This is a genomic window from Bacillus sp. Y3 (assembly GCF_008123875.1).
Classification (GTDB): Bacteria; Bacillota; Bacilli; order Bacillales; family Bacillaceae; genus Bacillus; species Bacillus altitudinis.
This window is the reverse complement of record NZ_VSSC01000003.1, coordinates 690,941-748,611: the sequence shown is the minus strand read 5'-3', so window position 1 is coordinate 748,611 and position 57,671 is coordinate 690,941. Positions and strand designations below refer to the sequence as shown.

Here is a 57,671-nt window from a genome sequence, read left to right as displayed (position 1 = left end):
GATGTTCACACTGATTGGATGTTGACGTATATCATTTATTCATTCGGATGGTTTGCAGGATTGGCCGTTCTTATGTTGTTTGTGACTTTGATTTATAGAGTAGTTCATACAGCGAAACGAGTTCAATCTGCTTATGGCAAAATATTAATGATTGGTTTGGCAACCACATTTGCAGCAAAATTTATCTTAAGTATTTTCACAAACTTTGGATTATTGCCTATATCAGGAGTTTCCATGCCTTTTATGAGCTATGGGGGATCTCATATTCTTCTAGAAATGATGTCAGTCGGGCTGCTAATGAGTATTTATAGAAGGAAACAGCTAGGAGAAATATGCCGTGAAGTAGCGTGATATGGCTGTATAAAATCACCCAATCTCTTCAATGCATCGTTGGATGAAGAGATTGGGTTTCTTGAACTGTATGTTCACATGCTTGCAATATGCACAAAATCATTCTTTTTCGGAAAAATAAAGGTGAAAGTTGTCCCTTGATCTAATGTGGAGTTGACCTCGATCGTGATATGAAGAGCGTCAGCTCCCTTTTTTGTTAAATAGAGCCCCATGCCTGTGGAGGCCGTGTCATTGTGATGTCTTGTGGAGGTAAAGCCTTTTTCAAAAATACGGGACACGTCTCTTGGGTCAATTCCTCTGCCTTGATCTGTGATGGTGAGCACCACTTGTTCGTTCATTTGTTTGCTTTCGATGATAATGTCAGATGATTGGCTGTACTTGACGGCGTTTGTCAGCACTTGTCTGATCATAAAGGATAACCATTTTGTATCACTTAATACATCTCGCTCTTCTAATAAAAGGTCAAAGCCAATTCCTTTTTGCATACACCACGATTGGAGCGCTTTGATTTCTTTCGTTAGCATGTTTTGGAGATCCAGTTTTTCAATAAATAAATCATTTTCAATATGTTGGATCCTGCTCTGATGCAGCTGTGCATCAAGGAGTAAATGTATTCTAAGCCATTCATAGGTCATATTTGATTTGAGCGGCTGTTCTGTTATGCGGTCAATCATTAAGTGCATCGCCGTGAGCGGCGTTTTCACCTCATGTATCCATGAGAGCAGTTCATCTTTTTCTTCTTCCAGCGCAGTCTTTTGCTTAGCCGTCATCTGGCGGTATCGGTCGATTTGCTCTGACGCTGCCTCCTGTACAATTTGTTCAAAGGGGGAAGAGGATTTGAGACGCATTTGATGGTCTATATTTTCATCCCATTCTTTCAGTTGCATGTAATAAGCAGTTTCTTTCCGGTAACGAAAAAAAAGAAAAACAATGAAGAGTAATGTAGACAAAAGCACGATATAAAAAAGAGAAGCGAGTGGAATCGTTGTATCCAAATATGCAACAAAGAGAATGAGAAGCTGCAAACTAAGAAAGAACAAGATCCAGCTTCTTCGTTCTTTTAGAAATGCTTGCAGCATCATTGATCATCCTTTTCTTTTGCAAGATAACCTTGACCCACCTTTGTTTCAATGAAGGTGCCAAGGGAGATTTCGTCTAGTTTTTTTCTAAGGCGGTTGACGTTTACAGTGAGTGTATTGTCACTCACGAATCGTTCATCGTCCCATAAAGCTTGGATGAGAGATTCCCTTTTGACGATATGGTTTTTATGCTGAATCAATTCTTTGAGAATAAAAAACTCATTTTTTGTTAATTCAATCTCACCGTTTTCATTTGTCACTGTATTATTTTCGAGATCAAGGGTAGCGCCGCACCAGACTTTTAAGTTGGCTGGTTCCGCATTGTAATCATGGACTCGGCGAAGAACAGCACTTACTTTGGCGATGAGAACGTCAAAGTGAAAGGGCTTTTGTACAAAATCATCAGCTCCAAGCTGCATCGACATGACCATATCAGCAGGGTGATCACGAGAGGAAAGAAAGATGATGGGCACATTAGAATGATGCCGAATCATCCGGCACCAATGAAAGCCATCATACTTTGGCAGCTGAATATCAATAATGACTAAATCAGGCTGGATGGAAGTGAACTCCTGCATGACCTGTTGAAAATTGTTGATCCCATACACATCATAAGACCAGTTGACTAAACGTTCTTTGATTTCTTGGAAGAGGGTTGTATCATCCTCAATCAGCAAAATTTTAAACAAAACGAGCACCACACTTTTTGAATTACTTGTACATTATTGTAGCGGAAAATAGGCACTCCCGCTAGAAGCAGACAGCAAAAAAGCAAGGGAAGAGATCCCTTGCTTCGGTTTATTTACCTAAAAAGTGCTTTTTAAAGAATGATAATTGATATTCAAGTGTGAGCGGGTCATTAAAGTAAAACTCTTCCGCATTTGCTTCATACACACGATGTTTTTTCACAGCAGGAATGGACTTATAGATTTCACTGTTTTGATAGGAATTGTCCATTTCGCTGTTTTTGCTAATGATCATATAGTCTCCGGCAAATTCAGGGATGACCTCTTGTGATACCGCATAATAACCAGCTTTTAATGCTTTTTCTTTTACTTTTTCAGGCATTTTTAGTTTCATTGCTTGGTAGAGGATTTCTGTTCCGCGACCCCATGCATCTCCAAAGACGTAAAGGTCTTTTGTGCCGCTTTCAAAGACAGATACGGTTGCATCTTCACCAATTTTTGCTTTGATTTCTTTGCCAGTTTCAGCTGCGCGTTTTTTGAAATCCTTGACCCATGCTTCTGCTTCTTTTTCTTTGTTTAAGACTTTTCCAATTTCAATATGCTGCTGAAGGTAATCGACTTTGTTATACGTGAATAAAACGGTAGGGGCGATTTTTTTCAGTTTTTCTACATTTTTTGCACCGCTTAAACCGATGATGACATCAGGCTTTAGCTTCATGATTTTTTCTACATTTTCATCGGATACTTCTTCCACATTTTTTAATTTCTTTTTGAAACGTGGATTCTTTTTTGACCAAGAGTCAACACCCACAAGGTTCACACCAAGTGACAAGACATTTCCTGTATAAGAGGCGAGAACAACAACACGTTTTGGATTTGCTGGCAGCTTCACAGGTCCATTTTCAGATTGATATGTAATCGTGTCCGATGACGTTGATTGCTTTCCTTTATTTGAGGAAGAGTTGCTGCTATTGCCACATGCGCTCAACGCAAGTACGAAGATGAGCATCAGAGGGAACAATATTTTCTTCATGAATGTAAACTCCTTTGAAATCGGCACATCAGCCGTGTATTTGGTTGTATAAGTGATAATGATAATTATTATCACTCAGATATCATACCATAGAAGTGAGGTTTGTTGTCAATGATATTTTAGCAGTGGATAGAGGAATTCTGATAAAAAGAAAAAAAGATCAAGGCAGTGTATGACCTGATCTTTTTTCTTATTTAAACCAGCCTTTTTCTTTGGAACGAGTAATGGCTTCAATTCGGTTTTTGACTTCTAGTTTATCTAAAATAACGGATATGTAGTTTCGGACAGTGCCACTTTTAATGCTGAGTTCCTTGGCGATTTCTTTTGTGTTTTTTCCGTCTGCGACGAGTTCTAGAACCGACTTTTCTCGTTCAGTTAAAGGATTTTCGTCGCTATACAAGTCTTCCATTAATTCAGGGGCGTACACCTTTTTCCCTTTCATCACGCTGCGGATGGCACTTGCCAAATCCTCGCTTGGGCTGTCTTTCAACATGTAGCCGCTAACGCCAGCTTTCAGTGCTCTTTGAAAATAGCCAGAACGAGCAAAGGTTGTTAAAATGATGATCTTCACATCAGACTTTTTAAGTTCTTCAGCGGCATCGAGCCCAGATTTTCCTGGCATTTCAATATCCATTAAACAAATGTCGACAGGATGTTTTTGAGCAAAATCAATGGCGTCCTGGCCGTTTGTACCTTTTCCAACAACCGTCATATCGTCTTCTAAATCGAGAAGCGATCCAAGAGCACCGAGCAGCATTTGCTGATCCTCTGCGATAAAGATGTTAATCATTTTATTTCCTCCTTATCTTTCGCTGCTGAATCATTTGGAATGCTCATGATCAGCTTCGTCCCGTTTTTTGTCTCAATGTGCAGGCGTCCATTTGCAAATTCCAATCTTTCTCTAATCCCTGCAAGGCCATGTCCCTTCGTTTGAGAGGATGGATGACTGCCTTTAAATGTGCCGTTATCCTCAACTGTAATGACAGCTTCCTTTGACTTTTGATGAATCGTGATTTGACAGACAGTGGCGTCGCTATGTTTGACGACATTCGTCACGGCCTCTTTGATGCACATGCTCACAATGTTTTCGTTCAGAAGAGAGATGTGTTTCGGCGCTTCCTTTTCATCATAAATCATGTCAATATCGGCGGCTTCAAGGATTTGTTTGATATTCAATATTTCATCTTTGATCCGAATGCCTTTCATGGAAGAAACAATTTTCCGCACTTCATTTAGAGACGTTCTAGCTGTCTGCTGAACACTCTTTAGTTCGGCACGAGCCTGTTCAGGATCTTTATACACGAGTTTACGGGCAAGGTCACTCTTTAATCCAATGAGAGAGAGTTTTTGTCCAAGTGTGTCATGCAGATCGCGAGCAATTCGCTGTCTTTCTTCAAGTTTGACAAGATCGGCGATCCGTTCATTGGCATATTCTAATTTCTCTTCTAGCCGTTCACGTTCCTTCCTGCTTCTAATGCTAAGAGGGAGGAGAATGGCGCTGATCAGTGTAATCACGACAAACGGAATTTGCGTGAGAAACCAGCCCTTTTTTAAGATCAGGCTAAAGTTCACCGCTACGGCAGCGCTCGCTAGATGGATATAGTATAAGATATAGAAAGGGACTTTTCTTTTGATATGCCCGTTGAAATAGGCGATACAAAAAGCAAAATAAATGTAGCTATAGAGCATCACATAACCAGTCGAAATGGCGATTAATAGAAGGCCGAATACATATAACGACCAGCCCTTTGAGACAAAGGCAAAACGGTAGACCGCAAAAAAAACGACGTTTAAAATAATGCCGATCACAATGCCTAAAGTCGAAGGGGTCTTAAAGATAAAATAAAAGGGCAGGATGAAAAAAATCGCCCAAATATATGGGGAAATCCCATGCAGTTTTTGAATTTTCAGTTGTTTTTTCATCCGTGATTCACCTTTTTCATTTTTTCAGTCTTTTTCACTACTTTATCAAATTGAACAGGTGACTGCATCCTGCAAATACAACAAGCTCCTTCTATTGTAAGAAAGAGCTTGCGCCAATTATGCATTCTTCTTCAGAATGTCTCCTTTTATGACAGGTGCGGGCATCTTCTTAGATTGCCGTGCTTCTTTAAAGGTAACGAATGCTTTCGTTTCTTCATCCCAAAGTCTAAATTTCATCGACTCAATACTAGTCTTTAACGTGATGGTTGGCACATTTTGAAGCGGCTCACTGTGCTCATGGGCATGTTCTAAATGATAATTCGGTACCCTCGGACTTAAATGATGAACATGGTGATAGCCGATATTGCCTGTTAACCATTGAAGAAGCTTTGGCAATTTGTAAAAAGAACTGCCTTCTACAGCTGCCTGCACATAATTCCAATGTTCATCTGCTTCAAAGTAAGAATCTTCAAATGTATGCTGCACGTAAAACAGCCATACACCGATTGATCCTGAGATCAGGAAGATTGGACCTTGGACAAGCAGGAACTCCTGCCAGCCAAAAAGAAGACACGTTGCAGTTGCTAGCGCAATGATGCTCACGTTTGTGAAATACGTGTTCCAGCGCTCTTTTTTACGAGCATTTTTGACGTTGAAACGGTTTTTTAAGAGAAAAACAAAGATCGGTCCTAAAATAAACATCACAAAAGGATTACGGTAAAATCTGTAGCGAAATTTCGTCCAAGCTGATGCCTCTTGATATTCTTTGACTGTCAGTAGCCAAATGTCGCCAGTACCTCGTTTGTCTAGATTACTGCTTGTGGCATGGTGAATTGAATGATCTCTTTGCCATTGAAGATAAGGGAAAAGGGTGAGTACGCCCGTTACAAAACCGAACAGGTGATTCAGCGGCTTTTGTTTAAAAAAGGATTGATGGCAGCAGTCGTGAAAAATAATAAAGACACGTACTAAAAAACCAGCTGCAATCACCGCAAAGAAGAGGGTTAAAAGGTAGGAGATGTTCAGGCTATAATAGGCAAGAAACCAAAGCCCCAAAAATGGAATGAATGTATTAAAGAGTTGAATGATACTTTTTTTCGAATTAGCACCAGAGAATTGGCCAACTTGTTTTCTTAAAGTGGCTTGCTGCTGTGTGTTTGTTGAAGTCGTCATGAACGTTCAAGTCCTTTCCGTTTCTTTCTACTTCAAAGTATAGAAGGAAAGGTGTCATGTTCATAGTAGCACCCATCATGTATACTATATGACATTTGTCATGTTGAGTATCAAAAAATCAGGTGGCAGAAGGGTTTGTAAGTTGTGATGATAATCAATAAAAAAAGTAAAGGCGCTTAGCCTTCACTTTTTATGCACGTGCTTCATGTACTTTTAACTGCTTGCCTTTAATCGTTGTGTGGCGCATGGCTTTTAGCACAAGAGGGCCTTTGCCATTTAAAATATCTACATATGTTTTTGTTTCCTGAATGGTAATAATCCCAATGTCATCAAACGCAACGCCGTCTATTTTGGCGATCGTTCCAACGAAATCAACTGCCCGGAGTTTCTTTTTCTTCCCGCCGTTAAAATACAGCTTCATAATATCTTTCTCTATGCCGGCCTGCTTATTTTCCTTTTGAATCGGTGTTTCAATTTTTTCTTCAAAGTTTGCCACATGCTGTTCTGCTTCTTCTTTTGTAGGATAAGGCTGAATCTGAAAATGAATACCAGCTTCCTCTTTTAATTCTTCAATAAGCGGCTGCCCGTGCCTTGTCATAAACGCAATCGTTTTTCCGCTTTTACCCGCTCTGCCAGTTCTTCCGGTCCGGTGAATATAGCGTTCTTTTTCATATGGCAAGTCGTAATGAATTACATGTGTCATATCACTGACATCAATTCCTCGGGCTGCAATATCTGTTGCGATCAAATAACGGAATTCCCCGTTTTTGAATTCATCCATGACGGCAAAGCGATCTTCCTGCCTCATCCCGCCATGAATCTTATCGCAAGGAACATCCCACTCATCCAGCTTCATCGTCAGCTCATTCACTTGCTCCTGCGTATTGCAAAAAATGATACAGCTATCTGGATTTTCAATGACAATCGTTCGTTGAAGTAATGAAAACTTGCCTTCTTCCTCGGTTTCAATCAACGTGTGGGTGATTTGCTGCTTCGTCGTTTCCGCCCGAGCAATCTCTATCACTTTTGGCGATTGTAAAAACTGCTCACTCAAATCCTTCATTTCATCAGACATCGTCGCTGAAAATAACATCGACATCCGCTTTGGCGGCAGATGCTGAATAATAGAAGAGACTTGATCAATAAATCCCATGTTCAGCATTTCGTCTGCTTCATCTAACACGAAAAATGACAGATTGTCTAAAGAAAGTGTCCCTTTTTCAAGGTGATCCAATATTCGTCCTGGCGTTCCGCACACAATGTGGTTCTTTTGTGCAAGCTCTATTTTTTGTGCTTGAAATGGAGCTTTTCCATAAATGGCGGCCGCTTTGATTCGTTTAAATCGTCCGAGGCTGGTCAGATCCTGTTTGACCTGCATGGCAAGTTCTCTTGTTGGGACGAGGATGAGGGCTTGAGGTTTATTCTCAGCCCAATCCACCATTTCACAAATTGGCAGACCGTAGGCTGCTGTTTTGCCACTGCCTGTCTGAGATTTGACAATGAGGTCCTGCTTTGAAAAAGCAACGGATAATGTCTCGTGCTGGACGGGTGTAGGTGTATGGAAATGAAGCGCTTCTAGCGCTTGTTTCAATTCATCGCTTAATGGATATTGATCAAAATGTTGTAATGGCATCGTGTTCTCCTTTTCGTACATGTATACTTGTGACATCATACCATATCTTTTCAAAGACACCATGACCTTGAATGAAAAGGCATGAAAAAAAGCCCCATAAAGGAGCTTTTCAATGATTAAAGGAATCTGCGTTTTACTTTTTCCCAATAGGAGTTATCTTTTAATTTGACTGTTTTGATCACTTTACCAGAAAGGCCAATATCAATTTGTTTGACATGTTTTGTACCTAGCGCTTCGTTATCAAGACCGATAATCGGATGGTCGTTACCGTCCTGAACAACCTTTAGTGTCAGCTTGCGGTCACTGCTTAAAATGAAAGGAGCTCCAAGTGTACGGTATGAGTTGTTATTCAGCGATGCCAGCTCGGTTACTTGCATACACGGAAGCATCGGATCCACCACGGCGCCGTTGACAGATTTATTGTAGGCCGTTGAACCGGTCGGAGTGGAAATAATCATCCCGTCGCCTCTAAAGGTTTCAAAATGGAAATCATCTATATACACATCGATGACAAATGTTTTAATGATGCTAGAGCGGATCGACAGTTCGTTTAAGCAATGGAACTGGTTTGTACTGTCAACGCTTACATCGATGATCGGATATTTTCTCACTTCAATTTGTTCAGTGTTCATGGCATCAATCATTTGATCAAAATGTTCTAACGAAAAATCGCAGTATAGGTGCGAATTCTCTGTTTTTGATACCCCTACATACAAGCAGTCATCCCGGAAGTTCGTTTTGCGAACCGCTTGAAGAAATGTACCATCTCCACCAATTGAAGCAATGATATGGGCATCTTCTGCACGCTTTACGACGTGAAAGCCTTGATCGGTAGCGAGCTTCTCCAGAGAAGAAATGTGTCCATCCAATTCATGATCTTTTTTGTAAAAGAAAAATACATTGCGACGATTGTCTGTCATTGACGTTCTCCCCTTTGTTGTCAAAAATAGATTTCGAGTAGTAAAGGGCTTACATAAAAACCCTTGCTCACATTTTACACTTTTTTCATATGAAAGTAAAAATATTAGAAAGACGCTTCATCATGATAGAGGCTTCCATTTGAGAAATGAGTCATTGTAAGTGATTAGACAACGCTGACTTTGAGCATAATTTAATAGCTCATTTTGGAGGCTAGAGAGGTCTGGGCGTTTCGTTGTGGAGATGATCTGAGCTATTAGATGTAGGAAGAGGATAAAATAACCAATTTTTCGTCATGATGAGCAAATGATAGAAGATGTAAAGTTGATCGTCATTTCACATCGGTGCTATCATATGTTGAAATGAAATGTAAAAAAACCACAGTTCCTGTGAAACATTTCATGTGTGTATTCGTATGAACGAAGTGAGACAAAAAGGAGGAGAAAGAAATGAATGCGAAAAGATGGGTAGCCTTAATCATTGCACTTGGTGTTTTCGGCTTTTCGATTGTGATTAGTATCACGACGGCCTTGTATGAAAGCTTCAATGATAATAAGATGAGCTATCAATTCGGGGACGAAATCGAAGAAAAGGTACTAGAGGATGGCAGCGGAGCGAGTAAAATTGCTGTACTTGAGATTAATGGTACGATTCAAGATAACGGTGGTGCATCCAGCCTTTTAGGCGGGGAAGCATATGATCATCGTGCGTTCTTAAAAGAATTAGATAAAGCAAAAGACGATGCGTCTGTGAAAGGTGTCTTGCTGCGTGTCAACTCTCCTGGCGGCGGTGTCTATGAAAGTGCTGAAATACATAAAAAATTAGAAGAAGTAAAGAAAGCGAAGAAGCCAATTTATGTTTCCATGGGTTCAATGGCGGCTTCTGGCGGCTATTATGTATCCACTCCAGCGAAAAAAATCTTTGCTTCACCTGAAACGTTAACAGGCTCTCTAGGGGTCATCATGCAAAGTTTGAATTATGCAAAGCTGGCAGATAATTTAGGCATCAAATATGAAACCATTAAAAGTGGAAAATTCAAAGACATCATGTCTCCAAATCGTGATATGACAAAAGATGAGCGTGCTATCATGCAAAGCATGGTTGACAACTCTTATGAAGGCTTTGTGAAAGTCATTTCTGAAGGACGCGGCATGTCTAAGCAGGACGTCAAGAAAATTGCTGACGGCCGGGTCTATGACGGAACACAGGCGAAATCGAACGGATTAGTGGATGAGCTTGGGTACTATGAAGATGCACTAAAAGCAATGAAGAAAAATGAAAAAGGCTTAAAAGGAGCAACAGTAATCAGCTATTCACAAAGCTTTGGCTGGAACTCTCTTTTCAATATGAGTGCAAGCAAGCTCTTTAAAAGCGAAATTGATTTTCTGAACTTAAAAGAAACACTGGCTGGCTCAAATGGGTCTAAACCGATGTATCTCTATTCAAAATAAAGGAGGGATCATAGATGGATTCTACATTCGATGAAGTAACGGAAAGTCGCAGCCAAGAGGGAGAATCAAGGCCGACTCTTGCGAAGCGCACTTCAATTGAAGCGCAGGCCTTTGCAGGTTTCTGGATTAGATTTTGGGCATTTATCCTAGATTGGCTCGTCGTATGGGGTGTTAACCATTTGACGGTTTCTCCAATCTTTAGTCTCTTTGGCTGGTCAAAAGGTGGAGGCTGGTTTTCCCCATTTTCCGTCACAACCACAATTGTCTTTCTGCTTTATTTTGCGATCATGACGAAGATTTTCCAACAAACACTTGGAAAGATGGTGTTTGGAATCAAAGTCGTCTCACTTCAGCCGGAGAAGAAGCTGCCATGGGATGTCATTTTCTTTAGAGAAATTGTGGGGAGATATATTAATACGCTTTTTGTTCTCTATGCTGTGGTTGGGTTCACGCCGAAAAAGCAAGGGGTTCATGACTACTTTGCAGATACGGTGGTTGTTCATGAACATTTATATGAAAAAACAGAATCAAACGCATAACCAAAGAGAGTTTGGCCGGGTACCGGTCAAACTCTTTTTTTGGGTGATTGGGTATAAAATCCAGAAGGAGAGCCATAATCGTAGAGGAAGCATCATTTGTTATGGAGGAAGTGAGCACAGTGCTGTACGTTTGGATCGCAGCTTTTTTGTTCCTTGTGATCTTATTGATCTTTATGAAAGTGACCATTTCACTGGACTATTCACATGCAAATGACAATGACCATATTGCGGTGAAGATCATCACCTTATATGGAATCGTCAGACTGAAGAAAGACATTCCGATGGTGAAAGTGAATACGGAAGATCAAACGATTGATATTCGTGAAAAGAAAATGGCCAGCACCAAAACGTCTAATCAAGAAAAAGAAACCATGCATAAAAAAGTGGGAAAACGTGATGTAAAGGAAATCCTTCATCAAATGGAGCGTATTACAAAAGAAATTGTCGATCTAAACCGGATCATGCGAAAGTTCTTCATTCATATAAAAATCGTCTCATTTCACTGGTCCACCTGGATTGGTTTTCATGACGCAGCTTTAACAGGTGTAGCAGCCGGCGGTGTGTGGTCAGTCAAAGGAGCACTTCTTGCCTTTATGCAGGAGCATCTCACCTTTAAGCACAAACCCGTCTATGAAGTGATTCCCGCTTTTCAGCACAATGTATCACAGACACACTTTGCATGTATAGCTTATTTTCGGATTGGACATGCTATGCTTGCAGCCATTCGATTACTTGTCCATTGGTTAAAAGGGAGAAAGGCGAGAAAAAATGCCTCTCTTCAAGCAACGAAGAATGAATCATCTGTTTAAGGAGGAACCCGAAAATGGCAGATCATCCAATCCAAGGTCTGATGAAGACAGCGATGGAAAACTTAAAAGAAATGATTGATGTGAACACGATCATCGGCGATCCAGTCGAAACCCCTGACGGCAGTGTCATTCTCACTGTGTCAAAGGTTGGTTTTGGATTTGCAGCCGGCGGCAGTGAATTCAACGGTAACCAAAAGAAAGAAAAACGGTCTGATGAACAAGAACGAAAAGAACCGAGACTCCCATTTGGAGGCGGAAGCGGTGGCGGAGTATCGATTACACCAATCGCCTTTTTAATTGTGGGAACAAATGGCGTTAGAATGCTTCATTTGGATGAACACACACATCTGCTCGATAAAATATTGGATTCTGCTCCTCAAGCAATTGAACGTCTTCAGCACATGTTTAAGAAGGATGAACGGGAGCATCGTCACAAAGAACGAAAACTAGATGACATAGACCTTTAAAAAGTTAGCTGCCCTGCAGTTAACTTTTTTTTCAAAATGGACGATTAGGCTTTGCAGTTTTTTGCTTTCTCTACTATGATAGAACCATACATTTGATAAGGGAGGAATTGTTTTGGCATCGATCACATTTAAAGGGAGCCCAGTAACGCTTGTAGGAAATGAAGTGAAAGTAGGCGAGCAGGCTCCAGATTTCACGGTATTAACGAACTCACTAGGGGAAGTTTCACTTTCTGATTTAACAGGAAAAGTGACGATTATCTCAGTGATTCCTTCTATTGATACAGGTGTGTGTGACGCACAAACAAGACGTTTCAATGAAGAGGCAGCCGGTTTAGGTCCGGTCAATATCTATACCATTAGTGCAGACCTACCATTTGCACAAGCACGCTGGTGCGGAGCAAACGGAATTGAAAATGTCGAAACATTATCTGATCATAGAGATATGTCATTTGGTGAAGCGTTTGGTTTATATATGAAAGAATTGCGTTTATTGGCGCGTGCGGTCTTCGTATTAGACCCAAGCGGAAAAGTCGTTTACACTGAGTATGTAAGCGAAGCAACCAATCATCCAAATTATGAAAAAGCCATTGAGGCTGCGAAATCACTGTTATAAAAGCAGCATCGACAAGAGCTCCGGCTTCATACTGGGGCTCTTTTCAATGAGAACATATAGCTTTTAACAAAGCGAGGAGAGAAAAGCATTGCAGAAAGATCAAGTGAGTACGATTTATGAGCTGCTCGATACAGCTTCAATTCGTTTAAAAAAGGAACAGAACATTTCCTATATTGAAGCATTGGCAGAAGCAGGAGAAGCCTTTTTCCAGTCAAATGATCGAAACGGTTTACTAAAAGATTTAATAGAGAAAGCAGATTTCGCCTCTTATGATCATGAGCAGATTCGTAAAGCGTTTCAGCTCGCCGTACTGAAAGGACAAAAAGATATTTCACATCCAAACCGGCAGATGACACCTGATACAATTGGTCTGTTTGTCAGCTATTTGGTCAATAAATTTTTAGAAGGACAAAAAGAGCTGGTTGTCTTTGATCCAGCAGCGGGAACAGGGAATTTACTGCTTGCGGTCCTCAACAATGTAACAGCAGAAACAACACGCGGTTTTGCCTCTGAAATTGATGACGTGCTCATTAAAATTGCGTGGGCACAAGCGAACTTAGAAGAAAAAGAAGTAGAGCTTTTCCACCAGGACAGCCTTGAGCCGCTTCTTATCTCACCAGCAGATGTTGCTGTATGCAGTCTTCCTGTCGGGTATTATCCAAATGATGAGTGCGCTAAAGACTATGAATTAAAGGCAAAAGAAGGTCATTCCTTTGCGCATTATTTATTCATTGAGCAAAGTCTTCGTTACACGAAAGAAGGCGGCTTCTTATTCTTCATCATTCCAAACGATTTATTTGAAGGAAAAGAAAGCGTACAATTAAAGGATTTCATCAAAGAACATGCATATATGAATGCGTTAATTCAGCTGCCAGTCTCTATGTTCAAAGACAAAAAGCATGCCAAAAGCTTATTTGTGATGCAAAAGAAAAAAGAGGGGCTCGAAGCACCGAAACGTATGCTATTTGCCAATCTGCCATCTTTCTCACAGAAGGAAGCAATGGTTGGCGTCATGAGAAAATTAGACCAATGGTTTATAGAAGAAAAAGAAACGAAAGAATAGCCAGAGTGATGTCTGGCTATTTTATTATTCAGAAAATAACGACTTATTGATGTAAGCGGTAACAGTTCGAAGGTGTACTTGAAATGCAAAGTTTTCAATGTTTAAATGAAAAAGTCAGATATTTTTCGGACTTATCGTTAAACTATAAAAGACCCGTTCAAACAGGTTGAATATAGCACCGAAAAAACGTGAAACCTTATATAACAACTGAGTAAAAGGAGCGACAGTAATGTCCAAAATTATTGCAATCAACGCAGGAAGCTCATCTCTTAAATTCCAATTGTTCGACATGCCAGAAGAAACCGTTTTAACAAAAGGTCTTGTTGAAAGAATCGGAATGGACAACAGTATCTTCACGATTTCTGTAGATGGAGAAAAGAAAACAGAAGTCACAGATATTCCAGATCATGCAGTAGCGGTTAAAATGCTGCTTGAAAAACTAATTGAATTTAACATCATCAAAGACTTTAATGAAATTGATGGCGTAGGACACCGCGTCGTTCACGGCGGAGAAAAATTCAGCGATTCTGTTGTATTAACAGATGAAGTCATCAATGACATTGATCAGCTTTCAGAGCTTGCACCACTTCACAACCCTGCAAACGTTGTAGGAATCAAAGCATTTAAACAAATTCTGCCTGACGTACCAGCGATTGCTGTGTTCGATACAGCGTTCCACCAAACAATGCCAGAGCAGTCTTACCTATACAGCCTTCCGTACGACTACTACAAAAACTTTGGTATTCGTAAATACGGATTCCACGGGACAAGCCATAAGTTCGTAACAGAGCGTGCAGCAGAGCTATTAGGCCGTCCTCTTGAAGAGCTTCGTTTGATTTCTTGCCACCTTGGAAATGGTGCAAGTATCGCAGCAGTTGAAGGCGGAAAATCAATCGATACGTCAATGGGCTTCACACCACTTGCGGGTGTTGCAATGGGAACACGTTCAGGTAACATTGACCCTGCCCTTATTCCATTTATTATGGAGAAAACAGGACATACAGCTGAAGAAGTACTTTCTACTTTGAATAAGAAGAGTGGTCTTTTAGGTGTGTCTGGTCTTTCAAGTGATCTTCGTGATATCGAAGAAGCGACAGAAGAAGGAAACGACCGTGCAGAAGTAGCACTAGATATTTTTGCAAGCCGTATTCATAAATACATCGGTTCTTATGCAGCGAGAATGAATGGTGTAGATGCCATCATCTTCACAGCTGGAATCGGTGAAAACAGCTCAGAAGTGAGAGCACGTGTACTTCGTGGTCTAGAATTCATGGGCGTATATTGGGATCCATCTCTTAACAACATGAGAGGCGAAGAAGCATTCATCAGCTACCCTCACTCTCCTGTAAAAGTCATCGTGATTCCAACGAACGAAGAAGTCATGATTGCAAGAGACGTTATGCGTTTAGCGTAACATCCTTTTAAAGCTCTTTTCCTCAGCGGAAAAGGGCTTTTTTCTATTGAAATCAGCATGCTATAATGTGAGGCAATATGAAAGGAGCGGTGTGAAGAGATGAGCGCCCAAGAACATAAACGCGAAGCGAAAACGAGGCTTCATGTAAAAGTCATTACCGTCAGTGATACAAGGACAAAAGAAACAGATAAAAGCGGCCGTCTGATGATTGATTTGCTCAAAGAACAAGGGCATCTTATTCTTGCATATGATATTGTGAAAGATCATATTGGGGCGATTCAAGACGCCGTTTTAGAAGGAACAAGCGAAGCGAAGATTGATGCCGTCTTGTTAAACGGGGGAACTGGTATTGCATCAAGGGACGTCACGATTGAATCCATTACACCTCTTTTCTCAAAAGAGCTGCCGGGCTTTGGAGAAATTTTTCGCATGCTGAGCTATACAGAAGATATTGGATCAGCCGCTATCTTATCTAGAGCGACGGCAGGGGTGATTAACCAAAAAGCCGTTTTTGCCACACCAGGCTCTACCGGAGCAGTTCGGTTAGCCATGACCAAACTCATTATTCCAGAGCTTCCTCATGTCTTGCGAGAGCTTGAAAAAGATCAAAAATAGCCCAAAATGACTCTGCCAAGAAAATTTGGCAGAGTTTTTTTCATAAAGGGGTTGAAAAAACAATTTTTCCTTGTTACAGTGTATACATACTAAATGCATGTTTATAAATTAAAACTTATTTTTATGCAAAAAACATTCACAGAATCAAAACAAGCGAGAGGAGCTTTTCAAACATGTCACAAAATAAAAAAGTCGTATTAGCATATTCCGGAGGTCTTGATACCTCTGTTGCAGTTAAATGGTTACAGGAGCAAGGTTACGAAGTTGTTGCTTGCTGCCTGGACGTAGGTGAAGGAAAAGATTTAGCATTCGTTCAACAAAAAGCACTTCAAGTCGGAGCTGTTCAATCTTACATGATCGACGCAAAAGAAGAGTTTGCTGAAGAATTTGCACTTGCTGCACTGCAAGCACACACGATGTATGAAGGGAAATACCCGTTAGTATCTGCACTATCTCGTCCGCTCATTGCCAAAAAATTAGTGGAAGTCGCAGAGAAAGAAAATGCCGTAGCCGTTGCACACGGATGTACAGGGAAAGGAAACGACCAAGTTCGTTTTGAAGTATCAATCAAAGCATTGAATCCAGACCTAGAAGTTCTTGCACCAGTGCGTGAATGGAAATGGTCTCGTGATGAAGAAATCGACTATGCACAAAAGCACGGTATTCCAATTCCGATTAACTTAGATAGCCCATATTCAATCGACCAAAACCTTTGGGGCAGAAGTAACGAATGTGGTATTTTAGAAGATCCTTGGGCAGCGCCGCCAGAAGGTGCTTATGATCTGACAAATCCACTTGAAAAAACACCTGACACACCTGAAATCATTGAAATCACGTTTGAAAAAGGAAAACCAACAGCGATTGACGGAATCCAGTATTCATTATCTGATCTGATCCTTCATTTAAATGAAGTTGCTGGCCAGCATGGTGTAGGCAGAATCGATCATGTTGAAAACCGTCTTGTTGGAATCAAATCTCGTGAAGTGTATGAGTGCCCAGGTGCAGTTACCCTATTAAAAGCACACAAAGAACTTGAAGACTTAACGCTTGTCAAAGAAGTAGCACACTTTAAGCCAATCGTTGAACAAAAAATGGCTGAATTAATATACAACGGCTTATGGTTCTCACCACTTAAATCAGCACTAGATGCATTCTTACAAGAAACGCAAAAGAACGTAACAGGTGTTGTACGTGTGAAACTATTTAAAGGCCATGCCATTGTAGAAGGACGTAAATCACCATATTCACTTTATGATGAAAATCTAGCAACTTACACAAAAGCAGATGAATTCGATCATGATGCAGCTGTAGGATTTATTAACCTTTGGGGTTTACCAACAAAAGTAAACAGCATCGTGAACAAAAAGGAGCAGGTTAAAGCATGAAAAAGCTTTGGGGAGGCCGATTTCAAAAAACACCAGAAAAATGGGTCGATGAGTTTGGTGCATCCATTCATTTCGACAAACAATTAGTCAAAGAAGATCTGACCGGCTCCCTTGCCCATGCAAGTATGCTGAATAAATGCGGTATCATCGGTGATGAGGAGGCCGCTGCGATCAAAGACGGACTGAATACGCTCATGAAAAAGGCGGAGGCGGATGAACTCGATTTCTCAGTAGATTATGAGGACATTCATTTAAACCTTGAAAAAATGCTCATTGATGAGATTGGTCCGCTTGGCGGCAAATTGCACACAGCGAGAAGCCGGAATGATCAGGTCGCAACCGATATGCATTTATATTTGAATAACCAAGTAGAGCATATCATTGAGCTGATCTCTTCTTTTCAAACAGTGCTTGTAGAAAAAGCTGAACAGCACGTTGAAACGATTTTTCCAGGATATACGCACTTACAGCGTGCACAGCCTATTTCCTTTGCCCATCATATGCTCGCCTACTTTTGGATGCTTGAGCGGGACAAAGCGCGTTTTCAAGATTCATTGAAGCGAATTAATGTGTCACCACTTGGATGCGGGGCGTTAGCAGGAACGACATTCCCAATTGATCGTGAATATACAGCAGAGCTTCTTGGCTTTGACCATATTTACGAGAACAGCCTTGATGGCGTGAGTGATCGTGATTTCATTTTAGAGTTCTTGTCCAATAGCAGCCTTGTGATGATGCATCTCTCACGTCTTTGTGAGGAAATCATTTTATGGTGTTCTCAAGAATTCAAATTCATTGAGCTCGATGACACGTACGCAACAGGCAGCAGCATGATGCCGCAAAAGAAAAACCCGGATATGGCTGAATTGATCCGCGGAAAAACAGGGCGGGTATATGGCAACCTGATGGGGCTGCTCACGATTATGAAAGGCTTGCCGCTTACGTATAACAAAGACTTGCAAGAAGATAAAGAAGGCATGTTTGATACGGTGAAAACGATCGCTGGCAGCCTGCAAATCTTCACAGGCATGATTCAAACAATGACAGTGAACGAAGATGTCATGAAAAAAGCAACAAAAGAAGATTTCTCAAATGCGACCGAAGTAGCAGACTACCTTGCGAAAAAAGGTATGCCATTCCGTGAAGCACACGAAATCGTTGGAAAGCTTGTGTATACATGCATTCAAAAAGGCATCTACTTAAGTGACCTTCCATTTGAAACATTTACAGAAGCAAGCGGCCTCTTTGAACAAGACATTTACACTGTTCTTGATCCGTATGTTGCTGTTGAAAAAAGAACAAGTGCAGGTGGAACTGGATTCAAACAAATTCAGCTCGCTTTAGAAAAAGCAAAAGCCTGCTTAGCATAATTCGCCAAAACCATTCGTTTATACGGATGGTTTTTTGTCATGGGAAAAAGGAGATTGATCTTCACTGGAGAAAATGAAAGCATACCAGTGTCAAGCTGAATAAGGAGTGACAACAGTTCATGAAGAAAACGCTTCAGGCTTTGTTTGATCAGCCTATCGTATCAGTGAAAACGTTAGGAGAACCATACGATGGCCGGGCTAATGATGTGTGGCTGATTTCCTTACAAGACCAAACGGAATATGTAGTGAAATCTCCAAAAACTGCAAGAGAAGAAAGTGAATTTGTGTATGGGATCAACTTGATTTATGGAGTAGATGCCCGTAATGTGCAGGAGCATCTTGATGAAATCAATGAAAAGCTGGCTCATACGAATTCCTTTCATATTCCGAAAGTTGTTCGTAAAGTGAAGAAGGCGGGGAAACACTTTTATGTCATGGAAAAAGTAGAAGGAATCCCTTTAACATCTTTTGAGGGCCGTTCAGCACAATTCTATAGGGATTACGGGAGGAAACTAGCGCATCTTCATTCATATCAAACAAACTTTTTCGGTGCAGTATACGGGGGAGAAAAGAGACATTTGAGAGAATTCCATGCGCTGTTAAAAAAGGCAGTTTCCAAACTTATCAGCCGCTATTACACTAATCAGCCTGAATATCAGGATTATGCAGAAAAGGTGCAGCAAAAGCTTGAAAAGCTAAGTCCTCCTGATGCAGCCAGTCTCATTTTAATTGATTTAGACCCATCGCAATATATTGAAGACGATGATCAAGTAACGAGTCTAGTTGATACGGAATATGTCGTATTTGGACCAGCTGCGTTTGATTTGATTGCACTCGAATACCTTTTGACGAAAGAAGCTGCACAAGCGGTTCAATTAGGATATGAAGAGATTTGCCCGCTTCCTCGCCAGCTTCATGAGGTGAGAGAATGTTATCGGTTTGTTTCGCTGCTTCTCGATATCCATGGTTCATGGGATATGAAAAAGTGGATGAATCACCCTATACGGTTTTCCCCTCATTGTTAAAGGGTTCAAAAGTGCGAAGGGAGCCGGTTTATAGTAAAGTAAAGATAATAAAAGAAACACATGAACTTGCAACCTTTGTTTTAGGAGGAGATTGTGTGCGACACGCATTAATAACAGCGGGTTCTAAAGGACTTGGCAGGAAAGTCACCGAGTCTTTACTGAATATGGGGTATTCTGTGACAGTGAATTATCGAAGTGATGATGAAGCTGTCCGGCAGATGAAAGAAGAACTGCAAGAATACGAAGAAAAGCTTCAATTTGTCCAAGGCGATGTGACAAACAAAGAAGATTTAAAAAACATGGTCGAGCTGGCAGCAGAGCGATTTGGGCGGATTGATGCCTTGATCAATAATGCTGGACCTTATATTTTTGAACGAAAAAAACTCGCGGATTACTCTGAAGACGAATGGTATCAAATGATGGAAGGCAACCTATCCGCAGTGTTCCATTTGTTCCGAATGGTGATCCCTATGATGAGAAAACAAGGCTTTGGCCGGATTATCACATATGGCTTCCAAGGAGCAGACCATGCGCCAGGCTGGATGCACAGATCAGCCTTTGGAGCGGCAAAAGTGGGCCTTGCGTCATTGACGAAAACCATTGCGATTGAAGAAGCCGAAAACGGCATCACCGCTAATATGGTGTGTCCAGGCAAAATCGTTGGAGACATGAAAGAATCAACGATAGAGGAAGCACGTCAGATAAAAGACGATGAAACACCGATTGGTCGGTCTGGGACAGGTGAGGATATCGGTCGTATCATTTCATTTCTATGTGATGACCGTTCAGACCTCATTACAGGAACCGTCATTGAAGCAACAGGTGGTCTTAATGTGATTCATAGGCACTAAGTTTTTCAGCTTTTTATAGAGGGAATAGACAAAATGAGATCAAATTCGAAAGGTGGATATATTTACATGAAAGCTACATATCATGGACATTCAGTCGTACACATTGAAACAAACGGATACCATATTTGGATTGATCCATTTTTAAATGGAAATAAGCACACGGATATCAAACCGCAAGATGTGAAAGCAGATGTGATTTTGCTCACGCACGGGCATGGAGATCACGTCGGAGACACGATTGAAATCGCTAAAAACAATGACGCACTCGTGATTGCGCCATTCGAGCTTGCCACTTATTTAGGCTGGCAAGGGGTGAAAACGCACCCGCTTTCTATAGGCGGCGGACGTGAATTTGAATTTGGTAAAGTCAAGCTGACGCAAGCGTTCCATGGCTCAGCGGTCATTGATGAAGAATCCAAAACGATTACGTATACAGGGATGCCATCCGGTATTTTATTTACTGCTGAAGGCAAAACAATTTATCATGCTGGAGACACGGCTCTCTTCTCGGATATGAAACTCATTGGGGAGCTGAATCATATTGAGCTCGCCTTCCTGCCAATAGGTGATAACTTCACGATGGGACCAGACGATGCGAGAATCGCAGCAGAGTGGCTTCGTGCGAAACAAGTCGTACCGATTCATTACAGTACATTCCCGCCGATTGAGCAAGATCCTCATGCCTTTGCAGACAGCTTGCATGGCGGCGTGGGTCACGTATTAAACAGCGGAGAATCCATCGATATTTAATAATAGGAAGAAAAGCCGGCATCCAACCGGCTTTTTTATTTGCCTGTATCGTGCTCGTGTAAAAGACAAATTGCTATTAAAAGCCTCCTGCCTTTATAATGAAATATAGATGAAAACGCTGAAAACAAAAAGGGTGAACGGGATTGGCGACAAAGCATGAGCAAATTTTATCGTATATTGATTCATTAGATGTCGGAGAGAAAATTTCTGTCCGGCGTATAGCGAAAGAAATGAAAGTCAGTGAAGGCACGGCTTACCGGGCTATTAAGGATGCTGAAAATAAAGGGTTCGTGAGCACGATTGAACGAGTCGGTACCATTCGAATTGAACAGAAGAAAAAAGAAAATATTGAAAAGCTGACATATGCGGAAGTGGTCAATGTCATTGATGGCCAGGTGCTTGGTGGACGAGCTGGCTTACATAAAACGTTAAATAAATTTGTCATCGGTGCAATGGAACTGGATGCAATGATGCGTTACACAGCAGCAGGCAACCTGTTGATCGTAGGAAACCGAATCAATGCTCACCGGCAAGCATTAGAGGCGGGAGCGGCTGTGCTGGTCACGGGCGGATTCTCAACAGATGATGAAATTATTCAGCTCGCAGATGAGCTTGAGCTGCCCATTTTATCAACAAGCTACGATACATTTACCGTAGCGGCTCTCATTAACCGGGCCATTTATGACCAGTTGATTAAAAAAGAAATTGTGCTTGTGGAGGATATTTTAACGCCGATAGAACGGACCGTCTATTTATCGCCAGAAGACAAACTTGAGAAATGGTATGAAAAGAATTATGAAACCGGGCACGGCCGGTTCCCGGTAGCAGACGATCAAATGAAAATTCACGGCATTTTGACCTCAAAAGATATTGCAGGCCATGACCGTTCTACACCGATTGAAAAGGTGATGACAAAAAATCCGCTGACCGTTATTGGCAAAACATCTGTCGCTTCAGCTGCACAAATGATGGTGTGGGAAGGTATTGAGGTGCTGCCAGTTGTAAATGATCATGCGAAGCTGATTGGGATGATTAGCCGTCAGGACGTGCTGAAGGCGCTGCAAATGATTCAAAAGCAGCCGCAGGTCGGTGAAAAGCTGGATGATGTCGTGTCACGAGGATTTAAGGAGATTGAGACAGAAAAACCAAAAACAGATGCGGTGTACCAATATGAAGTCTCACCACAAATGACAAATCAGCTCGGCAATATTTCGTATGGTGTGTTTACACAAATTTTAATCGAATCAGCCAACCGCTTCTTAAAGTCTCATAAAAAAGGCGAGCTAATTGTAGAAAGTCTTTCTGTCTATTTCTTAAAACCGGTTCAAATGGAATCCACGATACAGATCAAACCGAATATTTTAGAAGTTGGGCGCAAGTTTGGAAAGCTGGAAGTGGAAGTTTACCACCAGTCAAATATTGTAGGCAAAGCGATGCTGATGGTGCAGCTGATGGAGAGAGGATAATAGGCAAAAAAGGGCGGCATGAATGCGCCCTTTCTCTATTATGCGTGGTCTTTTTCGCCTTCCTTTAAAAAGAGCGGAAGATAGTGCTTATAGGCTTTATATCCGGCCCATGTACTGCCGATACCAACTGCAACAAAAACAAACCCAATGACAAATGCCAGTGACGAGCGGTTTAAAAATAATTGATTCACACCGAAGAGCAGGACAAAGCAGCCAAGTGCCATACTTGATTTAGCAGACCAGAATTTCTTCTCGACCGGCCGGTTCGTACGGACATTTTTTGCTTTGTAGTATAAATAAAACATGGCAGAACAAATAATAAACACAATCAAAACAAGCATGTGCCAAGCCTCCATTGTAAGTGGTTACAACCCTATTTTAAACGTAAATAGGCTTGCTTACTAGAATAAATTGTCTATTCCTCACTTTTCTGTCTGGGTAGATTATGATTTAATAATAAAAAGAGTATCGCATAAGAAGGAGTATTTATGAAAAAAGAACTGATTAGAACCATATCATTATATGACACCATCATCATTCATAGACATGTAAGACCTGATCCAGACGCATATGGATCGCAGTGCGGCCTTACGGAAATCTTGCGTGCCACCTATCCAGAAAAAAATATTTATGCGACAGGAACCCCTGAGCCATCCCTTTCATTTTTATATGAATTAGATGAGGTGCCAGATGAAGTGTACAAAGGTGCCCTTGTCATTGTCTGTGACACTGCGAATCAAGCAAGAATTGATGATCAGCGTTATTCAATGGGCGATAAGCTGATGAAAATTGATCATCATCCGAATGAAGATCCGTATGGTGATTTGCTTTGGGTTGATACAGAAGCAAGCTCTGTTAGTGAAATGATTTATGAGCTGTATTTAGAGGGGAAAGAAGAAGGATATCAGCTGAATACAAAGGCGGCAGAACTCATTTATGCCGGCATTGTAGGAGACACAGGCCGTTTCCTTTTCCCAAACACAACGAAAAAGACACTCAAATATGCGGGTGAACTCATCGAATATCCGTTTTCATCATCAGACCTTTTCAATCAATTGTATGAGACAGATTTGAATGTCGTGAAATTAAATGGCTATATTTTTCAACATATCTCCTTATCAGAGAATGGCGTAGCTTCTGTTTTTATTAAACGTGACATTTTGGAGTCATTCCAAACAACAGCGCAGCAAGCCTCACAGCTTGTTGGAACACTTGGAAATATTGCAGGGATTAAGGCATGGGTCTTTTTTGTGGAAGAGAACGATCAGATTCGTGTGAGATTCCGCTCAAAAGGCGTCGTCATTAACACCATTGCTAAAAAATATCATGGCGGAGGTCACCCGCTTGCAGCCGGTGCGTCCATATATGATTGGGCAGTTGCAGATGAGATTTTGCGTGATTTAGAAGAAGTATGTAAATCATCATCGTGAGAGAGGGGCTTCAAGTCCCCCCTCTCTTTTTTTTGTGCTTGAGAAAAGGGTTACTTGGATACAGGGATAAACCAGCAGCCGATGTCAGTTGAATCTTCATAGGCTTGGAGATTTTGATGCTTTAATTCTTTTTTAATTAAATGGGCCATCATTTCTGTCTCGGCATAAGCACACATGCCGTCTTTAATCCGGCTTGCTTTGTCTCGTGCCATTTGACGATAGCTGTAAACCTCCATTGTTCTCACCTCTTTCTTGTGATGATCTCGTTCTTCTTTTAGTGTATAAAAATAACAAGTGAAAAGCGATCATTGAGTGCAGAAATTCATAAAAATTCCACATCATCTATTATTCAGCAAAGGAAATACGCACTTCAAGCGATAGCTTTGTATAAATGGTCAGCTCAGTGACTTTGGCGCGGTATGCCTTTTCTCTAATCGTATATTCTTTATTTTCCACGGTCCGTTTTAAGAGCTCTTTTGTTTTATAGACACTTTCAATATCCTTTGTGATCACCTCTGAGATATCCTCTTTCACCTGATCTTCAAATTTCAAGGTATCTGGCTCCGGGATTTTGTACTGCTCACGGTTGACGAGGTGAACATCTACGCTCTGAATAAGCAGACGCTGCTTATTGTCTTCATTTAATTTATGCAAATCTTCCCGATAGAGTGTGATTTGTTCTTTCAGACTGTCCATATGGTGCTGCTGGCTTCTGAGCAGTGTCACTTGCTTCTCTTGAAAGGTGCCATACGTAAAGAGAAAAATCAGCCAGCTGATAATTGCGCCGAACATCATCCCAGCAAAAAAACGCTGCCAGCCTGGACGTTTATACAGCTCAGGCACCCTCATGATGACACATGCTCCTGAGTGAGCCACGTAATCAGGAGATACCCCGTTTGCGCACCGCCCATAGCAGAGATAATTAACAAGATCTGCTTGAAAATATCACGTGTGTTCCCTTCGAAAATCCCTCTTTCAAAACTATAGACCGCATCAAAAGTTCCACCGATTGCCGCAACAAGTGCCCAAATTTTTAAGCGGTTGGCAAGACTTGAAATAATTGATAGCGGTGGCTGACCAGATAAATATGCACCTACCCCGCCGATAATGGCACCGCCCAAAATAACCCCCAGTGCGATAAAATAACAGCTAATAAAGTTTGGAATAAAGGCTTCCTTCACATCCATTTTTCCCACCTCACTCTATTCAATATATGGCGTGTGCTGGACAAGTATGAACGAGCGGAAAAGAAAGAACATTTGTTTCTCACCGCATCGCGTTTTATAATGAAAGAATGAATTTAGACGAAAGGAGTGGATTAAGCATGTCCTATGTTCATCTTCAGGTCCACAGTGGATACAGCTTGTTGAGCAGTGCAGCGAAGGTCAAGGAGCTCGTATTAAAGGCGAAAGAACTTGGCTATCAAGCGCTCGCTCTTACCGATGACCATGTGATGTATGGAACGGTTGAATTTTATAAGGAATGTAAAACGCATGGCATCAAACCGATTATCGGTTTAACAGCTTCTGTCTTCATAGATGAACAAGAGACAGAGGCTTATCCTTTGATCCTCCTTGCCAAAAACAATGAAGGCTATCAAAACTTGATCAAAATTAGCAGTGTCTTGAAATCAAAGTCAAAAACCGGCCTGAAAGAGAAATGGCTGAAAGCCTATCATCATGGCCTTATTGCCATCACACCAGGCGTATCCGGCTATATTGAAACGCTGCTGCAATATGATCAGCTAGATGAAGCAAGGGATGCAGCCAGCCATTTAAAAGATCTTTTTGGTGAGGAACATGTGTATTTAGCCGTTCAGCCGTTTCAGCAGGACGAAGAGCTGTCTCATAAGCTCAGGGAACTCTCAAAAAGGGCGAACATCCCGCTTGTGGCAACAGGTGACGTCCACTATATCCATCAAGAGGACAAAACCGCATATACATGTTTAAAAGCCATTAAAGCAGGCCAGCAGTTATCAGAAATTGAGGAAGACCAAGGAGACAAGCATTTCAGATCGATCGAAGAAATGATGAAGTGGTATGGTGATGATCCTGAATTGCTGGCAAGAACGGTTGAGATTGCAAACCGCTGCGAGGTCGATTTAAATCTTGGTCAGACGAAACTGCCAACCTATCCGACACCTGATCAATCAACCGCTGATCAATTTTTACGAAGAGTGTGCCAAGAAGGCATGAAACGAAGACAGATTGCTTCAAATGACACATATATCAAAAGGCTTGAGTATGAGCTGAGCATCATTCAAAAAATGAATTTCAGTGATTATTTCCTCATTGTGTGGGATTTTATGAAGTATGCTCATGATCATGGCATTGTCACAGGTCCTGGCAGGGGATCAGCAGCAGGCTCTTTAGTTGCGTATGTTCTGTTTATTACAGATGTCGATCCGATCCGTCACGGGCTTTTATTTGAGCGTTTTTTAAATCCTGAACGAATCAGCATGCCAGATATAGATATCGATTTTCCTGACACGAGAAGAGATGAAATCATTTCATATGTAAAAGACAAATATGGGGATATGCATGTGGCGCAAATTGTCACGTTTGGAACACTTGCCGCAAAGGCAGCTTTAAGAGATGTCGGACGTGTGATGGGAATTGATTCAAAAGCAGCAGACCGCCTTGCAAAGCTCATCCCATCAAAGCCAGGGACGACACTGAAAGAAGCGGTGACAGTCTCCTCAGAATTAAAAACATTGCTCCAGCAATCTGAAGAGCTGCAAAGAGTGTTTCAAACCGCTTTAAAGGTAGAAGGATTACCAAGACATACATCAACACATGCAGCCGGCGTTGTCCTAAGTGAGGAGCCGCTCACACAAGTCGTGCCTATTCAAGAAGGCCATGATGGAGTGTATTTGACGCAATATGCGATGAATTATTTAGAAGATCTCGGTCTTTTAAAAATGGATTTTTTAGGTTTGAGAAACTTAACATTAATTGAATCCATTAAAAACCAGATTGAAAGACAGGAAAACGTCCACATTAACTTTAGTGACATTTCATATGAAGATCAGAAAACGTTTGATTTGTTATCAGCGGGAGATACAACGGGGATTTTCCAGCTCGAATCACAAGGTATGCGTCAGGTGCTGAGACGACTGAAACCTTCTAGTCTAGAAGATATCGTGGCTGTCAATGCCTTATACCGCCCGGGTCCGATGGAGAATATCCCGCTCTTTATCGACCGAAAGCATGGCAGAGTGAAAGTCTCCTACCCGCATCCAGATTTGTATGACATCTTAAAGGATACATATGGGGTTATCGTCTATCAGGAGCAAATCATGCTGATTGCAGCAAAGATGGCAGGCTTTAAGCTGGGCGAGGCTGATTTACTAAGAAGAGCCGTTTCAAAGAAAGATAAAAAGGTGCTTGATGAAGAGCGAAGCCATTTTGTTGAAGGATGCCTAAAAAAGGAGTATCCTGTTAACATTGCAAATGACGTTTATGACCTAATCGTCAAATTTGCAAACTATGGTTTTAATAGAAGCCATGCTGTTGCATATAGCATGATCGGCTTTCAGCTTGCTTATTTAAAAGCGCATTATCCGTTATATTTTATGTGCGGTCTTTTAACGAGTGTGATTGGAAATGAAGACAAAGTGGCTCAATATTTCTATGAGGCAAAGGAAAAAGGGATATCTGTGTTGAAGCCTTCTATTAATAAGAGCGAATTTCCATTCACGGTTGAAAAAGGGGAGATCCGCTACAGCTTAAGAGCGATCAAAAATGTCGGAGTGTCAGCTGTAAAGGATATATACAGAGCAAGACAGGAAAAGCCATTTGAAGATTTATTTGATTTTTGCGCAAGGGTATCAACAAAGAGTGTCAACCGAAAAACGATTGAAGCCCTTATTTTCTCAGGGGCAATGGATGAGCTTCATCCAAATCGTGCTTCGTTATTAGCATCGATAGATATTGCGTTAGACCATGTGTCATTTTTAACACCTGAGGATCAGCTGGACTTTCTTGGGGATACAACCTTCCCACTTGAGTTAAAATATGCGGAGATAGAAGAAATGCCGCTTGTCGATCTCTTGCAATTTGAGAAAGAAGCACTCGGGTTATATTTATCAAATCACCCAGTACAAGCGTATCGAGATCGTTTGAGAGAGAATGGTGCAGTGGAAATCATCAGACTTTCTTCCTATATAAAGCGAAAGATCTCAATGGGTGGTCTTTTGACAAAGTTGAAATCGATTCGGACAAAAAATGGACAATCGATGGCATTTGTCACATTCGGGGATGAAACGGGAGAAATGGAAGGTGTCGTCTTTCCAGAGCAATTTAGAAAGCTGTCCCCCTTACTTGAGGAGGGCGCAATGCTTTATGTTGAAGGCAGAATAGATGTCAGAAATGAGAGCAGTCAAATCATCGTACAAGAAGCTGTTCTACTGGAAGAGATGGGCTCTAAAAGAAAAGAATCTGTCTACATTCGAGTCAAAGAAGAGAACCATACGCAGGAGCTTCTAGAACAAGTGAAGCGAGTGATCTCCATGCACAGGGGAGAAGCAGATGTCTATTTGTATTATGAAAAGCAAAAAAAGACGATGAGACTTCCAGATGCATACAAAGTTCATGCAGATCATGCGGTCATTTTCCAGTTAAAAGAGCTGCTAGGTGAACAAAACGTTGTGATTAAATGATGACAAATCGTCTGAATATGTTTTACAATTTCACCTATTGTGTTATCATTTTAAAGATTCTGTGTATTTAAACTGCCAAGTATGTGCTTATCAACTTAGCAATTCATTAAATCATTTTCCACTTGAAGGAGTGTTCATCACATGTCATTAAGAGAAGAAGCATTACATATGCACAAAGAGAATCAAGGCAAACTCGAATCAAAATCAAAGGTACAAGTGAAAAATGCGAAAGACTTGAGCTTGGCTTACTCACCAGGTGTGGCAGAGCCATGTAAAGATATTTATGACGACACAAGCAAAGTGTATGATTATACAATGAAAGGCAATATGGTCGCTGTTGTCACAGACGGAAGTGCTGTGTTAGGGCTTGGAAACATTGGGGCAGAAGCATCTCTTCCAGTAATGGAAGGAAAAGCTGTCTTATTCAAAAGCTTTGCAGGTGTTGATGCATTCCCAATCGCACTTGCAACAAACGATGTAGACAAAATTGTTGAAACAGTGAAGCTTCTTGAGCCGACGTTTGGCGGCGTGAACCTTGAAGATATTGCAGCACCAAACTGCTTTATCATTGAAGAGCGTTTGAAAAAAGAGACAAACATTCCTGTTTTCCACGATGATCAGCACGGGACAGCGATTGTAACAGTGGCAGGACTTGTGAATGCACTGAAGCTGTCTGGAAAATCAATGTCTTCAATTAAAGTGGTTGCAAACGGCGCTGGAGCAGCAGGAATTGCGATTATCAAACTTCTTTATCATTTCGGTGTACGTGATATCATCATGTGTGATACAAAAGGCGCTATTTATGAAGGCCGTCCGAATGGTATGAATGCAGTGAAAAATGAAGTAGCTAAATTCACGAACCAAGATCGTAAAGAAGGTTCTTTAGAAGAAGTGATTGAAGGCGCAGATGTCTTTATCGGCGTTTCAGTAGCAGGTGCTTTAACTAAAGAAATGGTTGGAAAAATGGCAAAAGATCCTGTCATCTTCGCAATGGCGAATCCAAACCCAGAGATCATGCCAGAAGATGCACATGCAGCAGGTGCAAGTGTTGTAGGAACTGGCCGTTCTGACTTCCCGAACCAAGTGAACAACGTCCTTGCATTCCCTGGTATTTTCCGCGGGGCGCTTGATGTACGTGCGACACACATTAACGAAGAAATGAAAATTGCAGCTGTTGAAGCGATTGCTTCCCTTGTATCAGATGAAGAATTGTCAGCGGAATACGTTATCCCTGCACCATTTGATGCACGAGTAGCGCCAGCGGTAGCCAAAGCAGTGGCAAAAGCAGCAATGGAAACGGGCGTTTCAAGAATCAAAGTAGACCCAGAAGCTGTTGCAGAAAAAACAAGAAAATTAACGATTATCGGCGAGTAATCGAATTGGAAAAGTGTGCACGTTCTTTCTGAATTTGGAGGAAAAACGTGCACCATTTCCTCTCTTACACGAAATTTTTTTCATCCTAAATGAGATTTTTTTGTAGACGTTCACAATTCACATATACCAACTACTCAGCGCCCCAAACCTATACTCATTTCTCATCAATTCCCCACTGAAAAAATTGAATGAAGGATGACAGCGTTTGACAAAAAAAGTACAATAGTTTCGGTACAGTTATGACATGTCCTATAATAGTGGATGTGCGTGTAAAGAAAAAACCCTTCAAAAAGGGAGGTAGTCATTTGTCAATCAAGAATATTTTCAGTAAAAAGAAAAAATATGCATCTGTACCCTCTGAACAGGCAAGTCAAGATGTGCCTGAAGGCATCATGACCAAATGTCCGCAATGTAAAAAAATAATGCTCACCAAAGAACTAGATAAAAATTTACGTGTTTGCATGAATTGCGGCAGACATTTGCAAATGAATGCAAAACAACGTATTGAAAGCCTTGTAGACGAAGGCACATTTGAAGAATTTAACGGTCACCTCATTTCTGAGAATCCGCTCGGTTTCCCAGGCTACGAAGAAAAGCTTCAGAAAGACAGAGAAAAAACATCTTTGAATGAAGCCATCGTGACAGGAAAAGGTGAAATTAAAGGTCAAAGTGCTGTCATTGCTGTCATGGATGCCACGTTCCGTATGGGCAGCATGGGCTCGGTCGTTGGTGAAAAGATTACACTAGCTATTGAGAAAGCAAAAGCGGACAAGGTGCCATTTATCATCTTCACTGCATCTGGAGGAGCAAGAATGCAAGAGGGGATTCTTAGTCTGATGCAGATGGCAAAAACAAGTTCAGCATTAAAGCTGTTCAGCGAGGATCAAGGTCTGATTATTTCTGTGATGACCAATCCGACAACTGGCGGTGTATCAGCTAGTTTCGCGTCTCTCGGTGATTACAACTTTGCAGAGCCTGGTGCATTAATTGGTTTTGCTGGTCGCAGAATCATTGAACAAACCATTCGTGAAGACCTACCAGAGGACTTCCAAACGGCTGAATTTTTAATGAAGCATGGTCAGCTAGATGCTGTGATTCACCGTGCAGAAATGAAAGAAACATTAGGCCAAATCTTAGCATTACACAGCACAGGAGGTGAACGAGAGTGGCTGGAGAACTAGAATTTGAAAAACCTGTCATTGAACTTCGAGCGAAAATTGATGAATTGAAAAAGTTCACACAAAACTCAGAGATGGATTTAAGTGCGGAAATTGAGCGCCTTGAAACGCGACTGAGTAAGCTTGAAACAGACATTTATACAAATTTAAAGCCGTGGGACAGAGTACAAATTGCTCGTCATGCGATGCGCCCAACAACTCTCGATTACATTCAAGAGCTGTTTGATCACTTTTTCGAATGTCACGGTGATCGTTTTTATGGCGACGATGAAGCCATCGTTGGAGGAATTGCCACGTTTAAAGGACTTCCTGTCACAGTCATTGGTCATCAGCGCGGAAAAGACACAAAAGAAAACTTGCGCCGTAATTTCGGGATGCCGCATCCAGAAGGTTACCGTAAAGCATTGCGCTTGATGAAACAAGCAGATAAATTTAATCGTCCAATCATTTGCTTTATTGATACAAAAGGAGCTTATCCTGGTAAAGCAGCTGAAGAACGCGGGCAAAGTGAAGCAATTGCGAAAAACCTTTTCGAAATGGCAGGACTTCGTGTACCGGTTGTCTGTATTGTCATTGGAGAAGGCGGAAGTGGCGGAGCACTAGGCTTAGGCGTAGGAAACCACCTATTTATGCTAGAGAACTCAACATATTCAGTGATTTCACCTGAAGGTGCAGCAGCACTGCTCTGGAAGGACTCATCACTTGCGAAAAAAGCTGCAGAATCAATGAAAATTACCGCTCCAGACCTAAAAGAATTAGATATTATAGATGATGTTATTAAAGAAGTGCAAGGTGGAGCACACCGAGACGTGAAACAACAAGCAGCCTACATTGAAAAAACATTAAAACAGTCACTTACATCTTTGCTCAAACAATCGCCTGAAGAATTAGTCGAACAAAGATATCAAAAATACAAAGCAATCGGCAAAGTATCGATTGAAAATCAATATATTGGGGTAAACTAAATAAACGTACAGCCTTTTGGCTGGCGTTTATTTTTTTCGTCTTTTTTCATCAAAACGATCTGATGTAAGCGCTATTTGAAAATAATTTTCTTTTGTTTTCATAAAATTTGAAACGTCTGAAAACGTTGATTTGACAAGGTTTAGAGCACTTGAATCAACTGTTTTTTGAACAAAGTGCTTTCATGACTTTCTTAACTTTTGTTTAAAAACATTTTATTTAATTGTATAATAAGTACGGTTTTAGAAATTCGTATTGAAAACATCCGGTTTTGCTCATGATTGTTTTCAAGCAGTGGAAATGGTATGTTTAATTCATATATGGTCTCTGAGGTGAAAAAGATGAAGCGTATAGGAGTTTTAACGAGCGGTGGGGATTCCCCAGGAATGAATGCAGCTGTGCGCGCAGTTGTAAGGAAAGCAATTTACCATAATGTAGAAGTTTACGGTATTTATAATGGATATTCAGGTCTAATTAACGGTAAAATTGAGAAACTCGAAATAGGTTCAGTAGGCGATATCATTCATCGTGGAGGAACAAAACTTTACACGGCAAGATGTCCTGAATTCAAGACAGTTGAAGGTCGTGAAAAAGGGATTGAGAACTTAAAAAAATTCGGTATTGAAGGACTTGTTGTCATCGGTGGAGATGGCTCATTCATGGGAGCGAAGAAATTAACAGAGCTCGGTTTTCCATGTGTAGGTGTCCCTGGCACGATTGACAATGACATTCCTGGTACTGATTTCACTATTGGCTTTGATACAGCACTAAATACAGTCATTGATGCCATTGATAAAATTCGTGATACAGCCACATCTCATGAACGTACATACGTAGTGGAAGTAATGGGAAGACATGCAGGGGATATTGCCCTTTGGTCAGGTCTTGCAGGCGGAGCTGAATCGATTTTGATTCCTGAAGCAGACTATGACATGGACGAAATTATTGCCAGATTGAGAAGAGGACATGAGCGCGGCAAGAAGCACAGTATCATCATTGTCGCAGAAGGCGTAGGCAGCGGTGTCGAATTTGGTAAGAGAATTGAAGAGGAGACAAGCCTTGAAACGCGTGTATCTGTCTTAGGACATATTCAGCGTGGAGGTTCTCCAAGTGCGTTTGACCGAGTGCTCGCAAGTCGCTTAGGAGCGTATGCAGTAGAACTTCTTCTTGAAGGAAGAGGCGGACGCTGTGTAGGCATTCAAAGCAACGAACTCGTTCATCACGATATTTTAGACATCTTAGATAAAAAGCATACAGTCGATCAAAATATGTACCGACTTTCACAAGAGCTCTCTATATAAAACGAGAAGACCTTAGGAGGAACAGTAATGAGAAAGACAAAAATCGTTTGTACAATCGGCCCAGCAAGTGAAAGCATTGAAAAGCTGACTGAATTGATTGAAGCAGGAATGAATGTAGCCAGACTAAACTTCTCTCATGGAGATTTTGAAGAGCATGGTGCACGTATTGAAAACATTCGCAAAGCAGGTAAAACTTTAGGCAAGGACATTGCGATCCTTCTTGATACAAAAGGTCCAGAGATCCGTACACGTACAGTTGAAAACGGCTCAATTGAGTTAGTTGCTGGTGCTGATCTTATCGTGAGTATGGAAGACATTGTGGGAAACACTGAAAAAATCAGTGTGACGTACGAAGATTTAATTCATGATGTAGAAGTGGGCTCAACCATTTTATTAGATGATGGTCTGATTGGTCTAGAAGTAAAAGAATTAAATAAGGACCGAAAAGAAATCGTCACAAAAGTGATGAATACAGGTACACTGAAAAACAAAAAAGGTGTCAACGTACCAGGTGTGAGTGTGAACTTGCCGGGTATTACAGAAAAGGATGCCAATGATATTCTGTTTGGAATTGAACAAGGTGTCGATTTCATCGCAGCTTCTTTTGTAAGACGAGCTTCTGATGTTCTTGAGATTCGTGAGCTGCTTGAAAAGAACAACGCAGCTGACATTCAAATCATTCCGAAGATTGAAAACCAAGAGGGCGTTGATAACATCGATGAAATCCTTGAGGTATCAGATGGACTGATGGTCGCGCGTGGAGATCTTGGTGTAGAGATTCCGGCAGAAGAAGTACCACTTGTTCAAAAAATGCTAATCAAAAAATGCAACCGTTTAGGCAAGCCTGTCATCACAGCAACTCAAATGCTGGATAGCATGCAGCGTAACCCGCGTCCAACTCGTGCAGAAGCAAGTGATGTGGCAAATGCTATTTTTGACGGTACAGATGCGATCATGCTATCTGGTGAAACAGCAGCAGGAACATATCCAGTTGAAGCTGTGCAAACAATGCACAACATTGCCTCACGTTCAGAGGAAGCACTTAACTATAAAGCAATCCTTTCTCGCAGAAGCGAAGAAGTAGAGGTCAGCATTACAGATGCGATCGGTCAATCTGTTGCGCACACAGCAATGAAGCTTGATGTGGCGGCAATTGTGACACCTACTGAGAGCGGTCATACAGCGAGAATGATTTCTAAATATAGACCAAAAGCACCAATCGTTGCAGTCACAGCAAACGAATCAGTGGCAAGAAAACTTTCACTCGTATTCGGTGTATTTGCAAAGAGCGGTTCAAAAACGACATCTACTGATGAAATGCTAGAGAATGCAGTAGAAAAGTCAATTGAAACAGGCTATGTAAGACATGGTGATTTAATCGTGATTACAGCTGGTGTGCCAGTTGGTGAAACAGGTACTACCAACTTAATGAAAGTGTATGTTGTCGGTGACATCATTGCGAAGGGTCAAGGAATTGGCCGTAAATCTGCATTTGGACCGGTTGTTATTGCACAAAGCGGAAAAGAAGCAGAGGAAAAAATGTACGATGGTGCGATACTTGTCGCAAACTGCACAGATCGTGATATGATGGGTGCTTTAGAAAAAGCATCTGCCCTTATCACGGAAGAAGGCGGTTTAACAAGCCATGCAGCAGTCGTTGGGCTTAGCCTTGGCATTCCAGTCATTGTCGGTCTTGACAGTGCCACAACACTTCTAAAAGAAGGCGAAGAGATTACAGTAGATCCAGCACGCGGAGCGATCTACAAAGGCCGTGCAAGCGTCCTTTAAATCACACACGAGGGGAGTTATCTGACTCCTCTTTTTTTTTATGTTACACTAAAAAAAGTAAACAGCTTTCGATGAAAGAGACCCCATGAGGTGATATGGCTTGAAAAAATATTTTCTACTATTATTGATTCTGTTTCCGGCAGTGGAAATTAGTTTATTTTTAATCTCAAGTAACATCATTGGTATTTTACCAACGATGCTAGTCATTGTGCTAACAAGCGCATTAGGTGCTTACTTTGCAAGAAAACAAGGAATAGAAGCATTTCAGAAAGTGCAGCGAGATTTACAATATGGCAAAATGCCAGGGGCCACCATTGTCGATGGCTTCTGCATTCTGATCGGTGGTTTGCTGCTGCTCATACCTGGATTCCTTTCTGATCTGATTGGGGCTGTGCTGCTCATTCCCATGACAAGAAAACGGATCAAACCGCTCTTTGAGCGCTGGCTTAGAAACATGTCCAATCGCAAACGCTATACGATTATACGCTAAAGAGACCTTCGCATCAGGTCTCTTTTACTTTTGCGCACCATACCGAATGTACTGATAAAGGTCTCTGAAAACCCCTGCATTACGAAACGCCTGCCAAACGACAAGAGAAGCGGGACCGAGTGCAAGTCCAAGAAAACCAAAGCATTTTAACCCGACAAACAGCGCCACAAGTGTTGCTAAAGGATTAAGACCAATTGATTTACTTAAGACTTTTGGCTCTGATATTTGTCTTTGAATGAGCACCACAATATACAAAATGCCCAGTCCAATGGCGAGTGAAAGATTTCCTGTCATGGCGGAGTAAATGATCCACGGAAGAAAAACGGTGCCACTCCCGATGTAAGGAAGTAAATCAACTAGACCAATACATAGAGCGATCACGATCGCATGCTCGACCTTTAAGATGAAAAGTCCAATCAGCACGATCCCAATGGTCATGGCAACAAGGAGAAGCTGGGCTTTCATAAAGCCAGAAATGGCTTTTTTGATTTCAGATAAAATGGCACGTGTATGAAGCATCCATTTGGCGGGAAAGATACGAGAACCATATTTTTTTAATGTAAACCAATCTTTTGTGATAAAAAAAGTCGCTAGTGCGGAAAATAAAAGTGTCGCTGCTGCATCAGGCAAAAGACCTAAAAAAGCTGGAATGAATTCAAGAGTTTTTGAAAGGAAAGTCCCGATTTTTGCCGCTGCTTCATCACCAAGTGCTTGGATTTGTCCTAAAATCGACTCCTTTTGACCTGCTTGAAGTGTATTAAATTGAGCAGTCAAATCATGATATAAAGGCAAAATCTGATCTGTGAAAAAACGTTCCACGATCCCAATCATTTGATCAAGATGACCTGGCAGGACCTTTGCTAAATAAGCACTTCCTGAAATGATTTCCGCCACTAAAAGTGTCATGAATCCAGCTGCTGCCACTAAAAAGAGCAATAACACAATGATGACAACAAAACCTCTTGGCATCCCGGTCATGTTTTCGATTTTGCATACGGCTGGATGAATCAAACACGACACGGCAAATGCAATCCAAAATGGATATAAAAACGGAAAAGACTGATATAAAAAAACAACCGCACAAACGGCGATGCTGAAAATCATCAAACTTCGCAAAAAAATGGCCACATAAGTGTGATTCACACAATCCCCTCCAAAAAACAAGCATGTCCGATACTTCATTTTATTCAAAAAGATTAGTAATATGAAAAGGTCGCAATAAAAAGAAAGAAAGGAGCGGCGTATGTTTACTCAAGCAAATTTGTTTTTGGTTCTTTTACTCGTTATTGCACTTATTGCAAAAAACAATTCGTTAATTTTAGCGGTCTCTGTGCTGATTGCCATTAAGCTGATTGGCCTGGATCAAAAAATATTCCCGGTTCTGCAATCAAAAGGTATCAATTGGGGTGTGACGGTCATCACGATCGCTGTGCTTGTACCGATCGCAACAGGGGACATTGGATTTAAACAGCTTGGAGAAGCGATGAAATCTTCCTATGCTTGGATAGCTCTTGGAGCGGGTATATTAGTAGCATTAATTGCAAAAAACGGCATTGTGCTACTCGAAAACGATCCGCATATCACCGCAGCACTTGTATTCGGTACGATTTTGGCAGTCAGCTTATTCAAAGGTGTGGCTGTTGGCCCGCTGATTGGTGCTGGAATTGCCTATTTAGCGATGCAAGCAGTGAAATTTTTCAGCGGTTAAAAAGAGAGTGGCTCATGCCACTTTCTTTTGATATTTTTTCTGACGTGAGCTTTTGCAAAAAAACATAATTAAATATATTAAAAGAAGCAAAATCCCTTTATTCCATGCCCGAACCGGAAGGCTGGAAAAAAAAATATCAAAAAAAATTATAGTTAAACATTTAACAAATGTCTGATTATTGTTTATAATGGGAATAGGCTTAATTTTGAACTCATTGATCAAACAAGAGATATGAGGCTAAAAGCGCTCTAACCGTATAGGTAAATGTAAGCATTTTCTTTTCTAAACCTGCCAGCCTATTTTGGTTGGATAGCGCTTTCAAAAAGCGAGAATTTTGCAACGAAGGGGAATCTTTTTAAAAAGGGGAGATTGAACATGACAGCAACAAGAGGTCTTGAAGGTATCGTGGCAACAACTTCATCCGTAAGCTCAATTATTGATGATACTCTTACTTATGTAGGGTACAATATCGATGATTTAACTGAAAAAGCTACTTTCGAAGAAATTGTCTACCTGTTATGGCACTTAAAGCTGCCGAATGAGCAGGAGCTAAGCGAGTTAAAGCAGCAGCTCAATGAAAATGCTCATATTCCGCAAGAGATCATTGAGCACTTTAAATCTTATTCGCTGGATGGGGTTCATCCAATGTCTGCGATTCGTACAGCGGTATCCTTATTAGGTTTACTTGATGACGAATCAGAGATTATGGACAAAGAAGCGAATTACAGAAAAGCCATTCGCTTACAAGCGAAAATTTCTGGACTTGTCGCTGCATTCTCACGTATTCGAAAGGGGCTTGAGCCTGTACAGCCAAAAGAAGAATACAGCTATGCTGCAAACTTCTTATATATGCTAAACGGCGAAGAGCCTTCACCAGTAGAAATTGAAGCGATTGATAAAGCGCTCATTCTACATGCGGATCACGAATTAAACGCATCGACATTTACAGCACGTGTATGTGTTGCTACACTATCAGATATCTACTCTGGTGTAACAGCGGCTATCGGCGCATTGAAAGGACCACTTCATGGCGGCGCGAATGAAGGCGTAATGAAGATGCTGTCAGAAATTGGCGAAGTTGAAAACGTAGATTCCTATATTCATGGTAAGCTAGAGAAGAAAGAGAAAATTATGGGCTTTGGCCACCGCGTTTACCGCCAGGGTGACCCGCGTGCAAAACATTTAAAAGAAATGAGCCAGCGCTTAACAAATCTCACAGGCGAGCCAAAATGGTATGAAATGTCTGTACGCGCAGAGGAAATCGTGACATCAGAGAAAAATCTTCCACCAAATGTTGATTTTTATTCTGCTTCTGTCTATCACAGTCTTGGGATTGATCATGACTTGTTTACACCAATTTTCGTGATCAGCCGATTCTCTGGATGGATTGCTCACATTTTAGAGCAATATGACAACAACCGTCTGATCCGTCCAAGAGCTGACTATATTGGACCTGATCTTCAAACGTTTGTTCCGATCAGTGAAAGAGACTAATGTTTATAGAATAGTGGAGGCTGATCCATCTAAACCAATCAGCCTCCATATCAACAAAAAACGAATCACGTGAAAAACTTCTTGGCTTGCAGACATCAAGCTTGGAAGTTTCAAATATTCACTACATAACCTGGGAGGTAATATCATTGTCACAAGGCGAAAAAATTACAGTTACTGGCGGCGTATTGAATGTACCAAATAATCCAATTATCCCGTTTATCGAAGGGGACGGAATCGGTCCTGACATTTGGAAAGCAGCATCAAGAGTTCTTGAAGCAGCTGTAGAAAAAGCATATAAAGGTGAAAAGCAAATCACTTGGAAAGAAGTATATGCAGGTGAAAAAGCTTACAATAAAACTGGCGAGTGGCTTCCAGAGCAAACACTTGAAGACATTCGTGAATATTTAATCGCGATCAAAGGACCACTGACAACACCAATTGGTGGAGGAATCCGTTCATTGAACGTGGCACTAAGACAAGAGCTTGATTTATTCACATGCTTACGTCCAGTTCGCTGGTTCCAAGGCGTACCATCTCCTGTGAAACGTCCAGAAGACACAGACATGGTCATCTTCCGTGAAAACACTGAAGATATCTATGCAGGAATTGAGTATGCAAAAGGATCAGACGAAGTGAAGAAGTTAATCGACTTCTTGAAAAACGAATTAGGTGTGAATAAAATCCGTTTCCCAGAAACATCAGGTATCGGAATCAAACCAGTTTCTGAAGAAGGAACATCTCGTCTTGTCAGAGCAGCGATCCAATATGCGATTGACCAAGGCCGTAAATCTGTGACACTTGTTCACAAAGGAAACATCATGAAATTTACAGAAGGAGCCTTCAAAAACTGGGGCTACGAAGTGGCTGAAAAAGAGTTTGGCGACAAAGTCTTTACATGGGCACAATATGATCGTATTGTAGAACAAGATGGAAAAGATGCGGCAAACAAAGCGCAAAGTGAAGCAGAAGCTGCTGGCAAAATCATTGTCAAAGACAGCATTGCAGATATTTTCCTTCAACAAATTTTAACTCGTCCAGCTGAGTTCGATGTTGTCGCAACAATGAACTTAAACGGAGACTACATCTCTGATGCACTTGCAGCACAAGTTGGTGGAATTGGTATCGCACCTGGTGCAAATATCAACTACGAAACAGGACATGCTATTTTTGAAGCGACTCACGGAACAGCACCGAAATATGCTGGTCTTGATAAAGTGAATCCATCTTCTGTTCTTCTATCAGGCGTGCTTTTACTTGAGCACCTTGGATGGCAAGAAGCTGCTGATCTAGTGATTCAATCTGTTGAAAAAACAATTGCATCTAAAGTCGTCACGTACGATTTTGCTAGATTAATGGACGGTGCAACAGAAGTGAAATGTTCTGAGTTTGCTGACGAGCTCATCAAAAACTTGTCTTGATTCTTAAACTTTAAAGTTAAAGGGGAAAAAGGAAATGGCAAACAAGCGTAAAAAAGTATCTGTCATCGGAGCAGGCTTTACTGGAGCAACTACAGCATTTCTAACAGCTCAAAAAGAATTAGCGGATGTCGTATTAGTGGATATCCCTCAGCTTGAGAACCCGACAAAAGGGAAAGCACTTGACATGCTGGAAGCAAGCCCTGTTCAAGGCTTCGATGCGAATATTACAGGAACTTCTAACTACGAAGATACAGCCGGTTCTGATGTCGTGGTCATTACGGCAGGAATTGCAAGAAAGCCGGGAATGAGCCGTGACGACCTCGTGTCAACAAATGAAAAAATCATGCGCAGTGTGACACGTGAAATCGTTAAATATTCTCCAGAAGCGATCATTGTTGTGTTAACAAACCCTGTTGATGCAATGACATATGCAGTTTATAAAGAATCAGGATTACCAAAAGAAAAAGTCATCGGACAATCAGGAATTCTTGATACAGCACGTTTCCGTACGTTCGTTGCTCAAGAATTAAACCTATCTGTGAAAGATGTGACGGGCTTTGTTCTTGGCGGACATGGGGACGACATGGTTCCTCTTGTACGTTACTCTTATGCAGGCGGTATCCCGCTGGAAACATTAATTCCTAAAGAGCGAATTGATGCAATTGTTGAAAGAACAAGAAAAGGCGGCGGTGAAATCGTTAACCTATTAGGTAACGGTAGTGCGTATTATGCACCTGCTGCTTCACTCGTTGAAATGGTTGAGGCGATCTTAAAAGATCAACGCCGCGTCATGCCGACGATTGCATACCTTGAAGGTGAATATGGCTACGAAGGCATTTACCTTGGCGTTCCAACAATCGTAGGTGGAAACGGCCTTGAGCAGATCATCGAGCTTGAGCTGACAGAAGAAGAAAGAAGTCAGCTTGACCGTTCTGTTGAATCTGTAAAGAACGTCATGAAAGTATTGTCTTAATATGAATAAAAAAGAAGGCTTCTCGTATGAGGAGTCTTCTTTCAGATTGTTGACAAAGGGCTAAAATGTTGTTTATTTTAGCCCTTTGTCTTCTTTTCAGCGTGATAGAAAACCTTTGCAGTCTAGGAAGGGCGAGTACTGGCGCGGAGCGAATTTGACATTCGTGAGCACCAGCGCGCAGGACTGACACCGAATGCGAGGGTTTGTCTACACGCTGAGAAGGCTTCTCGTATGAGGAGTCTTCTTTTTGTTTACAAAACCAATCTTGTCGAAATTTTAAATTGTTCTCTTGTTAAGCTTTCGTTAAAATGAAAGAGAAAGCATGACTTCTCGCTTTTCACATAAGATACAAAAAACCGGATGCAGGGGAAATCACTAATTGGAGGCACAACATGAATAAAAAAATATTAGTTGTGGATGATGAAGAATCAATTGTAACACTTCTAAGCTATAACCTTGAAAGGGCGGGCTACGATGTCGTCACAGCAAGAGACGGAGAAGAAGCGCTTGAAAAAGCAGCAAGTGAACAGCCTGATCTGATTGTGCTTGATTTAATGCTTCCGAAAATGGATGGCATTGAAGTGTGCAAACAACTGAGAATTCAAAAAATGATGTTCCCTATTTTAATGCTGACAGCAAAGGACGATGAATTTGATAAGGTGCTCGGTCTTGAACTTGGAGCCGATGATTACATGACAAAACCTTTCAGTCCTAGAGAAGTGGGTGCTCGGGTAAAAGCCATTTTGAGAAGAGCACAGCAATCTCAGCCGGCTCCCGTGCAAGAAGAGAAGGAAGAGATCATTGCAGACCAAATCAAAATTGGAGACCTGCGCATTTTACCTGAACATTACGAAGTCTATTTCCAAGAAGAACGTCTAGAGCTCACGCCAAAGGAATTTGAACTGCTTCTTTATTTGGCTAAGCATAAAGGCCGTGTCTTGACGCGTGATCTATTGTTAAGTGCGGTTTGGAATTATGACTTTGCAGGTGATACTCGTATTGTGGATGTGCATATCAGCCACTTGCGGGACAAAATTGAAAAGAACACGAAAAAACCAACATATATTAAAACCATTCGAGGCTTAGGCTACAAATTGGAGGAGCCAAAGCCAAATGAGTAAAGTGAGAACCCGACTTTTTTCTGGGCTCATTTTTCTCCTGTTTATTGTGTTTGTTGCGCTTGGTCTTTTCTTGGATCATATGTTTCATATTTTCTATGAAACAAAATTAACCGAACGAATGGAAAAGGAATCGAGTTTTCTCCTTTCTTCTATGAATGTGGAAGATTTGAATGCGGAGCAAAACAAGAAGATTCTCAATCAAGCAAAGCAGCATCTCGATATGAATGCGTCGATTGTGGACGTGAAGGGGAATATCATACATACAACGGGTCAAGCAGAACAAAGGGCTGTCATTTTAAACACACTGAAAAGTGAGCAGCTTCAAACAAAAGGAATGTTCATTGAGGATGAGAAGGATGCGCTGTTTCATTATGCAGTTCCAATGATGAAACAAAACGAACCGGCGGGATATTTATTTCTTCATGCTTCATTCCAGCCTTTGAATGAGATTGACGGCCAGCTCTGGCTTGCATTAGCCTTTTGTCTTGGTTCAGCCATCATTATCATCGTCTTTTTTGGCTATCGCATGTCGATGAAGTATGTAAAGCCGATTGATTATGCCACAAAGGTGGCCAAACAGCTTGAACGAGGGAACTATGATACAAATAACTATGAAGAGCTGATCATTGAAACAAGTGAACTCAATACATCAATGAAGCGTCTGGCAGAAAGTCTTCAAGACATGACAAGCGCTGGCGAAATGCAGCGAGATCGTCTGCAAACAGTCATTGAAAACATCGGAGCGGGGATTATTTTGATTGATAAAATGGGCTATATTCACTTAGTCAATCGAACATTCCGCAAGCAATTCAAAGTGCAAAAACATATTTACATGCACAAGCTGTATCATGAAGCCTTTACCCATGAAGAGATTATTGAGTTAATAGACGAAATTTTCATGACAGAAACCAAGGTCCGAAAGTTTTTACGTCTCGCTGTTGACATCGAGCGCCGTTATTTCCAAGTCGATGGTGTCCCGATCTTAAGTACAGACGATGAATGGAAAGGGATTGTTCTTGTCTTTCATGATGTGACAGAAACAAAGCAGCTAGAACAGATGCGAAAAGACTTTGTCGCTAACGTGTCACACGAATTAAAGACACCGATTACGTCAATTAAAGGCTTTTCTGAAACACTTCTGGATGGTGCCATTGACGACAAAGAAGCGCTCACACAATTTTTGTCCATCATCCTAAAAGAGAGTATTCGTTTAGAAACGCTCATCCAAGACTTACTTGATCTCTCGAAAATTGAACAGCAGCATTTTAAGCTGAATATTCAAGAAGCCAACGCGACAGAAATCATTCAAGAGATTGAAGTGTTGCTAAAACAAAAGGCTGCTGAAAAAGGCATTGACCTACAAGTGCGTGTCCCGAAAGAGCCGGTCTATGTCATGGCTGATCCGCTGAGATTAAAACAAATTTTCCTCAACCTGATCAATAATGCTCTCACCTATACACCAGAGGGAGGAAGTGTCACGATCACAGCAAGACAGAGGAAAGACAGCTATGAATTTGATGTAGCAGATACAGGGATCGGTATGAAAAAGAGTGAGATTCCAAGAATATTCGAGAGATTTTATCGAATTGATAAAGATAGAAGTAGAAACTCAGGCGGTACAGGGCTTGGTCTTGCCATTGTCAAACACCTAGTCGAAGCACATGAAGGAACGATTTCTGTTCATAGCAAACAAGGCAAAGGGACGACGTTTACCGTGAGTTTAAAGTCAAAATAGAGAAGAATGGAAAGTGGCGTTAAAATTTACATGATCTTTACAATGAATTCATGTTTTGTTAATCAATCATTGGTAGGATGAATAGGAACCCCTTCATCCAAGGAGCCAATTTTGGAAGGACGAAAACACTTGTTGTTTTCGTCCCTTTTTTATGCAGGCTCGTCTATTTTCTTTTCAAAATAAACTTTGATAAAATGAACATACAATGTGCGAAAGAGACGGCTGAGCCGGCTCAGTCGATGGAGGATTAAAAGATGACAGATCAAAAGAAATTAGTACTTGTGGATGGAAACAGTCTCGCTTATCGGGCCTTTTTTGCTTTGCCGCTATTATCCAATGATAAAGGCGTACATACAAATGCCATTTATGGCTTTGCGATGATCTTAATGAAGATGCTGGAAGACGAGAAGCCGACTCATATGCTCGTAGCATTTGATGCGGGTAAAACCACCTTCCGTCACGAGACCTTTAAGGAATATAAAGGCGGAAGACAAAAAACTCCGCCAGAACTATCAGAACAAATGCCGTTCATCCGTGAGCTATTAGATGCTTATCAAGTGAAAAGGTACGAGCTTCCGCAATACGAGGCAGATGACATTATCGGCACACTGGCTGTAGAGGCAGAAAAGGACGGCTTTGAGGTCAAAATCTTCTCAGGAGATAAAGACTTAACGCAGCTTTCAACAGACCATACAACAGTAGCCATTACGAAAAAAGGGATCACAGAAGTAGAATATTACACACCGGCACATATTGAAGAGAAATACGGCCTCAGACCAGATCAAATCATCGACATGAAAGGGCTGATGGGAGACTCATCAGACAATATCCCTGGCGTGCCTGGTGTCGGTGAAAAAACAGCGATCAAATTACTAAAGCAGTTTGAAACGGTTGAAAATCTGCTTGATCATATTGACGAAGTCAGCGGGAAAAAGCTAAAAGAAAAGCTTGAAGAATATAAAGAACAAGCGGTGATGAGTAAAAAGCTGGCGACGATTCTCGTAGAAGCACCAATAGATGTGTCAAGCAAAGAGCTCGCCTATGAAGGTCCTCACATGGAGCAGGTCATCTCTCTTTATAAAGAACTGGGCTTTCAAACGCTGCTAGAGCGTTTAGGAGAAGCGCCAGAATCAGATGAACCAGTAGAAATAGACGAACTAGACGTGAAGAAAATGACAGATGTCACGGAGGACATGCTGACAGATCACGCTGCACTTGTGGTAGAACAGCTAGGAGACAATTATCACGAAGCCGATTTGATAGGGTTTGCGATCCATAATGAGAACGGTGCATTTTTTATGACAAAAGAAGATGCTCTGCAATCTGAAGCGTTTAAACAATGGGTACAGGATGAAACGAAGAAGAAATGGGTCTTTGATTCCAAAAGAGCGGTTGTTGCCCTCAGATGGCATGATGTCGATCTTAAAGGTGTCGATAACGATGTCCTGCTCGCTTCCTATGTGGTCAATCCGCAGAAATCCTATGAGGACGTTGCAAGTGTGGCGAAGGAATATGGCCTGAACATAGCCCTTTCCGATGAAAAAGTATACGGAAAAGGAGCGAAACAGGCAATTCCACCTGAAGAAGAGCTAAAAGACCATCTTGGAAGAAAAGCAGCAGCGATCTCAGCGCTGCATGATTTGACCCTTGAAGCGTTAGAAAAGAATGACCAGCATGAGCTGTATGAAGATTTAGAGTTGCCACTTGCCCTCATCTTAGGTGAAATGGAATCTCTTGGGGTAAAAGTGGATGTTGAACGTCTTCAGAAAATGGGTGAAGAACTCACGAAGAAGCTGAAGGAATATGAAGAAACCATTCATCGGTTAGCAGGAGAAACATTTAACATCAATTCACCGAAGCAACTTGGTGTGATTTTATTTGAAAAATTAGGACTGCCTGTTATCAAAAAAACCAAAACAGGCTACTCTACGTCTGCGGATGTCCTTGAAAAGCTTGAAGACAAGCACGAAATTATTCGGTCCATTCTGCATTACCGTCAAATAGGAAAGCTGCAATCTACTTATGTGGAAGGCTTAATGAAAGTGACGCGCAAAGATACGCATAAAGTGCACACAAGATTTAATCAGGCACTTACACAAACAGGAAGACTAAGCTCAACAGACCCAAACCTTCAAAACATCCCGATTCGTTTAGAAGAAGGCCGAAAAATTCGTCAAGCGTTCGTTCCGTCAAAAGAAGGCTGGCTCATGTTTGCAGCTGACTATTCTCAAATTGAGCTGCGTGTACTCGCGCACATTTCTCAAGATGAGAACTTGATTGAAGCCTTTACGCAAGATATGGATATTCACACGAAAACAGCCATGGATGTGTTCCATGTCTCAGAAGAAGAAGTGACTTCCTCTATGAGAAGACAGGCCAAAGCTGTCAACTTCGGAATCGTATATGGAATTAGTGATTATGGACTGTCTCAAAACCTTGGGATTACAAGAAAAGAAGCAGCGGCCTTCATTGAACGTTATTTAACAAGCTTTAAAGGCGTGAAAACTTATATGGAAGACATCGTGCAGGAAGCAAAACAAAAAGGGTATGTGACCACGCTTCTTAAACGTAGACGATATATTCCAGATATCACAAGCCGTAATTTTAATGTGAAAAGCTTTGCGGAAAGAACGGCAATGAACACACCGATCCAAGGCAGTGCCGCCGATATCATCAAAAAAGCGATGATTGATATGGCACGAAAGTTAAAAGAAGAGAATCTGCAGGCAAATCTGTTATTGCAAGTGCACGATGAACTGATCTTTGAAGCGCCAAAAGAAGAAATCGCCATATTAGAAAAAATCGTCCCTGAAGTCATGGAAAGCGCACTTCAGCTCGATGTGCCGCTAAAAGTCGATTTCGCTTCAGGCCCATCTTGGTACGACGCAAAATAAAGAGAGAGAAAAAGGAGCGAGGAGCATGCCGGAATTACCAGAGGTTGAGACCGTCCGGCGCACTCTTCAGCGGTTAGTCAAAGGAAAAACGATTGAAACGGTCGATATCAAATGGCCAAATATCATCAAACGTCCTGGGGAACCGGAAGAGTTCGCTAGAAGGATGGTAGGAGAAACCATTCAAACCATTGAAAGAAGAGGGAAGTTTCTACTCTTTCATTTAGACCACTATGTGATGGTCTCCCATTTAAGAATGGAAGGGAAATACCGTGTACATGAAACTGGTGAGCCTTATGATAAACATGTACACGTCGTCTTTACGTTCACAGATGGTACCGAACTTCGGTATCATGATGTCCGTAAATTTGGGACGATGCATCTATTTCAGCCAGGCGAAGAAGAAAAAGAACTTCCGCTATCACAGCTGGGATATGAACCTTTTTCAGACTCATTTACACCAGACTATTTATGGGAGCAATTAAAGAAAACCTCCCGCGTGGTCAAAACGGCTTTACTTGATCAAAAGATTGTGGTTGGCCTTGGTAATATTTATGTAGATGAAGTGCTGTTTAAATCAGGCATTCATCCAGAAACAAAAGCGAATCAGCTAAGCCTTGAATCTTGTAAGGTGCTCCACAAACATATTATTGACACGCTTCAAGTGGCTGTTGATGCAGGAGGTAGCACCATTCGTTCCTACATCAATTCACAAGGTGATATTGGGACTTTTCAGTTACAGCTTCTTGTATATGACCGGCGGGGAGAACCTTGCCAGACGTGCGGAAGTATCATAGAAAAAACAGTGGTTGGAGGGCGCGGCACTCATTTTTGTGTGACCTGCCAAAAACGCCCTTCATAAAAGTAAGCCGTCAGCATGCTTCCTTTTTGCCATGCATACGATAAAAAACATTCTTTTTTCAGCAAGGTGTAGACTGACACACAGCCCACCTGCTCTTCATATAGTGAAGAAGAGTCTAAGGACGCCTAGAGACTCTTGATCATCGTTGCATGAACAGAAAGGAAGAGTACAGGTATGATTTCGTTTTCGCTTCTGTTTTTAGCTATTGCCGTCAGCATTGACAGCTTTTCTGTAGGTTTTACGTATGGTCTTCGCAAGATGAGGATTCCATTTAAAGCCATCGTTATTATTGCTTGCTGTTCAGGAATTGTGTTGCTCATTTCCATGCTGATTGGCAGCCTGCTCACGACATTCCTCCCTGTCTCAGTGACAGATAAACTGGGTGGAGGCATCTTAATTGCCATCGGACTTTGGGTTCTGTATCAATTTTATAAACCAGCGAAAGAGCGTGATTTGCTCCTTCATGAAAAAACACTTCTCAATGTAGAAGTGCAGTCTCTTGGGCTTGTCATTCATATTTTGCGAAAGCCTACAAGTGCAGATATTGACCGCTCTGGCACCATTAATGGAATGGAAGCGGTGCTTCTTGGAATTGCTTTATCCATCGATGCATTTGGTGCAGGGATTGGTGCAGCGATTCTTGGTTTTTCTCCAATTGTCATGAGCATCACGGTCGCTGTGATGAGTTCTCTTTTTGTATGCATTGGACTGCGTGCGGGTCATTATTTGGCCAATTGGCGCTGGATCGATAAACTCGCATGCTTACCAGGGCTGTTGCTCATTTTAATTGGGGTGTGGAAGCTGTAAAGGAGGAAACGAATTGACGCTCGTCATTGGATTAACAGGCGGGATTGCTAGCGGAAAAAGCACAGTCTCGCAGATGATAAAAGAGAAAGGCATTCGGGTGGTGGATGCAGATATCATTGCAAAAGAAGCGGTTTCTAAAGGATCGCCTGCCCTTCATCAAATCGTTCAAACCTTTGGTGAAGAGGTTCTTCTGCCAAATGGTGAACTGAACCGGCAGCAGCTTGGAGCGATCATTTTTTCTGATGAAGAGAAAAGAAAACAGCTCAATGCCATCGTTCATCCTGAAGTCAGAAAGGAAATGCTCGAGCAGCGTGATGAAGGGGTGAGCAACAATGAAACATTTGTTGTGCTTGATATCCCGCTCCTATTCGAGAGCAAGCTGGAAGGGCTAGTCGACCGTATCATCGTTGTGTACACGACGCCTGAATTGCAGCTGTCGCGGCTCATGAATCGAAACGACCTGAGCGAGGAAGAAGCACTGAATCGCATTCACTCCCAGCAGCCTCTTGAGGAAAAATGCCAAAAAGCAGACCGTGTGATAGAAAACACAAAAGATCTTGCTTTTATGAGAAAGCAATTAGAGAACATATTAAACGAATGGGAACATACAGATAAGTAAGAGTACATACAGTGCTCTTCTTTTTTTATGCTTTTTTCGTCAATTTCATTGCAAAGAACAGCCCTTTTTTGAAAATATACGTTTATATACTGGCAATTACATTCTAATGTGATATACTAATTTCATAAATAAATTTATTGAGTATAACACATAATAGAGGAGTGACCTGTTCATGAAGGTAAAAGCAGCGATCAATGGGTTTGGCAGAATTGGACGCATGGTCTTCAGAAAAGCAATGCTTGATGATCAAATTCAAATTGTAGCGGTGAACGCAAGCTATCCTGCCGAAACGCTAGCACATTTAATTAAATATGACACAAATCATGGACGTTACGAATGCGATGTGACAGCAGAAGATGACGCGTTGATTGTCAATGGCAAAAGAGTGCTTTTGCTCAATAATAGAGACCCAAAGCAGCTTCCATGGGGAGAGCTTGGGATTGATATCGTGATCGAAGCAACAGGGAAATTTAATTCAAAAGATCAAGCGATGGGCCATATAGATGCCGGAGCGAAAAAGGTCGTACTTACAGCTCCAGGTAAAAATGAAGACGTTACAATTGTAATGGGTGTCAATGAGGATGATCTTGATCCTGAAAAGCACGTCGTTATTTCAAACGCATCTTGTACAACAAACTGCTTAGCACCAGTTGTCAAGCTGTTAGATGATGAATTTGGCATCGACAACGGCTTAATGACAACGGTTCATGCTTATACAAATGATCAAAAAAATATCGACAACCCCCACAAGGATTTGCGCCGGGCAAGAGCATGTGCCCAGTCCATCATTCCAACGACGACGGGTGCCGCTAAAGCGCTTTCTTTAGTGTTGCCGCACATGAAAGGGAAATTACATGGACTTGCACTTCGCGTACCGGTTTCAAATGTGTCGATGGTTGATCTTGTGGTCGATTTGAAAAAAGATGTCACAGCAGAAGAGGTCAATGCTGCCTTTGCAACGGCTTCAAAAACATCTCTTGCTGGCATATTAGATTACACCGATGAACCACTTGTCTCCACAGACTTTAACACAAACCCTTATTCTGCTGTCGTTGATGGACTTACAACGATGGTGATGGAAGGCAGAAAAGTAAAAGTTCTTGCATGGTATGACAATGAATGGGGCTATTCTTGCAGAGTGGTTGATCTTGTAAAGTTTGTTGGTTCCCAGATGAAAGAGCTTTCAGCTGTTTGAAATGAAGAAGACTGAACGTCCCTTTTCAAGAAATGAGAGAAAATCCCACTAAAAACACAGCTTGCAAAATGGGTCTAAACAAAGTATACTATTTTTCGTGAACTTCTTGTTCGCAGACTCATTCGGGTATACTTAAAGGGTTAGGACCTCTTTGGACTAACTTTCCCCCGTGGTATATGTCCGGTCCGGCTGCTTAGAACTTCACTCTTTCATTCTTGTTTAAGGGGGGTCCATGATGGAAACAATCGGACGTCACGTTATCTCCGAGTTATGGGGATGCGACTGTGATAAACTGAACGACATGGATTTTATTGAAAAAACGTTTGTAAATGCAGCTTTGAAATCAGGAGCTGAAGTAAGAGAGGTTGCTTTTCACAAATTTGCACCTCAAGGAGTAAGTGGAGTTGTCATTATTTCTGAATCTCATCTGACAATTCACAGCTTTCCTGAACATGGTTATGCGAGCATAGATGTTTATACTTGCGGCGATCTAGATCCGAATATTGCAGCAGATCATATCGGAGATGAACTAGGTGCTGAAACAAGAGAAAACATCGAAATTCCTCGAGGCATGGGACCTGTACAAGTGAAACAGGCGCAAGCCAAAGCACTGTAAACATAAAAAAGATTGCAATGGGAGCTGGCCAAAAGCATTAAATGCCTTTGTGTTATGCTCCTTTTTATATTTGTTCCATACACGGGCATTCAGCATGATCCAACCTGTCTATACTTTTGTTCTAGGAAAACAAAGGTTTTTTTTATAAAATAAAGAAGAGGGTTTATGACAAAGGGGATACGTGTATGACTTTAGGGCAAAAGCTAAAACGATTCATTTCAAATCATACAGAAACATCTGACCATCATCCAGTGTCAGAGCTGAAAAGCCATTACTACAAATCGACACAAACTCAAGTTTTTCAAGCGGTAGAAGCCGTTCTTTCAAGAAACGATTCCTATCAAGTGACATCTGTTTCAGCAGAACGAGGTGAAATCAGCGCAAACATACGAACGCCGAAAAAAGCTTTTCTCGTGGCGACTGTCATTTCAATTCGTCCTTTTGAAACAGCTGTCGATTTTAATGTGACAACAGAAACAGCACTGCCAACAGACTTTGGCTACAGTCAAAAGGCTGTTTTGTCCCTTTATAAAGAACTAGACAAACAACTTCCAAGAAGAGATCGGAGCTGATGAAATGAAATGTCCCACATGTCAGCACCTTGGCACAAGGGTGCTTGATTCAAGACCAGTAGATGAAGGGAAGTCCATCCGTCGCAGAAGAGAGTGTGAAAGCTGTCAATATCGCTTCACGACGTTTGAAAAATTAGAAGAATTGCCATTGATTGTGGTGAAAAAAGAAGGAATTCGAGAAGAATTCAGCCGGGAAAAGATGCTGAGAGGCCTCATCAAAGCGTGTGAAAAACGTCCTGTCGCTTTAAAACAGCTTGAGGATGTCTGTTTTAACATCGAGAAGGAATTGCGTAACCAAGGCATGTCAGAGGTGAAAAGCGAGCTTGTAGGGGAAATGGTGATGGACGAGCTGGCGAAAATTGATGAAGTGTCTTACGTCAGGTTTGCGTCGGTATATCGTCAATTTAAAGATATCAATGTATTTATTGATGAATTAAAAGATTTATTAAAGAAAGAACGCTAAAAAAGAGCTGAAGATTCTTCATGCTCTTTTTCCTGCGTAAAGCGTAAAACGCAAAAAGAGTGTACAATGAAGACAACCGTATTAAGGGAGGATCAGCATATGACAGAGCATTGGAAGGAAGTGCTAGCCGTCGATCCGTATGTCGTCAAAAGCGCTTCATTGCTCGGTGACATCGATAGACAGCTTATTACTCTTTTATATCAGCCGCTTATTGGCATGTCCGCTTTCAGTTTATACATGACGCTGTGGGGAGAGCTGGAACAAAATCGAATGTGGGGGAAACCCGCACCTCACCGTCAGCTGATGGTGATGCTGCAAACGAATTTAAATGATATTTTTGAGGAGCGCTTAAAGCTTGAAGCGATCGGATTACTCCGCACATATGAACAGGAAACGGAAGAAGGCAGACTGTTTACATATGAGCTCGTGCCGCCGCTGAGACCGGATGAATTTTTCCAAGACGGTATGCTGAATGTCCTTTTGTATCATCGGGTAGAGAAAGCAAAATATATGCAGCTTCGTGATTATTTTTCTTATCCAGGAGTTCCTGCTGATGCAAAGAACATCTCCCGATCGTTTGAAGAAGTGTTTCACGTCTTGCAGCCAGGAGAGCGCAAGATGACAGAGGAAATCAATCAGGCGTCATCGCTTGACGAGGGCTACGAATATGTGACAGTTGGCTCAAGTCAGCCTGCACCGCTTTCAGATGAATCTTTTGATTTTGATCTATTGTTAGCAGGCATGTCGGATATGATGATTCCGAGAAAAGCTTTGACAAAGCAAGTGAAAGAGACAATTAAGAAGTTAGCGGTCGTCTATGGCATCACCCCGCTGCAAATGCAAAATATTGTCGCAGGTGCATGTGGTTCAGATCAGATGATATCAACTGAGGATCTGCGAAAAGCAGCGAGAGACTGGTATCAAATTGAATACAGAGGCGAACAGCCGAAGCTGATTGATCAAAAACAGCCAAGACATTTACGTCACAATGTCACGCAAAATTCAGGTGCAGATGCACCTGATGCGAAATTGATTGAAAAGCTTGATCATATTTCGCCTAGAGAGCTTCTAAAAGATATGGCAGATGGCATTGAGCCGACGTATGCAGACTTAAGAATTGTTGAAGATATTATGCTTGAGCAGCAGCTAGAGCCTGGGGTCATGAATGTCCTGATCTACTATACACTGCTAAAAACCGATATGAAGCTGTCCAAAACATATATGCAGAAAATCGCCGCCCACTGGGTGCGAAAGAAAATTAAAACCGTGGCAGCTGCTATGAAAATTGCCAAAGAAGAAAATAGGCAAATGACAGAATGGGCGCAGCAAAAAAATAAGCGTCAATCATATGGATCAGGAAAAGTGATCCGTGAGGAGAAGCTGCCTGACTGGATGAAAGAAGCTGAAACGAAAGAACAGCCAAAAGAACAGACAGATAACTTGTCTACAGAGGACCTCGAACGAGAAAAAGAAAAATTGTTAGATCAGTTTAATAATATGAAAAAGTACAATGCACATTAATGTGAGGTGAGATGGAGATGAAACCGATCGGTCGTTCATTTGATCAGCTAAAAGGGCGGGTAGATTTTCGAGTGAGATACAATCAGATTAAAGAAAGTGTCCTAGCTGATGAAGATGTAAAAGCTTTTTTAAAGGAGCATCAAGAGGACATCCAAGAAGACATGATCAATCGCAGTTTGAACAGACTCTTTGAATATGTACAACAATCAAAGGGCTGTTCTTACTGCTTAGAGGAAGAGAATGTAAATGTCATTTTAGACGGGTATCACCCGAAGCTTGTGATCAAAGGTCAGAGCATTGATATTGAATATTCCCCTTGTCCTGTCAAACTGCGGCTTGATAGACAGAAAAAACAGCAAGAACTCATGAAAAGCATGTACATTCCGCAGAATGTTCTTCAAGCGACGTTTGCTGATTTAAATGTGGTTGGAAGACAAGAAGTCATTCAAAAAGTAGGTCAATTCCTGCAAAGTTATGATGAAACAGGTAAGGGAAAAGGCCTTTATTTACACGGGAAGTTTGGGGTCGGAAAAACATTTATTCTGGCAGCAATTGCGCAGCAGCTAGCGGTAAAAGAGTATCCATCTCTCCTTGTATACGTGCCTGAATTTGTGAGAGAGTTAAAAAATTCGTTAGCCGATCATACACTCGAAGAGAAGCTAAATATGGTCAAATCAACACCAATTTTAATGCTTGATGATATTGGAGCAGAGTCGATGACAAGCTGGGTACGAGATGAACTTTTAGGAACAATCTTGCAATATCGCATGGCAGAGCAGCTGCCGACTTTTTTCTCTTCTAATTTCTCACCGAATGAGTTAAAGCATCACTTTACGTACTCACAGCGCGGGGAAAAAGAAGAGGTGAAGGCAGCTCGATTAATGGAACGTATTCTCTACCTAGCTGAACCAGTTCTGCTTGAAGGGGAAAATCGCCGTCATTTATAAAAAGATAGGTCACGTGAAGGGGAGCGGATGCAATGAATAAAAGAAAATGGCTGCTTTTCCTCGTGATTGGGGTTGTAGCTGCTGTGCTATGGTGGCTCAACAAACAGCATCTTCAACTGTCGCCGAAAGATGTGAAGAATTGGATTCTTCAATTTGGGATGCTGGCTCCCTTTGTCTTTCTTTTCTTATCACTTTTTCGTCCATTTGTGCTTGTCCCTCTCACCGTCTTTTCGCTAGCAGCAGGTTTGGCATTCGGCAGTGTCCTTGGGACCATTTATGCCTTAGCTGGTGCGACAGCAGGTGCAACAGGATCTTTCCTGCTTGCCTCAACCTTCCGTTCAAACAAGCAGGAAACCGAATCAAGCAATCGGAAGCTAAAAGCGGTGACGTCCCGTATTCAAGAGCATGGATTTCTTTATATCCTCTTATTACGCATTGCACCCATTCACTTTGATTTTGTCAGTTATGCCGCAGCAGCTTCACGTGCGAATTATCGTGCATTTGCGGCAGCGACTTTTTTAGGGTTAATACCTGGTACTGTGGCATTAAATGTCCTTGGATCAAGCTTTGTAAGCGGAAATTATGCCGCCTTAGCGATTGTTTGTTTGATTTATTTGATCTTTATCTTAGTGCCACTGATTTTAAAAAGAAAGATGCCTGATTTATTTTAGGCGTCTATTTTTTATGTTCCCCCCATATATATGTAACAGATGTCGTTAGGGGGGACAAACATGCTTGAAATAATCTTTGAAGATGAATATGATACCGCCGCTTTTTTACATCTTGCTGAACACTTGGACAGTCGGCATCACATTTCGATTCAACAAGGGAAAGACCGGCTTCTCATAGAAGCGAAAAAATCAGGAGAAGCCATAGAGCACATTGTGCGGACATTACTGATTCACTTTTTTTTGGAATGCAAAGAAAATGAACGCATGCGTAGCATCCTTGAAAACACATACTTATTTAAAGATCCAGAAGAGCAGCACCAAATTCTTTCAATCGCACATAGCATCATGAAAGGGGATCTAGATGATATCCCTGGAATTCATCAAGACCCACCGAGGGAGGATCTGTTAAAAAAAGAGCTTGAGACGATTTCTTTACAGAAAGGTGTTTTTTCCATTGGTTCATTTATGACATTTAGGCTCTCAGCGTATGACAGAAGGCTGAAGAACTATGTTGAAGTATCCATCGAAGAGTATAAGATGGAACAAGAATATCAAAACTTTATTCAATCCCTTCGAGACTATGTGATGTCAAGAGAACCTAAGCTTGAAAAAGTACATGTTGTGCATCAGGACCGCCTGATGATTTGGGAATTTCGGTACGCTTCTGAGCGTGATCAAAAACAATACATAGACAGACAGTTTGTAAGAGAGCATCCAATGTATATTGATTCGCAGTTGATTGCACCGCTTGTATCCATTGCGCCACAAAAAATTGACCTATTTACAGATGATACAGGTCACTCGATGGTGCAAACCATTCAAAATATTTTTCAAGAAAGAGTTGAGGTATTCCCTCCTCATTCGTTTCAGGAACAGCATGTTCAATTTGTTCCTAGTCATTTGGAAAAGAAAAGTGAAAAGCTTTCTTGATTTTCACGAAAAAACGTTTTATAATACGGTGTAACTTCATACAGAGACCGTATTGATAAGGATATGAACAAATGAACACCCGCTTAAAGAGAGGGAAGCCGTGGCTGAAAGCTTCCTAGCAGAGGACCATTTGCTTTACCACCTTTGAACATCAGCTGTGAACTGTTTAGTAATAGCTGACGGGAATTCCCGTTATTGAACCACAAGCCGTATTTGCTTTTGACAAAGCAAGCTGCAAATACGGGAAAAAGGGTGGAACCACGATTCCGTTTATTCAACCTCGTCCCTTTCCAGGGGGCGGGGTTTTTATATTGCCAAAAAAAGGAGTGACTAGAGATGTCAGAACAAATTCAACTTACATTTCCAGATGGAGCAGTCAAGGAGTTTGACAAAACAGCTACAACAGAAGACATCGCGGCATCAATTAGCCCAGGCCTAAAGAAAAAAGCGCTTGCCGGTAAATTGAACGGCAAAGAAATAGATCTGCGTACGCCGCTGTTAGAAAGTGGAACAATCGAGATTATCACAGATAAGAGTGAAGAAGCGCTCGATATTATGCGCCACAGCACAGCGCATTTACTAGCGCAGGCAATCAAACGCATTTATGGAAAAGAGCATCACGTCCAGTTTGGCGTAGGCCCTGTCATCGAAAATGGCTTTTACTATGATGTTGACATCGATGTAGCGATTACACCTGAAGATTTACCAAAGATTGAAAAAGAAATGAAAAAAATCATTAACAGCAATTTGCCGATTGAGCGCATTGAAGTTTCTAGAGAAGAAGCAAAAGCACGCTTTGAAGCAATTGGCGATGAATTGAAGCTAGAGCTGTTAGAAGCAATCCCAGAAGGCGAAGCCGTCACAATTTATGAGCAAGGTGAATTCTTCGATCTATGCCGTGGTATTCACTTGCCGTCTACAGGGAAAATCAAAGAATTCAAGCTGTTAAGCCTTGCAGGTGCTTACTGGAGAGGCGACAGTAACAACCAAATGCTTCAGCGTATTTACGGAACAGCTTTCTTCAGCAAAGAAGAATTAAACGAGCATTTACGTCTGCTTGAAGAAGCAAAAGAGCGCGATCACCGTAAACTAGGAAAAGAATTGAAACTGTTTGCGAACTCTCAAAAGGTGGGCCAAGGTCTTCCGCTCTGGCTGCCAAAAGGGGCAACAATCCGCCGCGTCATTGAGCGTTATATTGTTGATAAAGAAGTACGCCTTGGTTATGAGCATGTGTATACACCCGTTCTTGCGAGTGTAGAATTGTATAAAACATCAGGACACTGGGCGCATTATCAAGAAGATATGTTCCCGGTCATGGAAATGGACAACG

The 57,671-nt window shown here is 41.5% G+C and carries 55 protein-coding genes and 1 other annotated feature (2 of these 56 running past the window's edge); of the genes, 42 read left to right on the top strand and 13 right to left on the bottom strand.

The genetic code is table 11. The features are described 5' to 3' along the window. Positions 1-351, top strand: the final stretch of a protein-coding gene (locus FXF70_RS08925) for an FtsW/RodA/SpoVE family cell cycle protein (protein WP_046344207.1). 894 nt of this gene lie to the left of the window's left edge; 351 of the gene's 1,245 nt are visible here — the last part of the coding sequence; its start codon lies beyond the left edge, outside the window; it ends in the stop codon at positions 349-351. Between the two features lie 74 nt (positions 352-425). On the opposite strand, the gene FXF70_RS08920 is transcribed toward FXF70_RS08925, so the two are convergent. The 8 genes from FXF70_RS08920 to FXF70_RS08885 all read right to left on the bottom strand — a co-directional run bounded on the left by FXF70_RS08920 (position 426) and on the right by FXF70_RS08885 (position 8,798). Further along, a complete protein-coding gene (locus FXF70_RS08920) occupies positions 426-1,430 on the bottom strand; it encodes a sensor histidine kinase (RefSeq protein WP_148780122.1) in 1,005 nt (334 codons plus the stop codon). Beyond that, positions 1,430-2,119 carry a response regulator transcription factor gene (locus FXF70_RS08915; RefSeq protein WP_017358287.1) on the bottom strand — a complete coding sequence of 230 codons (690 nt, stop codon included), beginning with the start codon at positions 2,117-2,119 and terminating at the stop codon, positions 1,430-1,432. Before FXF70_RS08915 ends, FXF70_RS08920 begins: the two co-directional genes overlap by 1 nt. A 109-nt stretch (positions 2,120-2,228) precedes the next feature. After that, positions 2,229-3,149 carry an iron-hydroxamate ABC transporter substrate-binding protein gene (locus tag FXF70_RS08910; RefSeq protein WP_008343120.1) on the bottom strand — a complete coding sequence of 307 codons (921 nt, stop codon included), beginning with the start codon at positions 3,147-3,149 and terminating at the stop codon, positions 2,229-2,231. A 190-nt stretch (positions 3,150-3,339) separates the two neighbouring features. After that, positions 3,340-3,939 (bottom strand): response regulator transcription factor, encoded by a 600-nt coding sequence (locus tag FXF70_RS08905; protein ID WP_007501749.1) that lies wholly within the window; start codon positions 3,937-3,939, stop codon positions 3,340-3,342. Beyond that, positions 3,936-5,072 (bottom strand): sensor histidine kinase, encoded by a 1,137-nt coding sequence (locus FXF70_RS08900; RefSeq protein ID WP_048002751.1) that lies wholly within the window; start codon positions 5,070-5,072, stop codon positions 3,936-3,938. Before FXF70_RS08900 ends, FXF70_RS08905 begins: the two co-directional genes overlap by 4 nt. A gap of 117 nt (positions 5,073-5,189) precedes the next feature. Further along, positions 5,190-6,245, bottom strand: a complete 1,056-nt coding sequence (gene desA / locus FXF70_RS08895; RefSeq protein ID WP_017367843.1) for a Delta(5) desaturase DesA — start codon at positions 6,243-6,245, stop codon at positions 5,190-5,192. A gap of 190 nt (positions 6,246-6,435) precedes the next feature. Further along, positions 6,436-7,878 (bottom strand): DEAD/DEAH box helicase, encoded by a 1,443-nt coding sequence (locus tag FXF70_RS08890; protein ID WP_148780121.1) that lies wholly within the window; start codon positions 7,876-7,878, stop codon positions 6,436-6,438. Between the two features lie 116 nt (positions 7,879-7,994). Then, positions 7,995-8,798, bottom strand: coding sequence for an NAD kinase (locus FXF70_RS08885; protein WP_017358281.1), 804 nt, complete (start codon positions 8,796-8,798; stop codon positions 7,995-7,997). Between the two features lie 447 nt (positions 8,799-9,245). Between FXF70_RS08885 and sppA the strand changes: the two genes are divergently transcribed. The 14 genes from sppA to FXF70_RS08815 all read left to right on the top strand — a co-directional run bounded on the left by sppA (position 9,246) and on the right by FXF70_RS08815 (position 22,614). Next, positions 9,246-10,247 (top strand): signal peptide peptidase SppA, encoded by a 1,002-nt coding sequence (gene sppA / locus FXF70_RS08880; protein ID WP_135009397.1) that lies wholly within the window; start codon positions 9,246-9,248, stop codon positions 10,245-10,247. A 14-nt stretch (positions 10,248-10,261) separates the two neighbouring features. Further along, complete coding sequence (locus FXF70_RS08875) at positions 10,262-10,786, top strand: RDD family protein (RefSeq protein WP_008343136.1); 525 nt, start codon at positions 10,262-10,264, stop codon at positions 10,784-10,786. Positions 10,787-10,887: 101 nt separating this feature from the next. Further along, on the top strand, positions 10,888-11,595 hold the full coding sequence (locus FXF70_RS08870) for a DUF2953 domain-containing protein (protein ID WP_148780120.1): 708 nt from the start codon (positions 10,888-10,890) through the stop codon (positions 11,593-11,595). A 14-nt stretch (positions 11,596-11,609) separates the two neighbouring features. Continuing rightward, complete coding sequence (ytfJ, locus tag FXF70_RS08865; RefSeq protein ID WP_007501733.1) at positions 11,610-12,062, top strand: GerW family sporulation protein; 453 nt, start codon at positions 11,610-11,612, stop codon at positions 12,060-12,062. Positions 12,063-12,174: 112 nt separating this feature from the next. After that, positions 12,175-12,675 (top strand): thiol peroxidase, encoded by a 501-nt coding sequence (gene tpx, locus FXF70_RS08860; protein WP_007501731.1) that lies wholly within the window; start codon positions 12,175-12,177, stop codon positions 12,673-12,675. Between the two features lie 88 nt (positions 12,676-12,763). Continuing rightward, entirely contained in the window at positions 12,764-13,738 is a 975-nt protein-coding gene (locus tag FXF70_RS08855; protein ID WP_148780119.1) for a class I SAM-dependent methyltransferase, read from the top strand. Positions 13,739-13,967: 229 nt separating this feature from the next. Further along, entirely contained in the window at positions 13,968-15,152 is a 1,185-nt protein-coding gene (locus FXF70_RS08850) for an acetate kinase (RefSeq protein ID WP_007501728.1), read from the top strand. Between the two features lie 99 nt (positions 15,153-15,251). Beyond that, positions 15,252-15,767 carry a MogA/MoaB family molybdenum cofactor biosynthesis protein gene (locus tag FXF70_RS08845; protein WP_017367838.1) on the top strand — a complete coding sequence of 172 codons (516 nt, stop codon included), beginning with the start codon at positions 15,252-15,254 and terminating at the stop codon, positions 15,765-15,767. A 173-nt stretch (positions 15,768-15,940) separates the two neighbouring features. Next, positions 15,941-17,152 carry an argininosuccinate synthase gene (locus FXF70_RS08840; RefSeq protein WP_008343148.1) on the top strand — a complete coding sequence of 404 codons (1,212 nt, stop codon included), beginning with the start codon at positions 15,941-15,943 and terminating at the stop codon, positions 17,150-17,152. Further along, positions 17,149-18,522: an argininosuccinate lyase gene (gene argH / locus FXF70_RS08835; RefSeq protein WP_008343150.1), complete on the top strand. Its 1,374-nt coding sequence runs from the start codon at positions 17,149-17,151 to the stop codon at positions 18,520-18,522. The genes FXF70_RS08840 and argH overlap by 4 nt, the downstream gene beginning before the upstream one ends. A 119-nt stretch (positions 18,523-18,641) precedes the next feature. Next, complete coding sequence (locus FXF70_RS08830) at positions 18,642-19,547, top strand: phosphotransferase (protein ID WP_148780118.1); 906 nt, start codon at positions 18,642-18,644, stop codon at positions 19,545-19,547. Positions 19,548-19,642: 95 nt separating this feature from the next. Further along, positions 19,643-20,398 (top strand): SDR family oxidoreductase, encoded by a 756-nt coding sequence (locus FXF70_RS08825; RefSeq protein ID WP_008343153.1) that lies wholly within the window; start codon positions 19,643-19,645, stop codon positions 20,396-20,398. A 66-nt stretch (positions 20,399-20,464) separates the two neighbouring features. Then, a complete protein-coding gene (locus FXF70_RS08820) occupies positions 20,465-21,148 on the top strand; it encodes a metal-dependent hydrolase (RefSeq protein WP_035391153.1) in 684 nt (227 codons plus the stop codon). A gap of 143 nt (positions 21,149-21,291) precedes the next feature. Then, the gene (locus FXF70_RS08815; RefSeq protein WP_148780117.1) at positions 21,292-22,614 is read left to right on the top strand and encodes a CBS domain-containing protein; all 1,323 of its coding nucleotides are present in this window, start codon (positions 21,292-21,294) and stop codon (positions 22,612-22,614) included. A gap of 38 nt (positions 22,615-22,652) precedes the next feature. Here FXF70_RS08815 and FXF70_RS08810 read toward each other — a convergent pair whose 3' ends face one another. Beyond that, a complete protein-coding gene (locus FXF70_RS08810; RefSeq protein ID WP_008343164.1) occupies positions 22,653-22,955 on the bottom strand; it encodes a YtpI family protein in 303 nt (100 codons plus the stop codon). Between the two features lie 147 nt (positions 22,956-23,102). Between FXF70_RS08810 and FXF70_RS08805 the strand changes: the two genes are divergently transcribed. Further along, complete coding sequence (locus FXF70_RS08805; RefSeq protein WP_007501719.1) at positions 23,103-24,044, top strand: DHH family phosphoesterase; 942 nt, start codon at positions 23,103-23,105, stop codon at positions 24,042-24,044. A gap of 50 nt (positions 24,045-24,094) precedes the next feature. Here the strand turns inward: FXF70_RS08805 and FXF70_RS08800 are convergent, their stop codons facing one another. The 3 genes from FXF70_RS08800 to ytrH all read right to left on the bottom strand — a co-directional run bounded on the left by FXF70_RS08800 (position 24,095) and on the right by ytrH (position 25,231). Continuing rightward, the gene (locus tag FXF70_RS08800) at positions 24,095-24,280 is read right to left on the bottom strand and encodes a YtzJ family protein (RefSeq protein ID WP_008346082.1); all 186 of its coding nucleotides are present in this window, start codon (positions 24,278-24,280) and stop codon (positions 24,095-24,097) included. Positions 24,281-24,389: 109 nt separating this feature from the next. Further along, on the bottom strand, positions 24,390-24,893 hold the full coding sequence (gene ytrI, locus FXF70_RS08795) for a sporulation membrane protein YtrI (protein ID WP_007501718.1): 504 nt from the start codon (positions 24,891-24,893) through the stop codon (positions 24,390-24,392). Continuing rightward, positions 24,890-25,231, bottom strand: a complete 342-nt coding sequence (gene ytrH, locus FXF70_RS08790) for a sporulation membrane protein YtrH (protein WP_007501717.1) — start codon at positions 25,229-25,231, stop codon at positions 24,890-24,892. The genes ytrI and ytrH overlap by 4 nt, the downstream gene beginning before the upstream one ends. Positions 25,232-25,368: 137 nt before the next feature. Between ytrH and dnaE the strand changes: the two genes are divergently transcribed. The 7 genes from dnaE to FXF70_RS08755 all read left to right on the top strand — a co-directional run bounded on the left by dnaE (position 25,369) and on the right by FXF70_RS08755 (position 35,798). Further along, positions 25,369-28,704 (top strand): DNA polymerase III subunit alpha, encoded by a 3,336-nt coding sequence (gene dnaE, locus FXF70_RS08785; RefSeq protein ID WP_148780116.1) that lies wholly within the window; start codon positions 25,369-25,371, stop codon positions 28,702-28,704. A 141-nt stretch (positions 28,705-28,845) separates the two neighbouring features. Beyond that, positions 28,846-30,078: an NADP-dependent malic enzyme gene (gene ystJ / locus FXF70_RS08780; protein ID WP_007501712.1), complete on the top strand. Its 1,233-nt coding sequence runs from the start codon at positions 28,846-28,848 to the stop codon at positions 30,076-30,078. 305 nt (positions 30,079-30,383) lie between these two features. Then, a complete protein-coding gene (gene accD, locus FXF70_RS08775; RefSeq protein ID WP_008346077.1) occupies positions 30,384-31,259 on the top strand; it encodes an acetyl-CoA carboxylase, carboxyltransferase subunit beta in 876 nt (291 codons plus the stop codon). Next, entirely contained in the window at positions 31,244-32,221 is a 978-nt protein-coding gene (accA, locus tag FXF70_RS08770; protein WP_017358272.1) for an acetyl-CoA carboxylase carboxyl transferase subunit alpha, read from the top strand. The genes accD and accA overlap by 16 nt, the downstream gene beginning before the upstream one ends. Before the next feature lie 339 nt (positions 32,222-32,560). Continuing rightward, on the top strand, positions 32,561-33,520 hold the full coding sequence (pfkA, locus tag FXF70_RS08765) for a 6-phosphofructokinase (RefSeq protein WP_017358271.1): 960 nt from the start codon (positions 32,561-32,563) through the stop codon (positions 33,518-33,520). A gap of 27 nt (positions 33,521-33,547) precedes the next feature. Continuing rightward, positions 33,548-35,308: a pyruvate kinase gene (pyk, locus tag FXF70_RS08760; protein ID WP_008346071.1), complete on the top strand. Its 1,761-nt coding sequence runs from the start codon at positions 33,548-33,550 to the stop codon at positions 35,306-35,308. A 100-nt stretch (positions 35,309-35,408) separates the two neighbouring features. Next, on the top strand, positions 35,409-35,798 hold the full coding sequence (locus tag FXF70_RS08755) for an FxsA family protein (RefSeq protein ID WP_007501703.1): 390 nt from the start codon (positions 35,409-35,411) through the stop codon (positions 35,796-35,798). Between the two features lie 24 nt (positions 35,799-35,822). Here FXF70_RS08755 and ytvI read toward each other — a convergent pair whose 3' ends face one another. After that, a complete protein-coding gene (ytvI, locus tag FXF70_RS08750) occupies positions 35,823-36,941 on the bottom strand; it encodes a sporulation integral membrane protein YtvI (RefSeq protein WP_025207772.1) in 1,119 nt (372 codons plus the stop codon). Positions 36,942-37,041: 100 nt separating this feature from the next. On the opposite strand from ytvI, the gene FXF70_RS08745 reads away from it, so the two are divergent. From FXF70_RS08745 to thrS, 19 genes are all read left to right on the top strand, one after another. After that, complete coding sequence (locus FXF70_RS08745) at positions 37,042-37,506, top strand: DUF441 domain-containing protein (protein ID WP_007501699.1); 465 nt, start codon at positions 37,042-37,044, stop codon at positions 37,504-37,506. Between the two features lie 375 nt (positions 37,507-37,881). Next, complete coding sequence (gene citZ / locus FXF70_RS08740) at positions 37,882-39,000, top strand: citrate synthase (RefSeq protein ID WP_008346063.1); 1,119 nt, start codon at positions 37,882-37,884, stop codon at positions 38,998-39,000. Between the two features lie 146 nt (positions 39,001-39,146). After that, positions 39,147-40,418: an NADP-dependent isocitrate dehydrogenase gene (gene icd, locus FXF70_RS08735; RefSeq protein ID WP_008346060.1), complete on the top strand. Its 1,272-nt coding sequence runs from the start codon at positions 39,147-39,149 to the stop codon at positions 40,416-40,418. A gap of 34 nt (positions 40,419-40,452) precedes the next feature. Next, complete coding sequence (gene mdh, locus FXF70_RS08730) at positions 40,453-41,391, top strand: malate dehydrogenase (RefSeq protein WP_007501693.1); 939 nt, start codon at positions 40,453-40,455, stop codon at positions 41,389-41,391. 392 nt (positions 41,392-41,783) lie between these two features. Continuing rightward, positions 41,784-42,512 carry a response regulator transcription factor gene (locus tag FXF70_RS08725; RefSeq protein ID WP_007501691.1) on the top strand — a complete coding sequence of 243 codons (729 nt, stop codon included), beginning with the start codon at positions 41,784-41,786 and terminating at the stop codon, positions 42,510-42,512. Beyond that, positions 42,505-44,247: a two-component system histidine kinase PnpS gene (gene pnpS, locus FXF70_RS08720; RefSeq protein WP_060781267.1), complete on the top strand. Its 1,743-nt coding sequence runs from the start codon at positions 42,505-42,507 to the stop codon at positions 44,245-44,247. Before FXF70_RS08725 ends, pnpS begins: the two co-directional genes overlap by 8 nt. Positions 44,248-44,501: 254 nt before the next feature. Further along, positions 44,502-47,141 carry a DNA polymerase I gene (gene polA / locus FXF70_RS08715; protein ID WP_017358267.1) on the top strand — a complete coding sequence of 880 codons (2,640 nt, stop codon included), beginning with the start codon at positions 44,502-44,504 and terminating at the stop codon, positions 47,139-47,141. Positions 47,142-47,166: 25 nt separating this feature from the next. Further along, complete coding sequence (mutM, locus tag FXF70_RS08710) at positions 47,167-48,000, top strand: DNA-formamidopyrimidine glycosylase (RefSeq protein WP_138826252.1); 834 nt, start codon at positions 47,167-47,169, stop codon at positions 47,998-48,000. A 174-nt stretch (positions 48,001-48,174) separates the two neighbouring features. Next, complete coding sequence (ytaF, locus tag FXF70_RS08705) at positions 48,175-48,807, top strand: sporulation membrane protein YtaF (protein WP_007501684.1); 633 nt, start codon at positions 48,175-48,177, stop codon at positions 48,805-48,807. A 13-nt stretch (positions 48,808-48,820) separates the two neighbouring features. Next, complete coding sequence (gene coaE, locus FXF70_RS08700; RefSeq protein WP_148780115.1) at positions 48,821-49,426, top strand: dephospho-CoA kinase; 606 nt, start codon at positions 48,821-48,823, stop codon at positions 49,424-49,426. A gap of 172 nt (positions 49,427-49,598) precedes the next feature. Continuing rightward, positions 49,599-50,621, top strand: a complete 1,023-nt coding sequence (locus FXF70_RS08695; protein WP_008346043.1) for a glyceraldehyde-3-phosphate dehydrogenase — start codon at positions 49,599-49,601, stop codon at positions 50,619-50,621. A gap of 235 nt (positions 50,622-50,856) precedes the next feature. Then, entirely contained in the window at positions 50,857-51,237 is a 381-nt protein-coding gene (speD, locus tag FXF70_RS08690) for an adenosylmethionine decarboxylase (RefSeq protein WP_003216492.1), read from the top strand. A 185-nt stretch (positions 51,238-51,422) separates the two neighbouring features. Then, a complete protein-coding gene (locus tag FXF70_RS08685) occupies positions 51,423-51,809 on the top strand; it encodes a hypothetical protein (protein ID WP_017358264.1) in 387 nt (128 codons plus the stop codon). Positions 51,810-51,813: 4 nt separating this feature from the next. After that, positions 51,814-52,272 carry a transcriptional regulator NrdR gene (gene nrdR, locus FXF70_RS08680; protein ID WP_003216720.1) on the top strand — a complete coding sequence of 153 codons (459 nt, stop codon included), beginning with the start codon at positions 51,814-51,816 and terminating at the stop codon, positions 52,270-52,272. Between the two features lie 99 nt (positions 52,273-52,371). Beyond that, on the top strand, positions 52,372-53,793 hold the full coding sequence (gene dnaB / locus FXF70_RS08675) for a replicative helicase loading/DNA remodeling protein DnaB (protein ID WP_017367826.1): 1,422 nt from the start codon (positions 52,372-52,374) through the stop codon (positions 53,791-53,793). A gap of 17 nt (positions 53,794-53,810) precedes the next feature. After that, positions 53,811-54,740 (top strand): primosomal protein DnaI, encoded by a 930-nt coding sequence (dnaI, locus tag FXF70_RS08670; protein ID WP_008346034.1) that lies wholly within the window; start codon positions 53,811-53,813, stop codon positions 54,738-54,740. Positions 54,741-54,772: 32 nt separating this feature from the next. After that, the gene (locus tag FXF70_RS08665) at positions 54,773-55,411 is read left to right on the top strand and encodes a TVP38/TMEM64 family protein (RefSeq protein ID WP_108611307.1); all 639 of its coding nucleotides are present in this window, start codon (positions 54,773-54,775) and stop codon (positions 55,409-55,411) included. Between the two features lie 60 nt (positions 55,412-55,471). Continuing rightward, complete coding sequence (gene ytxC, locus FXF70_RS08660) at positions 55,472-56,341, top strand: putative sporulation protein YtxC (RefSeq protein WP_008346029.1); 870 nt, start codon at positions 55,472-55,474, stop codon at positions 56,339-56,341. A gap of 43 nt (positions 56,342-56,384) precedes the next feature. Beyond that, positions 56,385-56,632, top strand: a binding site (T-box leader). 45 nt (positions 56,633-56,677) lie between these two features. Then, on the top strand, positions 56,678-57,671 hold the 5' portion of the coding sequence (gene thrS, locus FXF70_RS08655) for a threonine--tRNA ligase (RefSeq protein ID WP_007501674.1). Its footprint extends 947 nt past the window's final position; the window shows 994 of its 1,941 coding nt (coding positions 1-994); its start codon is at positions 56,678-56,680; its stop codon lies beyond the right edge, outside the window.

Coding starts and splice junctions, on each gene's coding strand:
- mutM (WP_138826252.1), top strand. CDS start 47,167: ATGCCGGAATTACCAGAGGTTGAGACCGTCCGGCGCACTCTTCAGCGG.
- FXF70_RS08745 (WP_007501699.1), top strand. CDS start 37,042: ATGTTTACTCAAGCAAATTTGTTTTTGGTTCTTTTACTCGTTATTGCA.
- FXF70_RS08845 (WP_017367838.1), top strand. CDS start 15,252: ATGAGCGCCCAAGAACATAAACGCGAAGCGAAAACGAGGCTTCATGTA.
- sppA (WP_135009397.1), top strand. CDS start 9,246: ATGAATGCGAAAAGATGGGTAGCCTTAATCATTGCACTTGGTGTTTTC.
- nrdR (WP_003216720.1), top strand. CDS start 51,814: ATGAAATGTCCCACATGTCAGCACCTTGGCACAAGGGTGCTTGATTCA.
- FXF70_RS08695 (WP_008346043.1), top strand. CDS start 49,599: ATGAAGGTAAAAGCAGCGATCAATGGGTTTGGCAGAATTGGACGCATG.
- dnaE (WP_148780116.1), top strand. CDS start 25,369: ATGTCCTATGTTCATCTTCAGGTCCACAGTGGATACAGCTTGTTGAGC.
- FXF70_RS08805 (WP_007501719.1), top strand. CDS start 23,103: ATGAAAAAAGAACTGATTAGAACCATATCATTATATGACACCATCATC.
- FXF70_RS08900 (WP_048002751.1), bottom strand. CDS start 5,072: ATGAAAAAACAACTGAAAATTCAAAAACTGCATGGGATTTCCCCATAT.
- FXF70_RS08850 (WP_007501728.1), top strand. CDS start 13,968: ATGTCCAAAATTATTGCAATCAACGCAGGAAGCTCATCTCTTAAATTC.
- ytrI (WP_007501718.1), bottom strand. CDS start 24,893: ATGAGGGTGCCTGAGCTGTATAAACGTCCAGGCTGGCAGCGTTTTTTT.
- FXF70_RS08665 (WP_108611307.1), top strand. CDS start 54,773: ATGAATAAAAGAAAATGGCTGCTTTTCCTCGTGATTGGGGTTGTAGCT.
- FXF70_RS08905 (WP_007501749.1), bottom strand. CDS start 3,939: ATGATTAACATCTTTATCGCAGAGGATCAGCAAATGCTGCTCGGTGCT.
- dnaI (WP_008346034.1), top strand. CDS start 53,811: ATGAAACCGATCGGTCGTTCATTTGATCAGCTAAAAGGGCGGGTAGAT.
- FXF70_RS08685 (WP_017358264.1), top strand. CDS start 51,423: ATGACTTTAGGGCAAAAGCTAAAACGATTCATTTCAAATCATACAGAA.
- citZ (WP_008346063.1), top strand. CDS start 37,882: ATGACAGCAACAAGAGGTCTTGAAGGTATCGTGGCAACAACTTCATCC.
- ystJ (WP_007501712.1), top strand. CDS start 28,846: ATGTCATTAAGAGAAGAAGCATTACATATGCACAAAGAGAATCAAGGC.
- FXF70_RS08820 (WP_035391153.1), top strand. CDS start 20,465: ATGAAAGCTACATATCATGGACATTCAGTCGTACACATTGAAACAAAC.
- FXF70_RS08810 (WP_008343164.1), bottom strand. CDS start 22,955: ATGCTTGTTTTGATTGTGTTTATTATTTGTTCTGCCATGTTTTATTTA.
- pyk (WP_008346071.1), top strand. CDS start 33,548: ATGAGAAAGACAAAAATCGTTTGTACAATCGGCCCAGCAAGTGAAAGC.
- FXF70_RS08725 (WP_007501691.1), top strand. CDS start 41,784: ATGAATAAAAAAATATTAGTTGTGGATGATGAAGAATCAATTGTAACA.
- ytxC (WP_008346029.1), top strand. CDS start 55,472: ATGCTTGAAATAATCTTTGAAGATGAATATGATACCGCCGCTTTTTTA.
- speD (WP_003216492.1), top strand. CDS start 50,857: ATGGAAACAATCGGACGTCACGTTATCTCCGAGTTATGGGGATGCGAC.
- ytaF (WP_007501684.1), top strand. CDS start 48,175: ATGATTTCGTTTTCGCTTCTGTTTTTAGCTATTGCCGTCAGCATTGAC.
- pfkA (WP_017358271.1), top strand. CDS start 32,561: ATGAAGCGTATAGGAGTTTTAACGAGCGGTGGGGATTCCCCAGGAATG.
- argH (WP_008343150.1), top strand. CDS start 17,149: ATGAAAAAGCTTTGGGGAGGCCGATTTCAAAAAACACCAGAAAAATGG.
- dnaB (WP_017367826.1), top strand. CDS start 52,372: ATGACAGAGCATTGGAAGGAAGTGCTAGCCGTCGATCCGTATGTCGTC.
- pnpS (WP_060781267.1), top strand. CDS start 42,505: ATGAGTAAAGTGAGAACCCGACTTTTTTCTGGGCTCATTTTTCTCCTG.
- FXF70_RS08890 (WP_148780121.1), bottom strand. CDS start 7,878: ATGCCATTACAACATTTTGATCAATATCCATTAAGCGATGAATTGAAA.
- FXF70_RS08830 (WP_148780118.1), top strand. CDS start 18,642: ATGAAGAAAACGCTTCAGGCTTTGTTTGATCAGCCTATCGTATCAGTG.
- ytfJ (WP_007501733.1), top strand. CDS start 11,610: ATGGCAGATCATCCAATCCAAGGTCTGATGAAGACAGCGATGGAAAAC.
- FXF70_RS08800 (WP_008346082.1), bottom strand. CDS start 24,280: ATGGAGGTTTACAGCTATCGTCAAATGGCACGAGACAAAGCAAGCCGG.
- FXF70_RS08920 (WP_148780122.1), bottom strand. CDS start 1,430: ATGCTGCAAGCATTTCTAAAAGAACGAAGAAGCTGGATCTTGTTCTTT.
- ytrH (WP_007501717.1), bottom strand. CDS start 25,231: ATGGATGTGAAGGAAGCCTTTATTCCAAACTTTATTAGCTGTTATTTT.
- FXF70_RS08840 (WP_008343148.1), top strand. CDS start 15,941: ATGTCACAAAATAAAAAAGTCGTATTAGCATATTCCGGAGGTCTTGAT.
- desA (WP_017367843.1), bottom strand. CDS start 6,245: ATGACGACTTCAACAAACACACAGCAGCAAGCCACTTTAAGAAAACAA.
- mdh (WP_007501693.1), top strand. CDS start 40,453: ATGGCAAACAAGCGTAAAAAAGTATCTGTCATCGGAGCAGGCTTTACT.
- FXF70_RS08875 (WP_008343136.1), top strand. CDS start 10,262: ATGGATTCTACATTCGATGAAGTAACGGAAAGTCGCAGCCAAGAGGGA.
- FXF70_RS08870 (WP_148780120.1), top strand. CDS start 10,888: ATGGAGGAAGTGAGCACAGTGCTGTACGTTTGGATCGCAGCTTTTTTG.
- FXF70_RS08910 (WP_008343120.1), bottom strand. CDS start 3,149: ATGAAGAAAATATTGTTCCCTCTGATGCTCATCTTCGTACTTGCGTTG.
- FXF70_RS08885 (WP_017358281.1), bottom strand. CDS start 8,798: ATGACAGACAATCGTCGCAATGTATTTTTCTTTTACAAAAAAGATCAT.
- polA (WP_017358267.1), top strand. CDS start 44,502: ATGACAGATCAAAAGAAATTAGTACTTGTGGATGGAAACAGTCTCGCT.